Origin of the sequence: Oceanobacillus caeni (genome assembly GCF_042678465.1) — a bacterium.
GTDB lineage: Bacteria > Bacillota > Bacilli > Bacillales > Amphibacillaceae > Oceanobacillus > Oceanobacillus caeni.
Window position 1 is genome coordinate 115,344 of the sequence record NZ_JBHTKV010000002.1, and the last position, 57,671, is coordinate 173,014.

63 protein-coding genes and 2 other annotated features (2 of these 65 cut by a window edge) are annotated in these 57,671 nt (G+C 34.3%); of the genes, 10 read left to right on the plus strand and 53 right to left on the minus strand.

What is annotated here, in order from left to right:
- From pheT to ACFQ18_RS03060, 3 genes are all read right to left on the minus strand, one after another.
- Positions 1 to 647: the 5' end (the start) of a phenylalanine--tRNA ligase subunit beta gene (gene pheT / locus ACFQ18_RS03050; RefSeq protein ID WP_047185352.1), read on the minus strand. The gene continues 1,780 nt to the left of window position 1, outside the view; the window shows 647 of its 2,427 coding nt (coding positions 1–647); it begins with the start codon at positions 645 to 647; its stop codon lies beyond the left edge, outside the window.
- Between the two features lie 13 nt (positions 648 to 660).
- Positions 661 to 1,695 (minus strand): phenylalanine--tRNA ligase subunit alpha, encoded by a 1,035-nt coding sequence (gene pheS / locus ACFQ18_RS03055; RefSeq protein WP_047185353.1) that lies wholly within the window; start codon positions 1,693 to 1,695, stop codon positions 661 to 663.
- Between the two features lie 365 nt (positions 1,696 to 2,060).
- Positions 2,061 to 2,810: a TrmH family RNA methyltransferase gene (locus ACFQ18_RS03060; protein ID WP_047185354.1), complete on the minus strand. Its 750-nt coding sequence runs from the start codon at positions 2,808 to 2,810 to the stop codon at positions 2,061 to 2,063.
- A gap of 97 nt (positions 2,811 to 2,907) precedes the next feature.
- On the opposite strand from ACFQ18_RS03060, the gene sspI reads away from it, so the two are divergent.
- The 3 genes from sspI to ACFQ18_RS03075 all read left to right on the plus strand — a co-directional run bounded on the left by sspI (position 2,908) and on the right by ACFQ18_RS03075 (position 4,729).
- On the plus strand, positions 2,908 to 3,126 hold the full coding sequence (gene sspI, locus ACFQ18_RS03065; protein ID WP_047185355.1) for a small acid-soluble spore protein SspI: 219 nt from the start codon (positions 2,908 to 2,910) through the stop codon (positions 3,124 to 3,126).
- Positions 3,127 to 3,272: 146 nt separating this feature from the next.
- Positions 3,273 to 3,872, plus strand: coding sequence for a lytic transglycosylase domain-containing protein (locus tag ACFQ18_RS03070; RefSeq protein ID WP_047185356.1), 600 nt, complete (start codon positions 3,273 to 3,275; stop codon positions 3,870 to 3,872).
- 416 nt (positions 3,873 to 4,288) lie between these two features.
- A complete protein-coding gene (locus tag ACFQ18_RS03075) occupies positions 4,289 to 4,729 on the plus strand; it encodes a cell wall hydrolase (protein WP_204797696.1) in 441 nt (146 codons plus the stop codon).
- Positions 4,730 to 5,006: 277 nt separating this feature from the next.
- Here the strand turns inward: ACFQ18_RS03075 and ACFQ18_RS03080 are convergent, their stop codons facing one another.
- A complete protein-coding gene (locus tag ACFQ18_RS03080) occupies positions 5,007 to 6,092 on the minus strand; it encodes a M42 family metallopeptidase (RefSeq protein ID WP_204797697.1) in 1,086 nt (361 codons plus the stop codon).
- A 192-nt stretch (positions 6,093 to 6,284) separates the two neighbouring features.
- Entirely contained in the window at positions 6,285 to 6,773 is a 489-nt protein-coding gene (locus ACFQ18_RS03085) for a dUTP diphosphatase (protein WP_047185360.1), read from the minus strand.
- A 327-nt stretch (positions 6,774 to 7,100) separates the two neighbouring features.
- On the opposite strand from ACFQ18_RS03085, the gene ACFQ18_RS03090 reads away from it, so the two are divergent.
- Positions 7,101 to 7,493: a hypothetical protein gene (locus ACFQ18_RS03090; protein ID WP_047185361.1), complete on the plus strand. Its 393-nt coding sequence runs from the start codon at positions 7,101 to 7,103 to the stop codon at positions 7,491 to 7,493.
- A 70-nt stretch (positions 7,494 to 7,563) separates the two neighbouring features.
- On the opposite strand, the gene ACFQ18_RS03095 is transcribed toward ACFQ18_RS03090, so the two are convergent.
- From ACFQ18_RS03095 to citZ, 21 genes are all read right to left on the minus strand, one after another.
- Entirely contained in the window at positions 7,564 to 8,136 is a 573-nt protein-coding gene (locus tag ACFQ18_RS03095) for a TVP38/TMEM64 family protein (RefSeq protein ID WP_047185362.1), read from the minus strand.
- A 113-nt stretch (positions 8,137 to 8,249) separates the two neighbouring features.
- Entirely contained in the window at positions 8,250 to 8,519 is a 270-nt protein-coding gene (locus tag ACFQ18_RS03100) for a DUF1294 domain-containing protein (protein WP_225344043.1), read from the minus strand.
- Between the two features lie 65 nt (positions 8,520 to 8,584).
- Positions 8,585 to 8,941 (minus strand): 50S ribosomal protein L20, encoded by a 357-nt coding sequence (gene rplT, locus ACFQ18_RS03105; RefSeq protein ID WP_047185364.1) that lies wholly within the window; start codon positions 8,939 to 8,941, stop codon positions 8,585 to 8,587.
- 53 nt (positions 8,942 to 8,994) lie between these two features.
- Complete coding sequence (gene rpmI / locus ACFQ18_RS03110) at positions 8,995 to 9,189, minus strand: 50S ribosomal protein L35 (RefSeq protein WP_047185365.1); 195 nt, start codon at positions 9,187 to 9,189, stop codon at positions 8,995 to 8,997.
- A 31-nt stretch (positions 9,190 to 9,220) separates the two neighbouring features.
- Positions 9,221 to 9,727: a translation initiation factor IF-3 gene (infC, locus tag ACFQ18_RS03115; RefSeq protein WP_047185366.1), complete on the minus strand. Its 507-nt coding sequence runs from the start codon at positions 9,725 to 9,727 to the stop codon at positions 9,221 to 9,223.
- Positions 9,728 to 9,792: 65 nt separating this feature from the next.
- Positions 9,793 to 9,914: a sequence feature (ribosomal protein L20 leader region), on the minus strand.
- A gap of 245 nt (positions 9,915 to 10,159) precedes the next feature.
- Positions 10,160 to 12,109 (minus strand): threonine--tRNA ligase, encoded by a 1,950-nt coding sequence (thrS, locus tag ACFQ18_RS03120; protein ID WP_204797698.1) that lies wholly within the window; start codon positions 12,107 to 12,109, stop codon positions 10,160 to 10,162.
- 68 nt (positions 12,110 to 12,177) lie between these two features.
- Positions 12,178 to 12,404: a binding site (T-box leader), on the minus strand.
- Positions 12,405 to 12,459: 55 nt separating this feature from the next.
- Positions 12,460 to 13,317 carry a sporulation protein YtxC gene (gene ytxC / locus ACFQ18_RS03125; RefSeq protein ID WP_047185369.1) on the minus strand — a complete coding sequence of 286 codons (858 nt, stop codon included), beginning with the start codon at positions 13,315 to 13,317 and terminating at the stop codon, positions 12,460 to 12,462.
- A 135-nt stretch (positions 13,318 to 13,452) separates the two neighbouring features.
- A complete protein-coding gene (dnaI, locus tag ACFQ18_RS03130) occupies positions 13,453 to 14,379 on the minus strand; it encodes a primosomal protein DnaI (protein ID WP_047185370.1) in 927 nt (308 codons plus the stop codon).
- A gap of 17 nt (positions 14,380 to 14,396) precedes the next feature.
- A complete protein-coding gene (locus ACFQ18_RS03135) occupies positions 14,397 to 15,752 on the minus strand; it encodes a replication initiation and membrane attachment family protein (protein ID WP_047185371.1) in 1,356 nt (451 codons plus the stop codon).
- A gap of 30 nt (positions 15,753 to 15,782) precedes the next feature.
- A complete protein-coding gene (nrdR, locus tag ACFQ18_RS03140) occupies positions 15,783 to 16,250 on the minus strand; it encodes a transcriptional regulator NrdR (RefSeq protein WP_047185372.1) in 468 nt (155 codons plus the stop codon).
- A gap of 38 nt (positions 16,251 to 16,288) precedes the next feature.
- Complete coding sequence (locus ACFQ18_RS03145) at positions 16,289 to 16,666, minus strand: hypothetical protein (RefSeq protein WP_047185373.1); 378 nt, start codon at positions 16,664 to 16,666, stop codon at positions 16,289 to 16,291.
- A gap of 161 nt (positions 16,667 to 16,827) precedes the next feature.
- Entirely contained in the window at positions 16,828 to 17,208 is a 381-nt protein-coding gene (gene speD / locus ACFQ18_RS03150; protein ID WP_047185374.1) for an adenosylmethionine decarboxylase, read from the minus strand.
- 207 nt (positions 17,209 to 17,415) lie between these two features.
- Positions 17,416 to 18,441, minus strand: a complete 1,026-nt coding sequence (locus ACFQ18_RS03155) for a glyceraldehyde-3-phosphate dehydrogenase (RefSeq protein ID WP_204797699.1) — start codon at positions 18,439 to 18,441, stop codon at positions 17,416 to 17,418.
- A gap of 163 nt (positions 18,442 to 18,604) precedes the next feature.
- Positions 18,605 to 19,204: a dephospho-CoA kinase gene (coaE, locus tag ACFQ18_RS03160; protein ID WP_047185376.1), complete on the minus strand. Its 600-nt coding sequence runs from the start codon at positions 19,202 to 19,204 to the stop codon at positions 18,605 to 18,607.
- A 12-nt stretch (positions 19,205 to 19,216) separates the two neighbouring features.
- Positions 19,217 to 20,044, minus strand: a complete 828-nt coding sequence (gene mutM, locus ACFQ18_RS03165; RefSeq protein WP_047185377.1) for a DNA-formamidopyrimidine glycosylase — start codon at positions 20,042 to 20,044, stop codon at positions 19,217 to 19,219.
- A 12-nt stretch (positions 20,045 to 20,056) separates the two neighbouring features.
- Complete coding sequence (polA, locus tag ACFQ18_RS03170) at positions 20,057 to 22,696, minus strand: DNA polymerase I (RefSeq protein WP_047185378.1); 2,640 nt, start codon at positions 22,694 to 22,696, stop codon at positions 20,057 to 20,059.
- 116 nt (positions 22,697 to 22,812) lie between these two features.
- Entirely contained in the window at positions 22,813 to 24,180 is a 1,368-nt protein-coding gene (gene pnpS / locus ACFQ18_RS03175; RefSeq protein ID WP_047185379.1) for a two-component system histidine kinase PnpS, read from the minus strand.
- A complete protein-coding gene (locus ACFQ18_RS03180; protein ID WP_047185380.1) occupies positions 24,177 to 24,875 on the minus strand; it encodes a response regulator transcription factor in 699 nt (232 codons plus the stop codon). The genes pnpS and ACFQ18_RS03180 overlap by 4 nt, the downstream gene beginning before the upstream one ends.
- A gap of 334 nt (positions 24,876 to 25,209) precedes the next feature.
- A complete protein-coding gene (mdh, locus tag ACFQ18_RS03185) occupies positions 25,210 to 26,148 on the minus strand; it encodes a malate dehydrogenase (protein ID WP_047185381.1) in 939 nt (312 codons plus the stop codon).
- Between the two features lie 113 nt (positions 26,149 to 26,261).
- Positions 26,262 to 27,533 carry an NADP-dependent isocitrate dehydrogenase gene (gene icd / locus ACFQ18_RS03190; RefSeq protein WP_047185382.1) on the minus strand — a complete coding sequence of 424 codons (1,272 nt, stop codon included), beginning with the start codon at positions 27,531 to 27,533 and terminating at the stop codon, positions 26,262 to 26,264.
- 127 nt (positions 27,534 to 27,660) lie between these two features.
- Complete coding sequence (gene citZ, locus ACFQ18_RS03195; RefSeq protein WP_047185383.1) at positions 27,661 to 28,782, minus strand: citrate synthase; 1,122 nt, start codon at positions 28,780 to 28,782, stop codon at positions 27,661 to 27,663.
- Positions 28,783 to 29,089: 307 nt separating this feature from the next.
- Between citZ and ytvI the strand changes: the two genes are divergently transcribed.
- Positions 29,090 to 30,196 carry a sporulation integral membrane protein YtvI gene (gene ytvI, locus ACFQ18_RS03200; protein ID WP_047185384.1) on the plus strand — a complete coding sequence of 369 codons (1,107 nt, stop codon included), beginning with the start codon at positions 29,090 to 29,092 and terminating at the stop codon, positions 30,194 to 30,196.
- Between the two features lie 5 nt (positions 30,197 to 30,201).
- Here ytvI and ACFQ18_RS03205 read toward each other — a convergent pair whose 3' ends face one another.
- The 8 genes from ACFQ18_RS03205 to dnaE form a co-directional block, all read right to left on the minus strand.
- Entirely contained in the window at positions 30,202 to 30,591 is a 390-nt protein-coding gene (locus ACFQ18_RS03205; protein ID WP_047185385.1) for an FxsA family protein, read from the minus strand.
- Positions 30,592 to 30,687: 96 nt separating this feature from the next.
- A complete protein-coding gene (gene pyk, locus ACFQ18_RS03210) occupies positions 30,688 to 32,448 on the minus strand; it encodes a pyruvate kinase (protein WP_047185386.1) in 1,761 nt (586 codons plus the stop codon).
- 24 nt (positions 32,449 to 32,472) lie between these two features.
- Positions 32,473 to 33,435 carry a 6-phosphofructokinase gene (pfkA, locus tag ACFQ18_RS03215; protein WP_047185387.1) on the minus strand — a complete coding sequence of 321 codons (963 nt, stop codon included), beginning with the start codon at positions 33,433 to 33,435 and terminating at the stop codon, positions 32,473 to 32,475.
- Between the two features lie 212 nt (positions 33,436 to 33,647).
- The gene (gene accA, locus ACFQ18_RS03220) at positions 33,648 to 34,604 is read right to left on the minus strand and encodes an acetyl-CoA carboxylase carboxyl transferase subunit alpha (RefSeq protein ID WP_047185388.1); all 957 of its coding nucleotides are present in this window, start codon (positions 34,602 to 34,604) and stop codon (positions 33,648 to 33,650) included.
- Position 34,605: 1 nt separating this feature from the next.
- Positions 34,606 to 35,463, minus strand: coding sequence for an acetyl-CoA carboxylase, carboxyltransferase subunit beta (gene accD / locus ACFQ18_RS03225; protein ID WP_047185389.1), 858 nt, complete (start codon positions 35,461 to 35,463; stop codon positions 34,606 to 34,608).
- Positions 35,464 to 35,758: 295 nt separating this feature from the next.
- Complete coding sequence (locus tag ACFQ18_RS03230) at positions 35,759 to 36,370, minus strand: FadR/GntR family transcriptional regulator (protein WP_225344046.1); 612 nt, start codon at positions 36,368 to 36,370, stop codon at positions 35,759 to 35,761.
- A gap of 43 nt (positions 36,371 to 36,413) precedes the next feature.
- The gene (locus ACFQ18_RS03235) at positions 36,414 to 37,643 is read right to left on the minus strand and encodes an NAD(P)-dependent malic enzyme (protein ID WP_047185391.1); all 1,230 of its coding nucleotides are present in this window, start codon (positions 37,641 to 37,643) and stop codon (positions 36,414 to 36,416) included.
- A gap of 157 nt (positions 37,644 to 37,800) precedes the next feature.
- Positions 37,801 to 41,142, minus strand: a complete 3,342-nt coding sequence (gene dnaE / locus ACFQ18_RS03240) for a DNA polymerase III subunit alpha (protein WP_204797700.1) — start codon at positions 41,140 to 41,142, stop codon at positions 37,801 to 37,803.
- A gap of 149 nt (positions 41,143 to 41,291) precedes the next feature.
- Here dnaE and ACFQ18_RS03245 point away from each other — a divergent pair, with 149 nt between their 5' ends.
- Entirely contained in the window at positions 41,292 to 41,624 is a 333-nt protein-coding gene (locus tag ACFQ18_RS03245; RefSeq protein WP_047185393.1) for a YtrH family sporulation protein, read from the plus strand.
- Positions 41,624 to 42,127, plus strand: coding sequence for a sporulation membrane protein YtrI (gene ytrI / locus ACFQ18_RS03250; protein ID WP_047185394.1), 504 nt, complete (start codon positions 41,624 to 41,626; stop codon positions 42,125 to 42,127). Before ACFQ18_RS03245 ends, ytrI begins: the two co-directional genes overlap by 1 nt.
- 24 nt (positions 42,128 to 42,151) lie before the next feature.
- Here ytrI and ACFQ18_RS03255 read toward each other — a convergent pair whose 3' ends face one another.
- Positions 42,152 to 43,105: a DHH family phosphoesterase gene (locus ACFQ18_RS03255; RefSeq protein ID WP_047185395.1), complete on the minus strand. Its 954-nt coding sequence runs from the start codon at positions 43,103 to 43,105 to the stop codon at positions 42,152 to 42,154.
- Positions 43,106 to 43,206: 101 nt separating this feature from the next.
- On the opposite strand from ACFQ18_RS03255, the gene ACFQ18_RS03260 reads away from it, so the two are divergent.
- Positions 43,207 to 43,503, plus strand: coding sequence for a YtpI family protein (locus ACFQ18_RS03260; RefSeq protein WP_047185396.1), 297 nt, complete (start codon positions 43,207 to 43,209; stop codon positions 43,501 to 43,503).
- A 45-nt stretch (positions 43,504 to 43,548) separates the two neighbouring features.
- On the opposite strand, the gene ACFQ18_RS03265 is transcribed toward ACFQ18_RS03260, so the two are convergent.
- The 10 genes from ACFQ18_RS03265 to ACFQ18_RS03310 form a co-directional block, all read right to left on the minus strand.
- Entirely contained in the window at positions 43,549 to 44,856 is a 1,308-nt protein-coding gene (locus ACFQ18_RS03265) for a DRTGG domain-containing protein (RefSeq protein WP_047185397.1), read from the minus strand.
- Between the two features lie 70 nt (positions 44,857 to 44,926).
- On the minus strand, positions 44,927 to 45,154 hold the full coding sequence (locus ACFQ18_RS03270; RefSeq protein ID WP_047185398.1) for a hypothetical protein: 228 nt from the start codon (positions 45,152 to 45,154) through the stop codon (positions 44,927 to 44,929).
- A gap of 141 nt (positions 45,155 to 45,295) precedes the next feature.
- The gene (locus tag ACFQ18_RS03275) at positions 45,296 to 46,051 is read right to left on the minus strand and encodes a prepilin peptidase (RefSeq protein ID WP_047185399.1); all 756 of its coding nucleotides are present in this window, start codon (positions 46,049 to 46,051) and stop codon (positions 45,296 to 45,298) included.
- Positions 46,052 to 46,158: 107 nt separating this feature from the next.
- The gene (locus tag ACFQ18_RS03280; RefSeq protein ID WP_047185400.1) at positions 46,159 to 46,839 is read right to left on the minus strand and encodes a metal-dependent hydrolase; all 681 of its coding nucleotides are present in this window, start codon (positions 46,837 to 46,839) and stop codon (positions 46,159 to 46,161) included.
- A gap of 66 nt (positions 46,840 to 46,905) precedes the next feature.
- Complete coding sequence (locus tag ACFQ18_RS03285; RefSeq protein ID WP_244986881.1) at positions 46,906 to 48,462, minus strand: polyamine aminopropyltransferase; 1,557 nt, start codon at positions 48,460 to 48,462, stop codon at positions 46,906 to 46,908.
- 87 nt (positions 48,463 to 48,549) lie between these two features.
- Entirely contained in the window at positions 48,550 to 48,945 is a 396-nt protein-coding gene (locus ACFQ18_RS03290; RefSeq protein ID WP_047185402.1) for a DUF350 domain-containing protein, read from the minus strand.
- A 14-nt stretch (positions 48,946 to 48,959) separates the two neighbouring features.
- Positions 48,960 to 49,631 carry a DUF4247 domain-containing protein gene (locus tag ACFQ18_RS03295; protein WP_047185403.1) on the minus strand — a complete coding sequence of 224 codons (672 nt, stop codon included), beginning with the start codon at positions 49,629 to 49,631 and terminating at the stop codon, positions 48,960 to 48,962.
- A 54-nt stretch (positions 49,632 to 49,685) separates the two neighbouring features.
- Positions 49,686 to 50,351 (minus strand): PspA/IM30 family protein, encoded by a 666-nt coding sequence (locus tag ACFQ18_RS03300; RefSeq protein WP_047185404.1) that lies wholly within the window; start codon positions 50,349 to 50,351, stop codon positions 49,686 to 49,688.
- Between the two features lie 13 nt (positions 50,352 to 50,364).
- A complete protein-coding gene (locus ACFQ18_RS03305) occupies positions 50,365 to 50,883 on the minus strand; it encodes a DUF4178 domain-containing protein (protein ID WP_047185405.1) in 519 nt (172 codons plus the stop codon).
- Positions 50,884 to 51,057: 174 nt separating this feature from the next.
- A complete protein-coding gene (locus ACFQ18_RS03310; protein WP_047185406.1) occupies positions 51,058 to 51,246 on the minus strand; it encodes a hypothetical protein in 189 nt (62 codons plus the stop codon).
- Positions 51,247 to 51,371: 125 nt separating this feature from the next.
- On the opposite strand from ACFQ18_RS03310, the gene ACFQ18_RS03315 reads away from it, so the two are divergent.
- Complete coding sequence (locus tag ACFQ18_RS03315) at positions 51,372 to 51,800, plus strand: universal stress protein (protein ID WP_083452507.1); 429 nt, start codon at positions 51,372 to 51,374, stop codon at positions 51,798 to 51,800.
- Between the two features lie 76 nt (positions 51,801 to 51,876).
- Here ACFQ18_RS03315 and ACFQ18_RS03320 read toward each other — a convergent pair whose 3' ends face one another.
- The 5 genes from ACFQ18_RS03320 to ACFQ18_RS03340 form a co-directional block, all read right to left on the minus strand.
- Complete coding sequence (locus ACFQ18_RS03320) at positions 51,877 to 53,064, minus strand: acetate kinase (protein WP_047185407.1); 1,188 nt, start codon at positions 53,062 to 53,064, stop codon at positions 51,877 to 51,879.
- Positions 53,065 to 53,090: 26 nt separating this feature from the next.
- Positions 53,091 to 54,077, minus strand: coding sequence for a class I SAM-dependent methyltransferase (locus ACFQ18_RS03325; RefSeq protein ID WP_047185408.1), 987 nt, complete (start codon positions 54,075 to 54,077; stop codon positions 53,091 to 53,093).
- Between the two features lie 165 nt (positions 54,078 to 54,242).
- Positions 54,243 to 54,743, minus strand: coding sequence for a thiol peroxidase (gene tpx / locus ACFQ18_RS03330; protein ID WP_047185409.1), 501 nt, complete (start codon positions 54,741 to 54,743; stop codon positions 54,243 to 54,245).
- 93 nt (positions 54,744 to 54,836) lie between these two features.
- Positions 54,837 to 55,355: a GerW family sporulation protein gene (gene ytfJ / locus ACFQ18_RS03335; protein WP_047185410.1), complete on the minus strand. Its 519-nt coding sequence runs from the start codon at positions 55,353 to 55,355 to the stop codon at positions 54,837 to 54,839.
- Between the two features lie 13 nt (positions 55,356 to 55,368).
- Positions 55,369 to 55,992: a DUF2953 domain-containing protein gene (locus ACFQ18_RS03340; protein WP_128723426.1), complete on the minus strand. Its 624-nt coding sequence runs from the start codon at positions 55,990 to 55,992 to the stop codon at positions 55,369 to 55,371.
- 98 nt (positions 55,993 to 56,090) lie between these two features.
- On the opposite strand from ACFQ18_RS03340, the gene ACFQ18_RS03345 reads away from it, so the two are divergent.
- A complete protein-coding gene (locus tag ACFQ18_RS03345) occupies positions 56,091 to 56,891 on the plus strand; it encodes an NAD kinase (protein ID WP_047185412.1) in 801 nt (266 codons plus the stop codon).
- 93 nt (positions 56,892 to 56,984) lie between these two features.
- Here ACFQ18_RS03345 and ACFQ18_RS03350 read toward each other — a convergent pair whose 3' ends face one another.
- The 3 genes from ACFQ18_RS03350 to thiI form a co-directional block, all read right to left on the minus strand.
- A complete protein-coding gene (locus ACFQ18_RS03350) occupies positions 56,985 to 57,188 on the minus strand; it encodes an alpha/beta-type small acid-soluble spore protein (protein WP_047185413.1) in 204 nt (67 codons plus the stop codon).
- A gap of 39 nt (positions 57,189 to 57,227) precedes the next feature.
- A complete protein-coding gene (locus tag ACFQ18_RS03355; protein ID WP_047185414.1) occupies positions 57,228 to 57,437 on the minus strand; it encodes an alpha/beta-type small acid-soluble spore protein in 210 nt (69 codons plus the stop codon).
- A gap of 156 nt (positions 57,438 to 57,593) precedes the next feature.
- On the minus strand, positions 57,594 to 57,671 hold the end of the coding sequence (gene thiI / locus ACFQ18_RS03360; RefSeq protein ID WP_047185415.1) for a tRNA uracil 4-sulfurtransferase ThiI. The gene runs 1,125 nt beyond the window's last position; only the last 78 of its 1,203 coding nucleotides appear in the window; the start codon falls outside the window, past its right edge — the gene reads right to left on this strand; its stop codon occupies positions 57,594 to 57,596.

The following is a 57,671-nucleotide window of genomic DNA, read 5'->3' on the forward strand; positions in this document are numbered from 1 at the left end:
TCTACCTCAATAGCGATATAATCTTCCGTTTTCCCTTCACTAGTAGAATATTCTTCTTCAGGGAGATTCACTTCTTTATTAAGAATAGCAGCTACATCATATGCCACTCCTAGCATACTTAAAGCATCCGCTCTGTTTGCTAAAACATCTAAGTCTAAGATGGCATCATTTAAATTTAAAAGGGAAACAACACTTTCACCTACTACAGCATCTTCCGGGAATACAAAGATCCCATCGGTAATATCTGTTGGGATATATTTTTCATCTACCCCAAGTTCCTGTAATGAGCAAATCATTCCATTGGATTCGATACCGCGTAATTTTACCTTCTTAATTTTAAATCCACCCGGAAGTTTTGCTCCTGGTTTTGCCACCGCTACTTTTTGTCCTTCGGCGACGTTTGGAGCGCCACACACGATTTGTAAAGTTTCATCCCCAACATCGACTTGACATAAATTTAATTTATCTGCGTTAGGGTGTTTCTCGCACGATACAACATATCCAACAACAACATTCGTACTTTCTTCGGCAAAATACTCAACGCCTTCTACTTCAATACCAGATTTCGTAATTTTTTCAGCAAGTTCTTCTGGAGTAATATCTCCTAAATCAACGTAATTTTTTAACCAATTAAATGAAACTAACATACGAGTCCCTCCTTTAAGCCTTATGATATTGTTTTAAGAAACGAACATCATTCGTATAAAAACCACGAATGTCGCTGACACCGTATTTCAACATAGCAATTCGTTCCGGTCCCATTCCAAATGCAAATCCGGAATAAACTTTTGGATCATAGCCTGCCATGGATAAAACTTTTGGATGAACCATTCCGCCACCAAGAATTTCAATCCAGCCAGTTCCTTTACAAACACTACATCCTTCTCCATGACAAACTTTACAAGAAATATCCATCTCAACAGATGGTTCTGTAAATGGGAAAAAACTCGGACGTAAACGGATTTTGCGCTCCTCACCAAACATCTTTTTAGCAAATTTATCTAAGGTACCTTTTAAATCACTCATCCTTACATTTTTATCTACATATAATCCTTCAATCTGTGTAAATTGATGAGAATGTGTAGCATCATCTGTATCACGACGGTACACTTTACCAGGACAAATCATTTTTACTGGCTGATTCCCTTCATACTCCTGCATTGTACGTGCTTGAACCGGAGAAGTATGCGTACGTAACAATAGTTCATTTGTTATATAAAATGAATCCTGCATATCTCGGGCTGGATGGTTTTTGGGTAAGTTTAGGGCTTCGAAGTTAAAATAATCTGTTTCTACTTCTGGACCTTCTTTCACTTCATATCCCATTCCAATAAATAAATCTTCAATTTCTTCGACAATACTTGTTAGTAAATGGGGTCCACCAATATTAACAGGTCTTCCTGGTAATGTGACATCAATAGATTCTTCTTCTAGTCTTTTTTCTAAGGCTGCTTGCTCTAAACTCGTCGCTTTCTCTTCAATTGAAGTTGTAATCGCATCACGGACTGCATTAGCCATTTGGCCTATAATTGGACGTTCTTCGCTAGATAATTTTCCCATCCCTTTTAACACTTTTGTAATGGATCCTTTTTTTCCTAAGTAACTTACACGTATATCTTGTAATTCTTTCAGATTTGCAGCTTGCGTTACTTTTTCCAAAGCTTCTTTTTGAATAGCTTCTAATTGATCTTTCATTATTTTAGCCTCCCTTTTTTTACATTTGAATGAAAATAAAAAAAGCCCTCATTCCCAATAAGGGACGAGGACTTGTATTCGCGGTACCACCCTTGTTGGCACATTAATTGTGCCCAACTCAATACTTGATAACGGATAAATCCGGAACACCTTTCTTTAAACAAAATATTTTGTACTCACATCTTTTATTTTGTTTAGCTCCAAGTGTCAGCTCCAGAGTGAAGGGACAACATTCCATACGATGGAAATGCTCACAGTCTTAGACATTTCCTCCCTGTAACGCTCATGAATGTTATCAAACTCTTTCGACGCGTTCATATATTTCATTCATTTTTTCGTATTTTATTACATTATAGTTAATTATTTCACTTGTTGCAACTATCCTTTGCATAATACATCAAAATCCCTGCAGCAATACTGACATTTAAAGATTCAGCTTGTCCATATATGGGGATCTTTACAATTTTATCTGCTTGATTAATGATTTCTTTATTAACGCCTGCTCCTTCATTTCCTAGAACAATAGCCACTTTCGTATCTATTGACACTTCATGGTATAATGTTGCCCCTTCTAATGCTGTAGCCCATATGGAAAATCCATCTGCTTTTAATTCAGGTATAACTTTTTGTAAATCCTTTTCGAATATCGGAATATGAAAAATAGATCCTTGCGTTGCACGTATAACTTTATCATTGTATAAATCTACCGTACCATTCCCAAGAATGACCCCATCAAATCCAGCTGCATCTGCAGTTCGTATAATTGTTCCTAAATTACCAGGATCTTGTACCGAATCAATTAATAAGATATGTTTTCCCACAACATCTTCCATTTTCTTCATTTCGATTATAGCTGCAATACCTTGTGGACTTCTCGTTTCAGAAATATGCTCGAATACATTATTACTTACTTCAATAATGTGAAAATCATCGCACCAAGATGGTAGTTCTACCCCTTCTTGTACGATAATTTCCTTTATACCCCAATTACTATTTTTCGCTTCTTGTAATAAATGGTACCCTTCAACAAGAAATGTTTGAGTATTGGTCCGTTCTTTTCGCTTTTGTAATTTTTTCCATGCTTTAACTTGCTCATTTTTTACAGAAGTAATCATTTCGTTCATCCTTCATCGATTTTCTCCATATTATCATACATATTATTGCATTCATTGGTCAAACTATCCATAGTTAAAAAACAAAGGAGTTGTCACCATGGATCTAAATATTCGTAAAGCAATTTTACACAATCTCTCTAATAACGATCAAAACCAATTAGAAGAAACAATAGTAGACGCTATACAAGCTGGCGAAGAAAAAATGCTACCTGGTCTAGGGGTATTATTTGAACTAATTTGGCAGCAATCCAGTCCGGAAGATAAACAAGAAATGGTTCAGGCTTTAGAACAAGGTGTTAAACAAGCAACTAACTAAAAACTCCTCATATGAAATAGATGCTTCATTGCATCTATTTCTTTTATTTCCAAAGATCCCCCTATACTGTTTACGATACATATTTAGAGATTGCCAATTTCAATAATTAAACGTAAAATAGTAAATATACGAAAGGGGAATACCAAATGGAAATAAGAGACTTACAACAATTTATTCAACTTCAAGCTATTGTGAATATGACTTCTCACTTTAACTCTTCAGTAAAAAGTTCCCCTATGGCTGAACTAACGTTTAAGCATATATTACAAGATAAAATGAACGAACTAATAGCGGATCAAAATATTAAGGAAAAACAGCCAAATCCTTTACCGAGCTTACCTAATAAAATGGAGAAAGCATACATACCTACCTCTTCATACGATGCTGAAATTACAGAAATAGCTCGTAAATATAAAATAGATGAGAAATTGATTCACTCTGTTATTAAACAAGAATCAAACTATAACCCTTATGCTAGAAGTTCAGTAGGTGCCCAAGGGCTAATGCAGTTAATGCCAGCAACCGCAAAAGGATTAGGGGTTACCAATCCTTTTGATGTTAAGCAAAATATCGAGGGTGGTACCAGATATTTAGCCCAGATGTTATCCCGGTATAATGGAAATACAGAATTAGCATTAGCAGCTTACAATGCTGGTCCCGGTAATGTAGATAAATATAACGGAATCCCCCCATTTAAAGAAACACAAAATTACGTTCGGAAGATAATGAATCATTACTTAGCCTAAACATACATTAAACCTCAAGCGAAAGTCTTTGCTTGAGGTTTTTTTACGTTGTTAGGAATGTATAAAGAAGAATAACCGTCAGTGGGGTTCCATTTATCCCCACTGATGGCATCACGGACTTTTCTTCTGTGATTGCATGCTCTTTTGGCCGTGATAGCACGTGTCACGGACATTTCTTCGACGATTGCTTGCTCTTTTGGCCTTGATAACACGTGTCACGGACATTTCTTCGACGATTGCTTGCTCTTTTGGCCGTGATAACAGTTAATCGCACTTATTGGATCTTTACGGGCAGTTGATCTCCCACCTACCTTTTTGTTTCCCCAGATGCTTAAGATGGGATAAATGCCAAGTTTTTTAACACACAATGTCATTAATTTAACTTTTTTTCATACTATATTCTGGAGGTGGAAAAAATGGCAAGAGTTGCTTACCGAAACGCAGACGTTAACTTAATGGCAAGGATGATGCGAGCTGAAGCTGAAGGCGAAGGTAAACTAGGGATGCTATATGTAGGAAATGTAATTGTTAATCGTGCTGTAGCAGATTGTGTGGACTTTAATGAGTTAAGAACAATTGAAGATGTTATTTTTCAAGTGCAAGGAGGAAATTTCTCATTTGAAGCTGTTCAAAAAGGCAATGTTTTTTACCAAAGAGCAAGAGAATCTGAAAGAAGGTTAGCAAGACAGAATTTGGAATATTGGAGAAAACAACCAGCGAAATATGCCCTTTGGTACTTTAATCCATATGCTCCATGCCCTCCCACATGGTACAATCAACCATTTGCTGGTCAATTTAAACAACATTGTTTTTATGAACCCGCGGCTGGAACATGTGATAGCGTGTACTCTGGATAATTAATTTCCAAATGATATCTTTAAAGCAGTTACATTAAGTATACTCGGTAAGAGTTTATAGATTTTTTATCCTTATATATTCAATTGTAAAGTGACAATCGAATTATTTAATTTTAAAACCTCAAACAGCATAACCCCGTACTGATTTTAAGACGGGGTTAAAAGTTGATTTTTTTATGTAGATTACTTCACTGCACTTAAATATATAGCAAATCTCTTTGACTGCTTTTCAAAAAACAAGGCTTTGAGTAAAAATTCTCTAAGCCTTGTTTCATACTTATGCAAATATTAATTTTTTAAGCGTTTCAGCATCTAATTTCTTGATTACCTCCACAATTAGCTTTACTGCATTCTCAAAATCATCTCGATGTAGAATACCGGCATGAGAATGAATATAACGTGTTGCAATGGTGATGGAAAGTGACGGAACACCATTTGCGGTTAGATGGATTGAGCCCGAATCCGTCCCACCACCTGATAGAGCTGCATATTGGAATGGAATATTTTTTTCTTCTGCAGTTTCAATAAATAAGTCACGTAGACCTTTATGGGAAACCATGGAACCATCGTATAACATGATTTGAGGTCCTTCACCTAGCTTGCTGTCGGCTTCAGATGGTTTTATCCCTGGAGTATCTCCAGCAATCCCTACATCTACGCCAAAGCCAATGTCAGGCTGTATTTTATTAGCTGCCGTTTTCGCACCTCTAAGACCAACCTCTTCTTGCACATCGCCAACACCATAGACAACATTTGGATGGTTTACATCTTTCAGTTGTTTTAAAACTTCAATTGCGATTGCCAATCCAATGCGATTATCCCAAGCCTTTGCTAATAGCATTTTTTCATTTTTCAACGGTGTAAATTCAAAGTAAGGTACGATAGATTGTCCAGGTTTTACACCAAATTCTTCTGCTTCTTTCTTACTAGAAGCACCAATATCAATAAACATATCCTTAATTTCATAAGGTTTTTTCCGTACTTCTGGCGGAAGAATATGAGGTGGTTTTGAGCCAATCACCCCTGTTATATCTCCTTTTGCTCCTAGAATGGTTACTCGTTGCGCCAACATCACTTGACTCCACCAGCCACCAACTGTTTGGAAATATACATAACCCTTCTCATCAATTCGTGTAACCATAAAACCAACTTCATCTAAATGCCCAGCAATCATAATTTTGGGGCCGTTGGAATCTCCTACTTTTTTGGCAATGGTACTACCTAAATTATCATATTCGATTTCATCCGCGTATGGTGAAATGTATTTTTCAAAAACTTCACGAACTTCTTTCTCATTCCCCGGAATTCCTCTTGCATCGGTTAAATCCTTAAGCATGATTAACGTTTCATCTAATTGTGTCATATATATAACCTCCTTCTATTATTGTGAGCCTTGTATAAAGAAGACTCCCATCAGTGGGGCGTTCCTTCATCCTCCACTGATGGTTAGTCGCACTTATCGGACCATTATGGGCAGTTGATCTCCCACCTGCCTTCTTTATTTCCCCAGAAGCTTGAGATGGGAGTCTTACTGCCCTTTTAGGCGGGGCAAACATTAATATCCTTTATTTTGTCTTTCAAAATTTATTTCATTCTTCTTATAATAAGCAACTTGTATGTCAGATTCACTGAACCCTAATACTTCTCCTAGTAGTAAGAAATTCATAAATAGCTGTTCATAAGTTTCCTTTGATACATTTTTATAAAAATTTATACAAGATTCAAATACTATATTAAATTGTTCCGTTTCAGCAGCTCGTGTTAATTCACTGAGGTTTCTACTAGTGTATCGATATCCTTTTTCTAATCCAAGTGATAAAATAAAATGAAGACCATCTACGTATTCTTCCAAAATAATATCATTATTATTTCGTGATTTGTTGCTCCAAAACTTAAAACATCTCGTTTCATTAGCAAGCTCACCAAGTTCAACTAGTAAAGCTAAGTATTTTTCTTGGAATAAATCTTGATTTTTTAATTGGTGATTTGATTCAATATGGTTGTCTAAACTTTGTTGCATGGAATATAATTCTTCCCAATTCATAAATGTATATCCTCACTCTCTCTTTTTTATTGTCGGGAAATTATAAAATTTGTATGGCTATGTATAACTTAGATACAGAAATAGCCACGTCCGGCTCCAGCGCCCAGTGACTAGTAGACTTCCTTCACCTCCGTTCGATAAGTCAACATCGGCTCGCTCACGCTCACCGTGTTTCCTTTATCTCCTACTGCTCAGTCCAGTCTATACGTCAATAAACGGGCGCTTGCGCCTTTGTTCTGATTGTACCATGATTTTTTAGTATTCGTGAAACTATTGTATCAAGTAATACGTATGGAGATTAACGAATTAAATAGGGAGTCGATCATAATGATAGTTATTTTATTTCGTATACTTATCCTTATCGCGATAGCTTTTCTTATTTATACATGGATCGAGTACACTAGAAACCCAGAAAGACAATTAAAAATTGCAAAACAATCTAACCATTTTTATATGGTAGATGAAGCGAATAATAGCAAGAAAAACTTGAAGCTTGTGTATAAAAGATGTGTCTTTGAAGGCGAAAAATATATAGGCGTGGTGGATGATTCATTTGAAGTGGTGGATATTGATATTAGTATTCGTGACCCATTTGATTTGAAAGGGTTTACTCGCGAGGATTTATATTTCTTAGAAAATGAAATACTTATTAGATACCCACATGCAAAAATCAAATGGAAACATCCTATAAATGAAATACTTATTACGAAAATGGAGTAGTATTAGACCTTCCACAAAAACATTTTAAGCCGAAAAAACCAATTAACTTGGATTTTTCGGCTTTTATTTGTTAAGTACTCATCTGGAAAAAGTCTCGCCACTTTATAATAATTTCTTTACTTCTAACCAAATAAATGAAAGGTAGTAAACCAATTAAAAATATGAAAATATGAAATGGGGATAAATTCGCAATCCATCCGCCTAAACATGTATAAACGATGGCTAACGGAATGTTAGATAATAAAGATGATTTCGTGTACTGCTTCATCCCAGAAGATATTTCCATAATGCATAAAGACAATAGATGAAAATGAATAAAAGGGACAAGTCTAAGTATGGCGATTTGGGATGTATTTAATGTAGTGCTACTCCCTAGTAGTTTTTGTTTCAATCGGATTAGTTTATCTAATTTTTTGGGCATCCGATTAACTAATCCATAAAATATAACGCTAGATAAGGTTATTCCTACAACCGAATAAATAGTGCCTGCTATCGGCCCGTATAAAATTCCTCCTGTGACACATACAAATACTACCGGGAGAAAGAATAATGGCCTTATTAAATGAAAACAAATAAATAATAACGGTGAAAGTAATCCTCCCATTTCGATAAACGCCATTACATAGTTCCCAATGTACTCCATAACTTTCCTCCTTTTGCCAGTTTCTAGCTGTTCTCCCTGAGAAAAGTACCCTGCACTTCAGATTTCTACCTTCTATTCATTTATATGACCTTAAATGCTATTTATGATAAGGTTCAACTAGCAAGACCTGACAAATAGAAAAACAAAAAGAAGTTTAAAATGATGAAGATTGGCATTCCAATTGTAAAAGATTTATGTTTCGTTTTATGACGGTATCGTTGCATCCCAATATAGGTTCCTGGTGCTCCACCTAACAAAGCGATGATCCAAAAAGTTCTTTCTGGTATTCGGTATTTTTGTTTCACTGCTTTTTGTTTATCTACTCCCATTAAAATAAACCCAACAATGTTTACCCCTAAAATATAATAGATGATGGAATTCACTTTTTTCCTCCTAGTTTGCAATAAAAAACCGAACCCATGTCTAAATGGATTCGGCTTATTTCAAATTATTTTAAAGCACCTTTTGCTTGTTCTACTAACTGAGCAAATGCTTTTTCATCGTTAACTGCTAAATCGGATAACATTTTACGGTTAATGTCAATTCCAGCTACTTTAAGTCCGTGCATTAATTTGCTGTAAGAGATACCGTTTAGACGAGCAGCTGCATTAATACGTGCAATCCATAATTTACGGAAGTCACGTTTTCTTTGTCTACGGTCACGATAAGCATATTGACCAGATTTAATTACTTGTTGTTTTGCAGTTTTAAATAGAGTTCTCTTTGAACCATAATAACCTTTAGCTAATTTTAATACGCGTTTACGACGTTGGCGCGTTACTGTTCCACCTTTTACACGTGGCATATTAATTCCCTCCTAATACATTTCCGAATCTATATTTATCATTAATAGTCTAATTATTTAGGTAACATTGTTTTGATACGTTTGTAGTCCCCAGTAGATACAACAGCACTTTTACGTAGTTTACGTTTTTGCTTTTGAGATTTGTTAGCAAATAAGTGACTAGTGTATGCATGAGATCTTTTTAATTTTCCAGAACCAGTTCTTGTAAAACGTTTTTGAGTCCCTTTATGAGTTTTCATTTTAGGCATAATTTATTTCCTCCTCGTAATGTTGCATCTATTACTTCTTTTCACTAATCGGAGCGAGCATCATAAACATATTACGACCTTCCATTTTCGGTTTGGATTCAATTGTCGCAACATCTTTAAGTTCTTCAGCTAGACGAGTTAAAACCTCTTGTCCTAGCTCTTTGTGTGTGATTGCACGTCCTCGGAAACGAACGGATGCTTTTAATTTATCTCCCTTTTCAAGGAATTTTTTTGCGTTCTTAACCTTCGTTTCGAAGTCATGATCGCCAATACCTGGTGTAAACCGTACTTCTTTTATATTAATAATCTTTTGTTTTTTACGAGCTTCTTTTTCCTTTTTCTGTTGCTCATAACGATATTTCCCATAGTCCATAATTCGACATACAGGCGGTTTGGCATTTGGAGCAACTAAAACTAAATCCAAGTTTCTAGTTTGCGCAATCTCCAACGCTTCTTGACGTGTTTTCACACCAAGTTGATCCCCATTTGAATCGATAAGTCGTACTTCTCTTGCACGAATCTTTTCATTGACGTTCATATCTTTGCTAATAGTCAGACACCTCCAAAGTTTTTTCGATACTGATCTATTTGACAAGTCTTCATACATGAAAAAAAGTGTCGGTAATACACCCACACATTCCAATTACACATAATAAATTTGGAACCAGTCAACTACACGAAACGTGCGTCGAACAGGTGAGAAGCGGGTGCTTCTACTTGTCTTTGAGATCATTTAATTTTCAACTTTTAAAGTATATCACACTTAAGAAACCTAGTCAAATATTTTTCTCAGTCGAATGATATTAATCATATTTTACCATATTTCACGACAAAGGCCAAGTATGTGTAAATACATACTTGGCCTACCATTGCATTTATCGCACCTAGACGAGCAGCCCGTAAAGGTCCGATAAGTACGACTAGCCATCAGTGGGGATGAAAGAAAAGCCCAACTTGATGGAAGTCTTCTTTATTTATTACGTAATTTGCGTTCTGTAATTTCCTTTTGAATAAGATTTTCAAAATCCTCATAGGAAATTGTTTCTGATTTTTGTTCTCCATAACGACGAACATTTACGGCATTATTTTCAATTTCTTTGTCACCTAAAACGAGCATGAAAGGTATTTTTTGAGTTTGTGCTTCACGAATCTTATAGCCGATTTTCTCATCTCTTTCATCCACTTCAATACGAACACCTTGTCTTCTTAATTTATCCGCAACTTCCTTCGCATAATCTAAATGAATCTGCGGAGAAACAGGGATTACTTTCACTTGTACTGGGGCAAGCCAAGTTGGGAAAGCACCCTTATATTCTTCAATTAAGAATGCAACAAAACGTTCCATAGTAGAAACGACACCGCGGTGAATAACAACAGGACGATGTTCTTTCCCGTCTTCACCAATATAAGATAAATCAAATCGCTCAGGTAATAAAACATCTAATTGAACAGTAGATAATGTTTCATCCTTACCTAAAGCAGTTTTAACTTGTACATCTAATTTTGGACCATAGAATGCTGCTTCTCCCTCTGCTTCCACATAATCCAAATTCAAGTCGTCCATTGTTTGTTTTAAAGTGGATTGTGTTTTTTCCCACATTTCATCGTCGTCAATATATTTTTCCTTATCCTCTGGATCACGATAAGAAAGACGGAAATAGTAATCTTCAATTCCAAAGTCTTTATATACATGTTGAATTAATTCTACAACACGAGTAAATTCTTCTTTTAATTGATCTGGTCTAGCGAAGATATGAGCGTCATTTAAAGTCATTGCACGAACACGTTGAAGTCCCGCTAACGCACCACTCATTTCATAACGATGCATCGTTCCAAGTTCTGCAATTCTTACTGGTAATTGACGGTAGCTCCATAGTTGATTTTTAAATACCATCATATGATGTGGACAATTCATTGGACGCAATACTAATGTTTCATTATCCATTTCCATCGGTGGGAACATATCATCATCATAATGATCCCAATGTCCACTTGTCTCATATAGCTCCTTACTCCCCAGTACAGGTGTATAAACGTGATCATATCCTAAACGTTCTTCCAAATCCACAATATAACGTTCGATTGTACGACGAATAGTTGCCCCTTTAGGAAGCCATAACGGTAGACCTTGTCCAACTTTTTGAGAGACGGTAAAAATCCCTAATTCTTTACCTAGCTTACGATGATCACGTTCCTTACGTTCTTCTAAAATATGAAGATACTCGTCCAATTGACTTTGTTTTTCAAATGCAGTTCCATAAATACGTTGAAGCTGCTTATTATTGCTATCCCCACGCCAGTAAGCTCCTGAAATACTTAAAAGTTTAAATGCTTTAATTTTACTTGTGGAAGGAACGTGAATTCCTCGACATAGATCAAAGTATTCACCTTGCTCATAAATAGTCACTTGTTCCCCTTCTGGAATATCATCAATTAATTCAAGTTTCAGTTCATCATTAATTTCGCGAAAACGTTCTTTCGCTTCTTCACGTGAAACTTCTACTCGCTTAATTTCAAGATTCTCATCGACAATACGTTTCATTTCTTTTTCGATCTTAGGAAGATCCTCTGGGGTGATTTTATATTCCATGTCTAAATCATAATAAAATCCTTCATCAATTACAGGTCCAACACCAAATTGAACGTCTTTATATAATCGTTTAATCGCTTGAGCCATTAAATGTGCTGTGGAATGGCGCATGATATCTATAGATTCATTATTTTTATAAGTTAAGATTTCTATTTTCCCACCACGATCAAGTTCGCGTCTTAAATCTACTTGTTCACCATCTAATTTAATAGCTATAGCTTGTTTCTTTAATCCTGGAGAAATGGATGCTGCAATCTCCTCACCAGTTGTTCCAATTGGAAATCCTTTTTCATTACCATCTGGAAATATTATTTTAATTTCTTCTGCCATGTTGCTTGCTCCTTTCTATCTGTAAACATATATTAAATTAAAAAACGCCCATCCCAATTGCATAACGCAAAAGGGACGAGCGTAGTATAATAGTTCGTGGTTCCACCCTAGTTCCCGCTAAAATTAGCGGCTCTACATCTTTAACGCAGATGATACGCTATTCCTTACTATAACTTCTGGAAAAGAGTTCAAAGGTGGTAATTATTCAGGCCTATAGAGGAAGCTTTCAGCCAAACGACTTCCCTCTCTAATCTATATGTATCCAAAATAATCATGTCCTTATCGTAACTTTTAACTTCAATAATGAATCTAAAGTGTATTATAGCTCTATAAAATTATAATTGCAAGTGCTATTGGTTTTTCATATTATAAAAAGGAAATTCTCGAGTAGGTTGGAATTCCGCTTTTTCTTGGAAAACATTAATGACGGTTAATGTTTTTGGTTCGGCGGGATCATCACCGTAGATTTTTACTTTCTCTGGCGCCATCGCAATTAGTGGCGATAAATTCATTTCAGTTTCATCTAATCCAAATAGGTATAAGGGTTCTTTCTGCATTAAAGTTTGTAAATCCATTTTTGAAAGGACTTCTCCATCTTCTGAATAAAAGGAAAATGAACTACCTTGTAAAATATGAATGACTGGAATTCCAGGATCCTTTTGGCTAATATATGTGCGTAAAGAGTTAATAAACGCTTGATGTTCTTCTTCTCTCTTATATTCGTCTATCGCTAGTCCTACATAATCAATCATTTCATTCCTGAATTCTTTTAGCCCAAACTTTACGATGGAATCATAATGTATAGTATCTGTATCTTTTATATGATTTAAAAATAATCCTTCCAATAAATCCTTCGGGTGATCCCTTTCAGTTCTTTCTAGGTGCAGAAAACTTTCAGCATTATTCCCTGACAATATCCAATTTGTTATTTCATGAATCCTTTTTATCTCTTCATAATCTGAAAAATAATATTTTTTCTTAATAATGTCTTTAATCATGTTTCCTAATCGATGTCCAATGAATACTTCAGCCATCAATTTCGCCATTACATTTACGAATTTGCAATCATGTATTTCTGATTCAATTTGGAGAAGAATCCCCCATTCTTCTTGATGTTTCCAATGCAATTCAATATTTTTATCACGTTGGAATAATTTTTCACAAAATATTAGTACTTCTTTTTCTGATTCAAAATATACCCCAAGCAAATACCATCACCCTCATCCACAATCAAACTGTTACATTATATGGACAAAGGTGTAAAAAAATGATTAAACCACAGAAACTAGTATTTTTCTTACTGCCAAAAAGGAAAAACTAGTACTTTTACATACTAGTTTACGTTAGTTTCTTCTATTTTCTCCATATATTGGCACTTCTTTACTTACTTGTCTTATTCGTTCGATAATTCTTCCGGCTTTGACTTTCTCTACACCATCCCTAGTAGAAGCCAAAACTCCTTCCAACTGTTCTAAACTATAATTACTTGTAAAACAAACAGGTAACTGTTCCATCATTCGGTATTGTAATACAGAACCTAAAATCTCATCCCGAAACCAAGATGACTGCATTTCTGCACCAATATCATCCAACATAAGTACATCTGCTTTTTTAAAGTATTCTATCTTTTCATTTGTTGTATCATTTTTAAAAGATGACTTAATTTCGCGGACAAACTCTGGCATATAAATAATCATAGATGAGATGTTCATTTTCTTTAACTCATTCGCTAATGCACCGAGGAAATATGTTTTACCAACCCCAAAAGGTCCATAAAAGTAAATACCCTTACGTGGCAACTTATTACTTGCTTCACGTAAAAAATTAAACATTTCCATAACCCCGTTATTTCGATTTTTATCATCATCAATGTTATTTATCGATGCTTGTAATATCTCTTTGGGCACATGGACACTTTGAACAAGTTGTTGTTGAGATTGTTCTTTTTCTATCATAATACGGCTATGACATTTTTCATAAGCAAGATGAATTTCGCCATTTTCCACTTGCAGAATAGGCGAGTACCCTTGCAACATGTTTTGACATTCATTAAAAGAGCTGCATTGATCACATTGCTTAGATTGGGTCTTATATTCATACAGCTTTACTAAACTTTTATTTAGTTCACTATTTGATATTTCTGGATGTAAAGATAAAAACTCCTTAATTTCAGGGTCGTTTAAAACTTCACTCCTTATTTTAGTGTAATTTTCCTGAAAATTTTTATTCTCTTTCATCCACTTTGATAAAGAGCTTTGAATAGGTTCCATATAAACCATCCTTGAGATCAATTATTTTTCTGCTTTTGATTTAACAAAGCATGTAATTTTGCCTTTTCTTCTTCTAAGTTTACTATTGGTTGTTTGGAATTTATTGGTGGATTTTCTGTTTGACTTTCCTTACGATTACCCTTTCTTTCTTTAAACCAATCCGGAATAATTTCCTTTGTATTTCTTTTGGTATAATTGTAATTTTGTTTTTTATTATTCGTTTTTTGAAATTTATCTCTTTCTTTTTTAGCGAATTCCATTGCCTCTTTTGCAGTCTTAATTTTCGCTCGTGACCAGTGACTAGCAATTTTTTCTAAATAGGCTTTGGATAATTTCATATCTGATTGTAATAAAACATAATGTATAAGAACATTCATTACTGGTGAAGGTAATCCTTGAGAAGTCATGACATCGCGTATAATCTTCATATCCTGTTCGGAAGCTTGATGGCCACCAGACAAATCTTCTAACAACTGTTTAGGCGAAATAGTTTCTAATTTTTGAATTAACATTTCCTCTTTGGTTTTCGGTTCCGTTTGTTCCTTCTGCTTAGGAAAAGTAATTCTTTCCGTTAATTTTATAGTAGCATTGTTATGCTTAGATTTAAATAAATCATGACAGGCATTTTTGAATTCATCACAATCTAAGAGGTTTTCCTCGTTTAATGCCCATAAAATAGATTTTTCTATTTCATAGTTATCCAAATCATATAATTCCATCATTTGTGAAATTAATTTCCGATTATCAGGTGTTAAAACTTGTCCAACTGGGATCATTCTTTGCTTTAACATTTGTTCCATCCAATGCAAATCAACAGAATTGGTTGTATCATTATTTAAATCATTACTAGATATAGGTTTTACAACTTCTAGCGTTGGAGTAAAAGTTTGAAATACATCGTTAAAGGATGCCGTAATATTTTCTCCTAAATCCCCATGAGTAGTCACTTTATATCTATTTTTAAGCATAGAAAACTTCTCATGCCCTAACTGATGATATAGTAATTGAGATAGCATTGCATCATGAAAGAAATCATTAGGTGAAAAAGGACATTGTATTTCATAAGTAAACATAGTTGACTGCTCTAATTGTTTTTTATAGGTCTTTAATAAACCAATTCCTTCTAAATTTAATCTTGCTTTATATAGTTCATCCAAAGGAATGTTTAAATAATTCATTAACGTATGATGTGTTTGTGGAGAATCTTTCTGGAATTCTAATTCATGTAAAAGAGTTTGATACAGCATAACTGCTTGCATCCCTATTAACGGTTGATACAGATGAGTTAATGATGTTGTATAATCAGCGGTTAATTGATCCTTTAATAATACATAGTACCCATCAACCGGTAATATTTGTCCAATAAAGTTCAAATCTTCTCACCCTTATCTATGTAGTACTCTTTATTCATTTTTCCTGTCAACGTTAATAAGGTCTTTTAATTCCTCTAAAAATACAGTGATATCTTTAAATTGACGATAAACAGAAGCAAACCTTACATAAGCAACTTCATCTATTTCCGCCAAGCGATCCATCACTTTCTCGCCAACATCCTTACTATCTACTTCAGAATAACCTGCATTTCTCAATTCTTTTTCAACATCTAAAGCAATTGATTCAATTTTTTCTAACGGAACAGGTCTTTTTTCGCAAGCCCTTATTAATCCCCTTATTAATTTATCTCTTGAAAATTCTTGTCTTACTCCATCTTTTTTCACAACAATTAAAGGTGGCTCTTCCATTCTTTCAAAAGTAGTGAAACGATAATTACAGTTTTCACATTCTCGGCGTCTACGTATGGATCTTCCTTCATCAGTGGGACGCGAATCAAAAACTTTTGTGTTTTTATATTGACAGTTGGGACACTTCATCCTTACAACCCCATTCATCGTTATCAAACTTGGTGTATTTAAAGTTGCGGTAACTCTTTATTTAAATTATCATATAGTCGATTAATTAATTTAGTAATATATCCAAAATTCAATGGAATCGCGGAATCTAAAGATACCGAAAAATCAACAGCAGTTTTATTAGGGCTTACCATAATGACTGTTACTACAATAAAAGCTCTTTTTCCTTTTTTTGTAATAACACTCATTTCCCCACGTTCTTTTGATAAAGAATTTATTTCGAATTCAGAACTAGCTTGAAAGAAGTTTTCAAGCGTTTGAAAAACCTTATCTTTCATTGCTTTATAATAACGTGTTTTCAATGACTTATCTAAGCGATCCTCACCCGTTTCTAAATGGTTACCAAAAAAAGTACGAAATTTGCTATTAATCGACATATCCATTCTCCCCGACCTATTGTTTACCCTATATTGTAACACGTTTTAACAATTTCCTCTAACAAAAAAAGTAATAGTGAATTACATAATTAAAGGGCTGACGTGAAGAGTCAGCCCTTTTATTCTTATTTAAAATCGGATTTTCGATTAACTTATTATGATTAATATACTTTTTCAAAGTCTTTTTCTTTTATTGGGCCCATTCCCCGCGGTATCTCCACACGATCATAAGACTTACATTCCAACGCTTCAGCAATAAAATCTGCTGCAACATTCGGATCAATAATATCTCCACAAGTAAATACATCAATACTTGCATATCCATGTTCTGGAAAGCTATGAATCGTTAAATGGGATTCCGAAATAATCACGACACCACTAACACCTTGTGGCGCAAATTTATGAAAGGCAACTTCACGAATCTCTGCCCCTGCTTTTAAAGCAGCATCTACAAAAATACGTTCGATTAACCCCATATCATTTAATTTGTCTATATTGCATCCCCATAGTTCAGCTATTACGTGTCTTCCCATTGTATCCATTACTACATTCCCCCTTAAGACATTAGAAACTTCTTTTATTTTATTTTCTGCCACGGGGGAAAGTTAGTACGGATGAGGTCCTAACCCTTTAAGCAGAAAACATCATTTCGTTTTCAAATCGTAACATGAGAAGTATATAATGTTTATGAATCTTTTGCAACTAGAAAAACCATCTATTCACTGTGGAAATAGATGGTTTTAAAAGTATTAAATTCTAGCAAATTCCTTTAAACTAATCCCAACTAATTTGGTTAGATCAAGAACTCGTTTCGAATAGCCCCATTCATTATCATACCAAGCCAAAACTTTTATTTTATTTCCGTCTATAACCATGGTAGATAAGCCATCAATAATAGATGAAAAATCCGTTGTTGTATAATCAATAGAAACAAGTGGTTCTTCACTATAATGAATGATGCCATTCATTTCTTGTTTTGAAGACTGTTTAAATACACGATTCACTTCTTCAACCGTTACACTCTTTTCCACGTCTACAACAAGATCCACTAATGATACATTCGGTGTAGGAACCCTTAATGCCATTCCATGTAATTTACCGTTTAAATGTGGTAAAACCTCACCTAACGCTTTTGCTGCCCCTGTAGATGTAGGTATAATGGATTGGCCACAACTTCTTGCACGCCTTAAGTCTTTATGAGGATTATCTAAATTATTTTGATCATTCGTGTACGCATGAACAGTAGTCATTAATCCGTTTTTAATTGTAAAATGATCATCTAATACTTTTACTACCGGTGCTAAACAGTTCGTTGTACAGGAAGCATTAGAAATGACATGGTCCAATTCTGGTTGATACGTATGTTCGTTTACTCCCATCACGATTGTCTTATCTATTTCTTTACCTGGTGCTGTGATTACGACTTTTTTCGCTCCAGCTTGGATATGTAATCCAGCACTTTCTTTCGTTTTAAATTTTCCTGTAGCTTCAATTACTACATCTATGTTTAATTCCTTCCACGGTAGTTTATTAGGTTCTCTTGAATTTACAACCTCAACTATTTTGTTATTTACTTTAATAGCTGATTCAAGCGCAGTAACTTCACCATGAAAAATACCATGAATACTATCATATTTAATTAAGTGTGCAAGCGTTTCGGTAGGATATCTTGCATTAATTGCAACCACTTCGACATCCTCATCTACAATAGCCTGCCTAAAAACCATTCTTCCAATTCTTCCAAAACCATTAATTGCAACACGCGTCTTCCCCATCAGAATCTCTTCCTCCTATTTATGTTATACTTAATACCCCTTTATAATAAATAGTATAACATATTTCAGATGAATGTGATTCTGTTTTTATAAGTTTTTTCGGATTTTCTTTAAAATAGGTCAAAAACTTAAGCAAAAAGTCTAGACAATAAGTCTAGACTTCCTATATGACATCCCATTTCCTTAAAATATCTTCCAGTTGTTCAAAAGTGGCTGTTTTTGAACTGTTATTATTAATGACAGCATCAGCTAATTTTGCTTTCTCTTTAACAGGCATTTGTGATTTAATACGCTTTAATGCTTCACTTTCACCAAATTCATCTCGTTCCATTAATCTTTGTAACTGTACGTTCTCGTCTACATAAACGACAATTGTTTTATCAACAAAATTTGTTAAGTTACTTTCAAATAATAATGGAATATCTAATACCACACATGAAGCCCCATCTTGAACAAACCCATCACGTTTTTCTATGATCCTTTTACGTATTGCCGGATGAACTATTTGATTTAAAGTTTCTAATTTTTCTTGGTCATCAAATACAATTTCTCCAAGTTTTTTACGATTTAATGTTTTATCTTCCCGTAATAAATGGGTTCCAAATGTCTCAATAATTTTGTTATACGCTTCTTCACCAGGATACACTACCTCCCTGGCTATTTTATCAGCATCCACAACTGGTATTCGAAATTCATCAAACATTAAACTAACCGTACTCTTTCCACTTGCAATACTACCTGTTAGGCCAATAATTAGTGCCATCTCATAATCCCTCTATTCTTTTTGGCAATTAGGACAAATATGCGTGCCACGTCCAGCAACTTTCGTTTTTAAAATTAGATTTCCACATCGTTTACATTCTTTATTTTCCTGTCCATAAACAAACAACTCTTGTTGAAACATCCCCATTTCTCCCTGACCATTAACATAAGAACGGATTGTTGTTCCGCCCTGTTTAACCGCATCGGCTAACGTATGGATGGATTCATCACGAATTCGTTCTACTTCTTTTTTTGTTAAGTGACTTGCTTTTTTTGAAGGATGTATTTTGGCACGGAATAATGTCTCATCAACATAGATATTTCCAAGACCTGTAACGACAGTTTGATCTAATAATACTGCCTTAATAGGGCGCTCTGTCCTTTTCAACTTCTGGTATAAATAGTCTAGCGTAAAACCTTCATCAAATGGTTCAGGTCCTAACTTTTTTAATGGTTCACTTTCGAACTCTTGGCCAATAGGATAAACATGCATCGTACCGAATTTGCGAACATCATTATAACGAAGGTCTTCACCATTAGTAAATGTGAAAATAACATGAGTATGTTTCTCTATCGGTTCAGCTGAAGAAACAACTCCATACTTGCCTTCCATCCTTAAATGAGAAATTAGAACGACATCATTTAAATAGAATAATAAAAATTTCCCTCTTCTTCCCATTCTTTGAATCGTTTGCCCTTGCAACAATAATTTAAATCTCTCGACATCATCTGGGACTTTCACCATTTTTGGCCAGTATACTTCTACTTTATCTATTGTTTTATTAGAGACTAGTGGTATAAGTGTTTTTCTTATCGTCTCTACTTCTGGTAATTCAGGCATCGCTACTACTCCTTACTTTGCATCAAACCAACTATCCCCAAAAGCGTAATCCACTTTAAGAGGAACCCTTAATTCTACAGTACCTTCCATCATTTCCGGTACGATTACCTTTAACTTTTCCACTTCTTCCCTTGGAGCTTCGAGAATTAATTCATCGTGTACTTGTAGCAACATGCGTGCTTGCATTTTCTCTTCCTTCAATTTCGTATGCAAATCAATCATTGCTTTTTTAATAATATCTGCAGCACTTCCTTGAATAGGAGAATTCATTGCTGTCCGTTCAGCAAAACTTCTCACATTAAAATTTCTACTGTTTATTTCTGGTAGATATCTTCTGCGATTCATAATTGTCGTTACATAACCATTTAATTTTGCTTCTTGAACAATTTCTTCCATGTAGTTTTGTACACCGGTATAAATATCAAAATAACGATCAATAAATTGTTTTGCTTCTTTTCTAGAAATTTTTAGATTCTGTGATAATCCAAAATCACTTATTCCATAAACAATTCCAAAGTTTACTGCTTTTGCTTGCCTACGCATATTCGCAGTCACTTCGTCCGCTTCAACATGGAAAACATCCATAGCGGTTTGCGTATGAATATCTAGATTATTCTGGAATGCTTGAATTAGTTTTTCATCCTTTGATATATGGGCCAAAACACGTAATTCAATTTGAGAATAATCCGCAGCAAACATGACCCAATCTTTTTCCGACGGCACAAATGCTTTACGGATCTTTCTACCTTCCTCTAATCGGATTGGAATATTTTGTAAGTTAGGATCAACAGAACTTAATCTGCCAGTTTGTGTCAACGCTTGATTAAAACGGGTATGAACTTTATTTGTTTCTTTATTGATTACCTTTAATAATCCTTCAATATAAGTTGATTGGAGTTTGCCCAATTGTCTATAAAGCAATAATTTCGGGATGATTTCATGCTCATCTACAAGTCGTTCCAGAACATCTGCAGCAGTAGAATATCCTGTTTTTGTTTTCTTAATAACGGGAAGCCCTAATTTCTCGAATAAAATCGGACCTAGTTGTTTTGGAGAATTAAGGTTAAATGTTTCCCCCGCCAGTTCATGTACTTCTTTTTCTAGAGTATCTAGTCTTGCCTTTAAATCTTCGCCCATTTCTTTAATTTTGTTCGTATCAATTAGTACTCCCTGATGCTCCATTTCTCCTAAAATGAGTGCAATGGGCATTTCCAATTCATTTAATAAGGTAAATTGTTCATTTTCTTTTAATTTCTCTTCCATTTTATCTTTTAAATGAAATAATGTATTTGCCTTCCGAACAATATGCTCAGCTAGTTTTTCCTGTTCAGGAACCTTCCACTTTGCACCTTTTCCGTATACTTCTTCATCAAACAAGACATCCCTATATCCCATCCGGTTTGCAATGGCAGGTATATCATGGTTATTTTCTGAAGGGTTTAACAAGTAAGAAGCTAATAACATATCAAAACGAATCCCTTTAATATGAATTTCATTTCGTAATAAAGAAACTAATGTCTTTTTAGCGTCAAAAACTTGTTTTTCCTTTGTTTCATCTTCTGCCCATTTTTTAAACACATCTGAATGTAAAGCAACATCAACAGGTACAAAGAATTTTTTATTTTCATTTACAATACTAAATCCTAAAATATCGTCAGAATGATAATTTTCTCCAGCCAATTCTACGATAAATGCATCCTGATTCGTAAATAGTTCCTCTTTTACTTCATCAACTATCGTAAATTCAATCTCTTTTAATTCTGTTGGTGCATCACTATCTATTGAATCTGCAGATACTTTATCTAAAAGCGATAAAAATCCCAATTCTTTAAACTTTGTACTTACCTCATGTTCCGAATAACCTTCATATACAATATCGTCTATTTTTATTTCTATAGGAGAGTCCCGATTAATAGTCACTAAATCTTTACTCATAAAAGCATCATCTTTATGAGTAGCCAATTTTTCTTTTAGTTTCTTTCCACTAACATCATCGATATGTTCGTAAACTTCCTCTAAAGTTGGGTATTGCTTAAGTAGTTTAGTAGCTGTTTTTTGTCCTACTCCGGGTACCCCTGGAATATTATCCGAACTATCCCCCATTAAGGCTTTCAAATCAATAATTTGTTCGGGAGTAATCTCCATTTTTTCCATTAAAAACTCTGGGGTATATTGATCCACTTCGCTTATCCCTTTTTTTGTAACACTTACGGTAACTTTATCAGATACGAGTTGCAACATATCCTTGTCACCCGATATGACTGTTACATCGTAACCCTTTTCCTTTCCTTGTAAAGAAAGTGTTCCAATGATATCATCGGCCTCATATTGCTCCAATTGGTAATGCTTAATCTGAAAGGCATCAAGCAATTCTTTCAAAACCGGAAACTGTTCGGAAAGTTCTGGCGGAGTTTTTTGACGCCCTCCTTTGTATTCTTTATACGTTTCATGCCTAAAGGTAGTCTTTCCGGCATCAAAAGCTACTAATAGATGGGTGGGTTTTTCTTCTTGTAATATCCTTAATAACATCGTTGTAAATCCATAAACGGCATTTGTATAAACCCCTTTATCATTATTCAATAATGGAAGCGCAAAGAATGCACGGTAGATGATACTATTTCCATCAATCAAGACTAGTTTTTTTGTTGTCATGTATAATCCTCCAATTATCATTACACTTAAAATGCGTGTGAACAATCGCTTAAAGCTTATTTTATCATTTAATCTGAAGGAAATAAAAACAAACACCTACTTTGTGTCAGTAGATGTTATTTCCTAGGTAGATAAATATGGATATGTGTACCTTTATTGATTTCACTATCTATTTCAATTTTACCATCATGGACATCTACAATGTGTTTAACAATTGCAAGCCCTAATCCTGTCCCACCGGTGTTCCTACTTCGCGCTTTGTCCACTCGATAGAATCGTTCAAAGATACGCGGTAAAACAGCCTTATCAATTCCCATACCAGTATCTGAAACATGGATGTGTACGTATTCTTCGGTTGAATTGATCGCTAGAGAGACTTTACCTTGTTCTTGTGTATAATGAATGGCATTATCTAATAAATTAATAATAATTTGTTTAATTTTTTCCTTATCTGCTTTAAACTTTAATTTTTCATCCACAGAAAAAGCAATGCTTATCTTTTTCTTCCTTGCCTTCATTTGATAAGCCGGAATGATGTCTTTTAATAACCCTTCCACATCAATTTCATTTACAATGAGCTGAAAATTCTCCTGCTCTAAGCGAGACAAGGTAAGCAAATCTTCAATAAGCAGTTGCATTCGATCACTTTCGTTATATATAATGGTTAAAAATTCTTTCGCAACTTCTTTATTTTTTAAATCATCTTCTAATAATGTTTCAGCAAAACCGCGTATAGAAGTAATTGGGGTTCTTAATTCATGAGAAACATTAGCAACAAAGTCTTTTCGCATTAATTCTAACTTTTTCAATTCTGTTATATCATGAATGACAAGAACAGCACCCTTTAGTCGGTTTTTTTCGTTAAAAATTGGAACTCCAATGATTTGGTAATATACTTTTTCTGTTCCTTCATAATGCGTAAATTCATTTTTAACATTTTCTTCATATAAAAAGGCATTTTGAATCGTTTTATGAAACACTTCTTCTTCCAGCACTTCATAATAAAGATAACCTTTATATTCTTTCATAGTTTTACCGTAAATCGTTAAAAATTTCCTGTTCACTAAATGAATATAGCCTTTTTCATCAATTAATACTAATCCATTTTCTGTATTTTCTATAATGGTAGTTAATTGTTCCCGTTGCATTTTTTCTTGGATAGAATATTCATTCATATTTCTTGCTAAAGAATTTATTTCTTTGCTTATTGTTCCAATAATATTGTTCCCTGAAAAGTGAAACCTTACCCGATAGTTCCCTTGATTTATTTCAGAGAGAATAGTAATTGCTTTACTCAACGGCTTCATATGATTAACGTTAAAAAATTGCAGAAATAATGTTAATATACAAAAGTTAATAATTAATATAGCAATAAGTATAATTACATTATCTACAATAGGAAATAAAAGCAATCCATTAATCACGGAAAGGACAAAAATGATAAGCATATAATATGAAAGTGGTTTTTTAATAAGACTTTTCATACCCTTGGTTCCTCCAGCTTATAACCAAGACCACGTACCGTCTTAATATAAACTGGCTTTTTTGAATTTGGTTCGATTTTCTCACGTAAATGGCTTATATGCACATCAACAATTCGCGTATCGCCAACAAAATCATAATCCCAAACACCGCTTAATAACTGATCCCTTGAAATGACCTTTCCTTTATTAGTTGCTAGAAAATATAGGAGTTCAAATTCCTTTCTTGTAAAGGTAATACTATTTGAATTTATTTCCGCTTCATATCTTTCCGGGTATATAATTAACTCACCTATGCGGATGGTAGAAAATTGCGAGGCTGGAGTCATATTTGATCTACGCAAAATTGCTTTAATACGTGCAATAACTTCTTTCGGGCTAAAAGGCTTCGTTAAATAGTCATCAGCTCCTAGCTCTAAACCAAGTATTTTATCAAATTCATCATCTTTAGCTGTTAACATGAGGATTGGTGTATCGTTTTTATTACTGCGCAAATATTTACAAACTTCCATCCCATCTATTTCAGGGAGCATTAAATCTAAAACTACCAAATTATAATCATTATTTTGTTCAATTTTTTGAATAGCTTCTTTTCCATCAAATGCAGTATCGGTTATATAGCCAGCTTTCTCTAAATTATAATTTAATAATGTTACAATGGACTTTTCGTCATCTACAATTAGAATTTTTTGCGCCACCTAAATACCCCCTATAGAAGTAAAGTTTTCTTTAATTCTAATATTACCATTGAATGATAGCAAACAGGGAAAAGTTAGGTGAATTTTACACTTTCTTTACATTATGGAGATCAACTGCTCCGTAAGTGCGACTAACCATCAGTGGTGGATGAAGTTCCCCCATTGATGGCAGTTTTCTTTATTAGATAACTTGGCATCCTCTATTAGTTCGGGGGTATGCCTTAGTTGTAAATATGTAGAGGCGAATAATTGGAGCGCCAGATGGGAAAGAATTTATACTTTCCCATCTGCAAAAAAACTTCTACTTATATATAAGTAGAAGTTCATTTATCTCTTATTCTAAAACGTTAAGTACTTTCTTTACTGATTCGGCTGATTTATCCAGTGCAGCTTTCTCTTCTTCGGTTAGATCTAATTCGATAATTTCTTCAATACCATTTCCACCTAATATAGTTGGAACACCTAAATAAATATTCTGGTAGCCATATTCTCCCTCTAAGTAAGCAATAGATGGAAGAATTCGTCGTTGATCCTTTAGTATAGCCTCTGCCATAACCGTTAAAGATGCTGCTGGAGCATAATAGGCGCTTCCATTTCCAAGTAAATTAACAATCTCCCCTCCACCAGTTCGAGTACGCTGAACAATCGCTTCAAGGCGCTCTTTGGAAATTAATTTCTCTAAAGGAATGCCACCTGCATAGGAATAACGGATGAGTGGGACCATATCGTCACCATGTCCTCCAAGAACAAAGCCAGTTACGTCTTTTACCGATACATTCAGTTCTTCCGCAACAAACGACCTAAACCTTGCTGTATCCAAAACACCAGATTGACCAATAACACGTTCTTTAGGAAATCCAGATTCCTTATAAACTGTATAAGTCATTGCATCAACAGGATTCGTTAAAACAACAATTGTTGTTTCTGGAGAATGCTTGACGATTTCTTGTGTAACATTTTTCATAATCTTAGCATTAGTATTTACTAAGTCATCACGGCTCATACCTGGCTTACGTGCAATACCTGCAGTAATAATGACAAGATCGGAATCTTTAGTATCCGCATAATCAGCTGTACCTATTACCCTTGCATCAAACCCCTGTACTGGAGCTGCTTCAGCCATATCTAGCGCTTTACCTTTAGTAGGGTTTTCCATATTTGGAATATCTACTAATACAACATCTCCCAATTCTTTTTGTGCAATCATTAGAGCGGTAGTTGCCCCGGTAAATCCAGAACCGATAACAGAAATTTTATTACGTTTTAATCCCATAAAAGATTAACCCCTTTTTGTTTTGATTGAAAATTCCAGTTGGTTTCCTTCCATATAGAAAGGATGGGTTCACCACAAAACTCGTGGTGATACCCATTATTTTTCAGGATTCATTATCCTAAATTTTTAATTAGCTCATCAGCGAATTCAGAACATTTAACTTCTGTAGCATTATCCATAAGACGTGCAAAATCATAAGTAACAACTTTTGATGCAATTGTCTTGTCCATAGAATTCATAATTAATTGTGATGCCTCTCTCCATCCTAAGTGATCTAGCATTAAGCACGCAGATAAGATAACTGATGATGGGTTTACTTTATCAAGTCCAGCATATTTAGGTGCTGTACCATGAGTAGCTTCGAAAATAGCGTGTCCAGTGTCATAGTTTATATTAGCTCCAGGAGCAATACCAATTCCACCTACCTGAGCAGCTAAAGCATCAGAAATATAGTCACCATTTAAATTCATGGTTGCTACTACATCAAACTCTTTTGGACGAGTTAGAATTTGTTGTAAGAAAATATCTGCTATAGCATCTTTAACCAGGATTTTACCTTGAGCTAATGCTTCATCTTGTGCTTTATTAGCAGCATCTTTTCCATCTTTTTCAACAATTCGATCGTACTCGGACCATGTAAATACTTTATCACCGAACTCTTCTTCAGCAACTTCATAACCCCATTGCTTAAATGCACCTTCTGTAAATTTCATGATGTTACCTTTATGTACTAATGTAACACTCTTACGATTTTCATCTAAAGCATATTGGATTGCAGAACGAACTAGACGTTTTGTCCCTTCTTCAGAAACAGGTTTAATACCAATTCCAGATGTTTCTGGGAAACGGATTTTATGTACACCCATCTCATTTTGTAAAAATTCGATTACCTTTTTAACCTCGTCTGTACCTTTTTGCCATTCAATACCAGCATAAATATCTTCTGTATTTTCACGGAAAATTGCCATATCTACATCTTCAGGACGTTTAACTGGAGAAGGTACCCCTTCAAAGTAACGAACTGGGCGAAGACATGTAAATAAATCAAGTTCTTGTCTAAGCGCAACGTTTAATGAACGAATTCCCCCACCGATTGGAGTAGTTAAAGGTCCTTTAATTGCAATTTTATACTCATTAATTTTATCTAACGTATCTTGTGGGAGCCATTCACCAAATTTATTATAAGCCTTTTCACCAGCATACACTTCTAGCCAATCGATTTTTTTAGAGCCATCATATGCTTTTTCAACTGCTGCTTCAATTACTTTTTTCGCAGCTGCCCAAATATCCGGACCCGTTCCATCCCCTTCAATGAACGGAATAATAGGATTATTCGGTACATTCATTTGTCCATTCTCTACTACAATTTTTTCTCCTTGTGTCATAAAAATTACCTCCTAGTATTATACAAATATACAAACTGAATAGTAGGAATAGCTTTTACCTACTATTCAATATTCTAATAGATTCATAAGAAATGGTAAAATAATAATGATTTTAATAATATTTAGACTATGAACGTTGTGATAAAGGTATATATTTTTGTTTTTGTGGGCCAATATACTCAGCTCTTGGGCGAATTAAACGATTATCTTCATACTGTTCTAGTATATGCGCTAACCAACCCGAAGTACGGCTCACCGCAAAAATAGGTGTAAATAAATCATAGTCTATACCTAAGCTATGATAAACAGAAGCACTATAGAAATCAACATTTGCAGGCAATCCTTTATTTTTCTTAATATAGTCCTCTATTTCAACAGACATGTTATACCATTTCTCTTGTCCTGTTATTTTAGTTAATTGTTTAGACATCTCTTTCAAATGTTTAGCACGCGGATCACCAGTACGATACACACGGTGTCCCATTCCCATTATTTTTTCTTTATTTGCAATTTTCTTCTCAATATATGGGATTGCATTCTCTTCTTCGCCAATTTCTAATAGCATTTTCATAACTGCTTCGTTAGCTCCACCATGCAATGGTCCTTTTAATGCACCAATTGCGGCAGTGATACCAGAATAAACATCAGATAATGTAGCAACACATACCCTTGCAGTAAATGTAGAAGCATTTAATTCATGGTCAGCATGTAATACTAATGCTTTTTCAATTGCTTCAACTTCGATGGAATTTGCTTGTTTTCCGTTCAACATATATAAGAAGTTTTCTGAATAGCTTAAGTCCTTTTTAGGTTTAACCGGTTCTTTCCCTTTACGAATTCTAGAAAACGCTGTTACAATTGTTGCGATTTTAGCTTGAATACGAATTGCTTTGCGCTTATTTGCATCCGCTTCCATAACATCTACTTCGTCATCGTATAAAGCAAGCATCGATACAGCAGTTCTTAAAGCAGCCATCGGATGTACTTTTGACATGTCGTAAGATTTTAAATGTTCATAAATCTCATTGGGAACTTCCATATTCTCCGCCAGCTCTTTTTTAATAGCATCTAGTTCTTTTTGATTCGGTAATTTTTTATTCCATAATAAAAAAACTACTTCTTCAAAACTAGCATTTTCGGCTAAGTCATCAATCGTATACCCAACATACGTTAGTTGATCATCTATGATCGAACTAATTTGTGATCTTGATGCTACTACCCCTTCAAGCCCTTTCGTAGTTGTTGTCATATGAAACATCTCCTTTTCTATATATGTTACTTACAACTTTCAGACAATATTTATATTACTTAGTATATCATTAATTCGTTTTTTAGGAAATATTCATTTATTTTTATATAAATATTGCCTTCCCCAAAATCAATTATAAAGTAAAACGAAGAGAAAGTGAATTGAAACCGTTTAACTTTTTAATTTAACGTAAAATACCTATTAAAATAGTACAAATTAGTATGGTAATTTATATGTCTATTTTTCTTCCAAGTAGCATAAGTAAAGTAAAAAGGAGATTGTAGATGCAGCTCATTGGGGGATACCTATGTATAAACGATATTGGATGCAATTTTCTCGTATTTTACTTTTAATGATTTTATTGTTGACTGGTTATTTTATCTTTGTTAATACACTTCCATATATATATCCAATCATTATTGCATTTTTAATAGCATACCTTATGAACCCTTTAGTAGATTTCTTGCAAAAAACACTAAATTTCCCAAGGGCTCTTTCTGTAATAATCAGTATTTGTATCATTATTTTTAGTTTACTTGGTATTCTTTTTATAGCGTTTTTAGAAATTTATCAAGGAACATTATTTCTAGCAGAAAAATTGCCAATCTATTTTCAAGAATTGGTTATTTATATGAAAGATTTCTTTAATACTTCTGTTTTACCAATTCAACAAAAAATACTATCAATTTTCTTGTCACTAGACACGACACAACAAACTACCATAAAAAATACCCTGGAAGAAATAATGAACCATATTGGATCAAAAGGGTCAACCTTTTTACAAGATTTTCTTATTTTTATTCCAAATTTCTTAAGCCATCTTCCCAATTCCATTGCCATTTTGATCTTTATTATTATTGGAACATTTATTATTTCCAATGAATGGTATTCGTTAAGGAAAAAAATAATTAAATTAATACCCAATAAAGTTAATTCCATCACCAAACAACTTAATATTCATTTTAAAAAAGGAATAGGGGGATTTATGAAGGCGCAGTTTACATTAATCGGTATCTCTGGCATAACCATTTTTACCGGGCTTCTCATTCTTAAAGTTGACCAAGCCCTAACCATTGCGGCATTTAGTGCTCTTGTTGATTTAATTCCTTTTGTTGGTATTGGTTTTATCTTTATTCCTTGGATTGTTTATTTATTTGTTAGCGGAAACTACACCCTAACTATCGGTTTATCCATCCTTTATATGATTGTTATTATTAGCAGGCAAATTTTGGAACCTAAGATTTTATCATCTAATATGGGGATACATCCTCTTTTAGCACTCATTGGTTATTTTATTGGATTTAAAATATGGGGACTAGTTGGATTAATTATTACCCCATTTATTCTTATTCTAATTAATGTATGTTATCAAACAGGTATATTTAAATTAGTTAAAACATTTGTTAAAGGGTAAACCATTTACCATCTTCGAAAAATAAAAGTTCCGTTACTCATTTTTCTTTTTATAAAATGATACAAAACCCTTTTTAGCGGCTTTCTCAATATCGGTAAAACAAGTAAAAGGCCAATGGTATCTGTAATAAAACCTGGAGATAATAAAAATACTGCACCTATCAAAATGCAAATTCCATCCATGATTTGTTCTGTTGGGACTTGCCCATTATTTATGGATATCCTTGCTTTTTGTAACGTATAGGTACCTTGTATCTTAGCAATCGTTATACCTATGATCCCTGTCAATAAAATTAGTAATACTACCCACCATGGGCCAATCTTTCCACCAATCCAAACAAAAACACCAATTTCACAAGCTGGAAGAATGAATAAAGCTAGTAATAACCATCGCATTTACCTAATCCCCCTATTATAACAATAAAAATCGGCAAAACAGCCGATTTTTATTGTTTATATTATTTAAGTCGTTCAAAAAGTATTGTACAGTTCTTAAAGTACTTTAGCATGACCTTTATAAATATCACCCTTAGAACCATCAATTGTAAGTTCTTGGCCATCTTCAATTATTTCAAATGCATTATCAACACCTACAATTACTGGAATTCCAAGGTTTAAGCCAACAACGGCAGCATGTGATGTTAGTCCACCTTCTACAGTAACAATTCCGCTCGCTTTTTCTAATGCTTGCATCATTTCTCGATCCGTACCATAGGCAACAACAATATCACCTTGTTGAACTTTTGAAATAGCTTCATCTGCATTTTTCACTTTTACTGCTTTTCCATATGCACTTTGCTTACCAATTCCTTGACCTTTAGCAATAACATCACCAATGACATGAACTTTAATCAAATTGGTTGTTCCACTTTCCCCAACCGGAACTCCTGCCGCGATAATGACACGATTTCCACGATGACATAACCCTGACTCAAGACCTTTGTCTATGGCAACACTTAACATCTCGTCAGTAGAAGTTGTTTGTCTTCCCATCACTGCATGAACACCCCACACAAGTGAAAGTTGACGATTTACTTTTTCATTAACTGTCACAGCTAATATAGTTGCTTTCGGACGGTATTTGGAGATCATACTTGGAGTATGTCCACTTTCTGTAGGGGCAATGATTGTATCAATATTTAGGTTCATTGCCGTATGGGAAACAGATTGTGTAATTGCTTCTGCAATGTTCATATCTACCTCTTTGGAGCGTTCTTCTAACACAGCATGATAGTCTAGTGCTGATTCTGCTTTTAATGCAATGTTATTCATTGTTTGAACCGATTCTACTGGATAATTACCCGCTGCTGTTTCACCAGATAACATAATGGCATCTGTCCCATCAAAAATAGCATTCGCTACGTCTGAAGCCTCAGCTCTTGTAGGACGTGGGTTACGTTGCATAGAATCTAACATTTGTGTAGCTGTTATAACTGGCTTTCCTGCATTATTACATTTTTTAATTAATTCTTTTTGTACTAATGGAACATCTTCGGCAGGAATTTCAACACCTAAATCTCCTCTAGCTACCATTAAACCATCACTAACTTGTAAAATGCGATCGATGTTGTCAATCCCTTCTTGATTCTCAATCTTAGGGATGATTTTGATATGTGTTGCGTTATTATTTTCTAATACCTCTTTAATTTCTAACACATCAGATGCACGACGAACAAATGAAGCTGCAATAAAATCAACATCCTGTTCAATCCCAAATTCAATGTCCTTTTTATCTTTTTCAGTTAATCCAGGAAGTTTAACAGAAACATTTGGTACGTTTACGCCCTTTTTATTTTTTATCGTTCCGCTATTTAATGCAGTTGTTCTAATTTCATTAGTATGTTTATCTATAGCAGTTACTTCCAATTCAATCAATCCGTCATCTAGGAGAATCTTAGATCCTTCGTGAACATCATCAATTAAACCTGGGTATGTAACTGAAAAACGTTCTGCAGTTCCTTCCATTTCATTCATAGAAATATATACTGTTTGCCCAGCAACGATTTCGTCTTGACCATTTACAAAACTACCTGTTCTTATTTCTGGACCTTTCGTATCTAAAAGGATCGCTACTGTTTTCTTTTTATTTTCAGCTGCCATACGGATATTTTTTATTCTAGCACCATGTTCATCAAAATCCCCATGTGAAAAATTTAATCGAGCCACATTCATTCCAGCATCGATTAGCTTTTCCAATGTTTCAACAGACTCTGAAGCAGGTCCAATTGTACAAACGATTTTAGTATTTCTCATTATTGTATTCCTCCTAAGCGGTAATTAAATCGATAATTCTTTGGATAAATTATACATTCCCTTATTTAAATGGTGTTTACCCGATAAAATATCATCGATGTCATTATCCACTATTTCGTTATTTCGTATTCCAACCATTCGGTCGGATTTATTTTCAATTAAAAGTTCTACAGCCCTAGCACCGAGACGACTTGCTAAAACTCTATCTTGAGCAGTCGGAGAACCTCCACGTTGAATATACCCTAAAACAGTAACTCTTGTTTCTATTCCAGTTTCTTTCTTTATCCGTTCACTAAATTCAAAAGCATTACCAACACCTTCCGCTAATACGATAATGCTATGTCTTTTACCTCTTTCGCGACTACGTTCCAACCGATGAATTATATTCGAAAATTCTTCATCTACCTCTGGAATTATAATACTTTCTGCACCACCAGCTAATCCAGCCCATAATGCTAAATCACCAGCGTTTCTTCCCATAGTCTCAATAATATATGTACGCTCATGAGATGTTGCTGTGTCACGAACTTTATCAATTGCTTCTAAGACTGTATTTAAAGACGTATCAAACCCAATGGTAAAATCAGTTCCTGGTATATCGTTATCAATAGTTCCTGGAACCCCGATACAAGGAAATCCTCTACTTGTTAATTTCTGTGCACCACGGAAGCTACCGTCTCCACCAATAACAACAAGACCTTCGATACCCCATTTATTTAGTTGCTCGATAGCCCTTTGTTGTCCTTCTTCTGTTTTGAATTCCTGACTTCTGGCCGTAGCTAATATAGTACCACCACGGTGAATAATATCACCAACAGAACCTAGATCCATCTTTTTAATGTTACCTTCCATTAATCCTTGATAACCATATCTAATTCCGTATACTTCAATATTATGGTATATTGCTTTTCTAACTACAGCACGAATTGCAGCATTCATACCGGGTGCATCTCCACCACTCGTTAATACACCGATTTTTTTAAGCATTTTTTCCACCTCAGTAGACTTAAATTTAATTTATAAAAGCTGTACTAATTCATTTTAAACAGCTGTTTCATATAATCGATATATGTTTAAGATAAATTAAAACTCCACAAATATCAACAAATATCATTGAAAAAGGTCGAAAAATATTTTTTTGAAATAAAGTGAAAAATGAAAGACTGATAAATACTCTATCAGTCTTTAATCGATTTTGATTATAACAGTTTATAATCACCTATATTTTTATATTTTTCCCATCTTTTTTCTAATAATTCATCAGTTGTATATTTACTTAATTCTCGAATCGATTGTTCGAGAACGACATCTATTTTTTCAGCTTGTACTTTTATGTCTTGATGTGCTCCACCTTTGGGCTCCGGAATAACTTGATCAATGACATTTAGTTCTTTCAAATCATTAGCAGTGATTTTCATAGATTCTGCTGCTTTTTTAGCTAAGCTAGCATCTTTCCATAAAATAGAAGCTGCTCCTTCTGGTGAAATAACGGAATATGTAGAATTCTCTAACATATGGATATGATCACCAATACCTAAACCTAGAGCCCCTCCGCTACCACCTTCACCTATCACAATACATACAATAGGAACAGTAAATCCAGCCATCTCCATAAGGTTTTTGGCAATAGCCTCACTTTGCCCCCGCTCTTCAGCCGCTCTTCCAGGATATGCACCTTTTGTATCAATAAATGTAATGATTGGGCGATTGAACTTTTGAGCTTGTTCCATGTGACGTAAAGCTTTACGATAGCCTTCTGGATGTGGCATACCAAAATTACGTTTAATATTTTCTTTTGTGTCTTTTCCTCGTTGGTGTCCTATAACTGTTACAGGTTTGTCCTTATAATAGGCAATTCCTGCCACAATAGCTTGATCATCTCCATAACGACGGTCGCCATGAAATTCAATAAAGTTGGTAAATAATTGGTGGATATAATCTAGAGTTGTTGGTCGTTCAGAATGCCTTGCCATTTGAACCCGATCCCATGGTTTTAAATTACCATATATGTCGTCTTCTAATTGTTCCAACCTATCTTCCAATTTATTTATTTCTTCGGTTAAATCAATTTCACTATCTGCTGTAAACTTCTTTAATTCAGCAATTTTATCCTTCAAATTAATAATTGGTTTTTCAAATTCAAGGATTTGCTTCACGTCAATTAACCTCCTTTTGATGCATCTCTAGAATCGTAGTAAGAAGGTTTTTCATTTCATGTCTGTGAATAATCTTGTCTAACTGTCCATGTTCCATTAAGAACTCCGATGTTTGGAAATCTTTAGGAAGTTTTTCCCGAATGGTTTGTTCAATTACTTTTCTTCCAGCAAATCCTATTAATGCTCCTGGCTCTGCAAAGTTATAATCCCCAATGGATGCAAAACTAGCTGAGACTCCACCAGTTGTTGGGTGAGTCATAACAGAGATCATTAGACCACCATCATCGCTAAACCTCTTAATAGCTACAGAGGTTTTTGCCATCTGCATTAGGCTAAGTATTCCTTCTTGCATTCTTGCTCCACCTGAAGCTGTAAAAATGATAAAAGGAAGAGATTCTTTACGTGCATTTTCAACTGATCTAGCAATTTTTTCGCCGACTACAGAACCCATACTCCCCATTCTAAAGTACGAGTCCATTACTGCGAATGCAGTTTCTTGCCCATTAATCATTCCTTTACCAGTTACTACCCCTTCATTGAGTCCGGTTTTTTCACAGTCTTTTAATACTTTTTCTTCATATTCCGGGAAATTTAAAGGGTTAGACGAAGTTATATTTGCATCCCATTCTTTAAAGGTATCTTCGTCAAATAAACTTTCAATTCGTTCCCAAGCTGAAAGTGGATGATGATAACCACAATTTGGACAAACATTTAAAGATTTTTTCATTTCTTTACGATAATATATTTTGTTACAATTTTTACATTTTTGCATGAGTCCTTGTGGAACATCAATTTTACTATTTTCATTTGGGATTGTTGCATATTTCTTTCGCTTTGTAAAAATTTCCTTAAGCTGCAAAATGTTTCCTCCTTTGCTCTGCACATCTTTACCTTTGTTATGTGTTGATTAAAAACTAGGTTGTCGTCAAAATAGCGAGATAATATTTTTTAATCCTTTAAAGAAGACTTCCATTAGTGGGGGCCTTCATCCGCCACTGATGGTTAGTCGCACTTATCGGACCTTTACGAGCTGTTGATCCCCCCTAGAAGTTTGAGGGGGAGTCTTACTACCCGTTTAGGTGGGATAAATTTTCCTAAAGTATAACAAAGGGCTTTTAAAAATTTTGTCATAATTTACCGGTATAAGAATATATTTAACTGAAAAACTGTTTCATAAATAAATCTTCTATTCGTGAATAATCTTCTTTTTCATAAAGATCAACTAACTGTTGATAGAATGGAGAGTCATAAAATCCTTTATCGAATATTTGGGAGAATTCCAAGATCAGTTGCCAGATTATCAACAGTAGTTCATTCTCTGTTTTATTTAAAATAAGAGTGAAAAAATCGATGTGCATTTGCTTTGGATTATTAATTAAGTCCTGAATTATCTTTTTAAATTGTGTAATATCTTTATCTTCAACTTTTTGTAAAGCTAGTTTTGCCGCTTCTTTTTCAATTAATTTGCGTGTAGTAATAATACTTTCTTTCGTACTACTATTACCTAGAATAAAGGATGCTAATATTTTAACTGTTTGAAAAGAACGATACGAGCTAAGAAAAGTTCCTTCCCCGTGTCTTGTTTCGATAATTCCTAATAGTTCAAGTGCACGAAGCGCTTCTCGTACGGAAGACCTTCCTGTTCCTAAAGATTCCGCTAGTTCTCTTTCGGATGGGAGCTTGTCTCCCGGTTTCAATTGATTTTCGTGAATAAAAATACGAATTTGCTCTAGTACACCATGGTAAGCTTTCTGATTTGGTAGCATTGACACAATCAGTAACTTCTCCTTTAAAGGATTCGACGGAATTTTAATTTTTTGTTAATCTTCTTGTTTTTTCAGCAATTTCTTCCGGGTTCAATGTAATTCTTGCAACGCCTGTTTCCATTGCAGCTTTGGCAACACTTGCTGCAACCGTAGGAGCAACACGATCATCAAAAGGAGCTGGAATCACATAATCATCATGAAGTTCTTCTTCAGAAACCAGTGAAGCTATAGCCTCTGCAGCGGCGATTTTCATCTCCTCATTAATTCTTGTAGCACGAACATCTAAAGCACCACGGAAGATTCCCGGAAATGCCAAAACATTGTTTACTTGATTCGGAAAATCAGAACGCCCTGTACCGATAACTTTCGCTCCCGCTTCTTTTGCAACTTCAGGCATTACTTCTGGATCCGGGTTTGCCATTGCAAAAATAATAGGATCATCATTCATTTTTGTAATCATTTCTTTTGTTAAAGCACCAGCTACTGAAACCCCGATGAATACATCGGCACCTTCTATTACTTCGTTCAAACTACCTTCTATTTTATTTCTATTTGTATATTTTGCTACTTGTTCCTTCACGCTGTTCATTCCATACGGCCTACCTTCATATATAGCACCTTTGGAATCGCACATAATCACATCATGCACACCAAAATGTTTTAGTAGCTTAATAATGGCTATACCAGCAGCTCCTGCACCATTAGCCACTACACGTATATTCGAAAAAGATTTTCCCACGAGTTTCAATGCATTAATTAATCCCGCTACAGTTACAATTGCTGTACCATGTTGATCATCATGGAATATAGGTATATTTGTTTCATTTTTAAGTCGTTCTTCAATAATAAAGCAATTAGGAGCGGCAATATCTTCTAAATTAACACCACCAAAGGTTGGTTCCATTAATTTAACTGTTTCCACAATTTTATCTACATCATGCGTATCTAAACAGATTGGGAATGAATCCACACCTGCAAATGCTTTAAATAATACTGATTTACCTTCCATTACAGGAAGAGCTGCCTCTGGACCTATGTTACCAAGACCCAATACCGCTGATCCATCACTCACTACAGCTACCATATTACCTTTCATTGTATAATCATATACAGATTCTTCTCGATCATGTATTTCTTTGCAAGGTTCTGCAACGCCTGGTGAATATGCTAAGCTTAAATCTTTTGAATTTCTAACCGGAACCTTGGATTGAATCGTTAATTTCCCTTGATTTACTTTATGCATGTGTAGTGATTCGTCTTTTAGACTTGCCATTTTTATTATTCGCCCCTTTGATTTTATAAATAAAATTCAATAATAATAACCCCTAGTGGTCTGACCACTTATAATCCTACATTATATCAGATGGATGAATCATGTAAAGTAACGCCCATTTAATTTATCAAAAAAACTACTTGCAAATGTACTTTTTTTAATTATTTTTCAATACTACATTTTCGTTACCAAAAAAATGCCTTAATGCTTTTAAACTATCATAATTAGCATGGATATTATAACCCTGAGAAAGTTGATACGTTCGTTTCGTTTCCTCATGATAAATAATGATAGATGTACTCCCTGGGTATTTATTCGCAATTTGTTGAATCGTTTGTAAAGCAGTATCTCTTTTATTTGGTGTAACTTTAACAAACATTATTTTACTAGATTTTTGGTCTAACTGGTTTTCACTAAATGGTTGAACATCTTCTAAAACCCATTGGAGTTTGTTATTCCTGTATTCTACTTTTCCTTTAACAGTAATCATTAACTCCTCTTTAAGCCATTGGTTAATGTTACGGTAAAGTTCTGGGAATACGACAGCATCCACCTCTCCTGTCTCATCGCCAATTACTAGAAAAGCCATCGGATCTCCGCGCTTTGTTCTAATTGTTTTAAGTGATTGAACAAGTACAGCGGAAGAAATACGACGTTTCCCAATAAATCTCTGCACTTCCCGCATAGTTATATAGCCATTCCCTCTTAGGCTTGGACGGAGTTCCTTTAATGGGTGACTCGAAACGAATGTCCCGATTAGCTCTTTCTCGTCTGCTAGTTTTTTCGCTATACTAAAATCTTCTATTTGTACATAATCCATTTCGAATAAAAGTTCATCTTGAAAGAAACTAGATTGACTAGAAAACTCACTAAATAACTCTCCTTGTTCTCTCGCTCGATCTAAAGATGCTAATAAACTTGCTCGATTTGAATAACTATCATCGAAAACGCCGGCCATAATTAAATTCTCCATCGTTTGACGATTAACCAGTTTCAGGTCTACCCGTAAACAAAAATCGTATAAATGTTTAAAGGCACCATTTTTCCTAACGTTTATTATTTCCTTAATCGCTTGATTACCTACCCCTTTAATCGCTGCAAGACCGATGCGAATTTGTCCATTTTCAACGGAATATCTGCCATAACTTTTATTTATAGAAGGTGGGAGAATAGTTATATTTATTTCTCTTATTTCTTTCAAGTAAAGGTTCCATTTTTCCTGCTGATTTCCGAAAGAATTTAATAATTCCGCAAAAAAATTTGCTGGATAATGTGCTTTTAAGTAACTTAAATAATACGAAATTTTACTATATGCCACTGCATGACTTCTAGGAAAACCATAATTAGAGAATTTAACAATCCAACTAAAGATTTCGCTAGCAACTATTTTTTCATACCCATTCTTGATACACCCTTCTATAAAGGCCTCTTTTTGCTCTTCCATTACTTGTTGTTTCTTTTTACTGACAGCCCTTCTTAAAATGTCCGCTTCTCCTAAACTAAATCCAGCAATTTTATTAGCAATTTGCATAATTTGTTCCTGGTACACTAATACACCATATGTTGGTTTCAAGATAGGTTCTAAGTCCGGATGTGGATAATGAATCGGTTCACGCTTTTCTTTACGCGCAATATAAACAGGAATAAAATCCATTGGACCAGGACGAAAAAGCGCATTTACCGCTACAATATCTTCAAAGGAATCTGGTTTTAATTCTGTTAATACTCTTTTCATTCCCTGTGATTCAAGTTGAAAGATTCCATTTGTTTTCCCACTACGTAATAAAGAATACGTTTTTTGATCATGTTCTGGAAGTTGATCAAGAGTTACTTCTTTATGTTCAGTAAAATGGATAGATCTTAGGATTTTTTCTATAAAGGATAGATTACGTAATCCTAAAAAATCCATTTTTAATAAACCTAATGACTCCAAATCATTCATCGTAAATTGAGTTAATCTTGTTTCGTTCGTACCAATAGTCAGTGGTACATGTTCTAGTAATGGTTTATTACTTATAACGACACCAGCAGCATGAGTTGATATATGTCTTGGTATCCCTTCTAATTTTATTGCTGCTGTAAAAAGTATCTTTAATTTTTTAGAGGATTTAATATACTCGTTTAATTCCTCTGATTCCTTTAAAATGTTGGATAATTTCTTGGATGACTGTTGTGGTAATTTATTTAAAATATAATACATATCTTGTTGTTCCACATTCAACGTTTTCATAAGTTCCCTAATTAATGATCGGTGAGCAAATGTACCAAACGTAATAATTTGTGCTACATGTTCGACTCCGTATTTATTTCGTACATATTCAATTACTTCATCACGACGTTCATCAGAAAAATCCACATCGATATCGGGCATTGTTTTTCTTTCGGGATTTAAAAATCGTTCAAATATAAGATTATATTTAATTGGATCAACGTCCGTGATACCTAAAAGATATGCAACAAGGGATCCGGCAGATGATCCCCTTCCCGGTCCAACCAATATATTATTTTCTTTCGCGTACCATATAAAATCAGCTACGATTAAGAAGTAATCACTAAATTTCATCTTTTGAATCGTTTGTATTTCATATGCCAATCTTTGAGAAATAACATCTGTAACCGTAGTATATTTCTTCCCCACATTTTCCCAGCAAAGCTTTTCTAAGTATTGATCGGCCTTTATATTTTCAGGAAGAGGAAATGACGGTAATAACTTCTGATTAAAGTCAAAAGATACATGACATTTATTTTTTATAATCTCTGTTTCTTGTAACACTTCAGGCCAATCATTTTGGAAAATTTGTTCCATTTCCATGCTTGACCTTAAATGTTTTCGTTTTACGTTTGGTGAGGACAATTTCATGTCCCATTGTTTTCCTTTTTTCATGGATTGCAATATATCAAAAGCCATATCATCTTTTTCATCTAAATACCGTACATCACATAAAGAAACAACGGAAATTCCTGATAAATCTTGAATTGATTTTAATGATAGAAAGAGTCGTTGTTCATCCGGTTGAACTCCTAAATAAAAATCATCTCTTTGGAATAACCCCAACCAATTTCTAAGGTATTGGTTTATTTCTTCATGCGACTTATGTATCAACAAATTCTCCAAAATCGGATTATTTGTTGGTAATATTCCTATTAAATCATTAGTGAATCCTGATAGCTTCTCTATTGAAATAACCTTTTGTTGATTTAATTGTATTTGTGAACTTAATCGAGTAAGGCTTTGATAACCTTTATTATTTTTTGCTAATAAAACTAACTCGAACATATTTTCATTCTGTTCTACAAATACAGTCATACCAATAATGGGCTTTATACCATTTTCAACACATGCTTTGTAAAATGGAATAACCCCATAAAGAACATGTTCATCCGTTAAGGCTAGTCCATCAAATTGCAGCTTTTTAGCCTTATCAATTAATTTATCAATCGTTATTGTACTATCCATTAAACTATAGCTACTTCTAACATGTAAATGTGTAAAAGCCATTTAAAATCACGCCTTCTTTCTATACCCCATTATACCAATTTAAGAAGAACATGCATTAGATAGGATTCCATTTTGATCTATGGGGGATATCATAACTTGTCCTTTGTTTTCATAAGATATGTTAGAACCCTCGATAAAGGAGGAGAAATATGGAAGAGCGTTTTTTTGATACTTTTATCCATTGTTACTTCATTGCATTTGGTGTAATTATAGGCGGTGCGATAATAGGAAGTATTGCAGCATTTGCAGTCGGGGATGCACCAGTCAGTTCCATTACTCGAATTGCGAATAATCTACGAATATGGGCAATTGTTGCGGCAATTGGCGGAACATTTGACGCAATAGAAAATTTTCAAAAGGGATTGCTTGATGGATCAACATTTGACTTATTCAAACAAGTTCTATTAATACTCTCTGCTATGGGAGGGGTAAAATCAGCAACCTTACTATTAGAATGGCTTATCCAAGGAGAAATTTCGTAATGCATATTCCCCCTTATCATAAGAAACCCTCATGGCAACGTTTTTTTGTTGGTGCAGTATTCGGTGGAATCATTGCATATATAATTCTAATTTATATGTATGGATCGATGTATGAATCGTTATTAGAAGAAAATCAACAATTAAAGTCTAAGATTAGTGAATTAACTTTACAGAACGATGCATTAACAAAAAGTAACGAAGATCTTAACGAAAAGACAAATAAAGCTCCTACTATTGAGAGTATTGAAATAAATATTGATAACTGGGAAAAATATAAAATGGATCGATTAACCGTATATGAACTCGAAGAATTAGTTAAAGAAGAAATTAAACATTTAATTGGAGAAAAAGTTTCCAATATTGCCGAAAGTGATTTTCTTTTAGAACGAGCCATTGAAAATAAGAGTTATAAAATGAATGACGTTACGTATTATTTTAACATTTCTAAAATGACTATTTCAGAAACATTAAAATTAACGTTAAAAGCTAAATTAACGGAGTAAAAGGAGATGGAAATACATCTCCTTTTACTCCATTTTATGTTGATTCTTACATACCTCATCTAAGTCACGAATTACTGCTTCTGCTTCATCCCATGAATAAATCGTTGCACCGGATGCTAATGGATGGCCTCCACCATTATATTTTGCCGCTACGGTATTAATGATAGGTCCTTTTGAACGTAATCTAACACGTATTTGTTCTTCTTCCTCAATAAAAAACACCCAAGCCTGTATTCCTTCTACATCACTAATCACATTAACCATCTGCCCAGTTTCGGAAGCAGTGACACCGAATTTGTCCAGGATTTCTTTTGTTAATTTAATAACACATAATCCTGATGAATATAAATTAAATTCTTGTAGGATATATCCTTTTAATCTTGAAATATTATCTTTTACGCTATATAAATCCGTAAATAGTTTTGTTCTATTAAAATCATATGTAATTAGTTCTGCAGCGTATTGAAATGTTTTTTCAGTTGTATTGGGAAACATAAATCTCCCTGTATCGCCAACTATTCCAGCAAACAATAGTCTTGCAGCATCAGAATTTAATTTCAAACCATATTCCTTACCTTGTTTATAAAATTCATAAATCATTTCACTTACTGAACTTGCATCTGTATTTTCCCAGCGAATGTCACCATATTTATCTACAACTGGGTGATGATCAATCTTAATTAACCTTTGACCCATGTTGTATCGTTGATCGTCAATACGAGGCGAGTTTGCTGTATCACACACAATAACTAGAGCATTTTCATAATTGGAATCGTCAACCCTATCCATTCGATTTAAAAAAGTTAAATCAGGATCATCTTCACCAACAGCATAAACTTTTTTTTCGGGAAAAGATGCTTTTATTATTTCTTTTAATCCACCTTGAGAACCTATTGCATCTGGATCGGGACGAATGTGACGGTGAATAATGATGGTTTCATAGGATTGGATCGATTCAATTATTTTCTTGATAGACATGTAAATCCCCCTCTTTTCAGTAAATTCATTGTTAAAATCTAGCATCCTAGATAAAAAAAAGATACAATAAGACTGATCCCATTTTACCTAGGAGAGATATCATGATTATTTTACCAATTCTTATTGTTTTATCACTTGTACTCTATGTTTATTATAAGGTTGCCATCATTAAGAGTAAAGATGGACTTACTCAACATTACTTTAATGCGAGATCGAAAATCTGTCTTGGAAGTTTTGTTTTTTGTTTCGGGATTAATCAATACTTTTTCTATTTAACTCGTATTTCTTTATTTATTGGAATTATTTTTGTATTACTTGGGTTATATCAAATGTATGATGGGTTCAAACAAGATAAACATTACCGTAATGAGTGGAAAAAATTAAATCCAAATGAATAAACCAAGCTGAAATTCAGCTTGGTTTTTACTTTTTTAGCATACATTTTAACGATGGATGAGTTGGGCCATGATTAATCCTTTTCCGACTAATTTATTTTCACTAAATACTTCAACATCTATCTTTGCGTATAATCGTCCTGCATCTAATACAGTCGGTTTAATGGTTAATATACTTTCAATCTGCACAGGCTTATTAAAATAAACGGTTATATTTTCTATTGTAATATCCGCTTTTCTGTCTTTTTGTAATAATCTAGAACTAGCCTCTGTCATAAGCGCTGTGAAGACACCATTTGATAATGTTCCTAACTGGTTTGTCATTTGCGGAATTACTTCTGTCGTATATACCTCTTCATCCGCTGAAAATTGCAAGTTACGTGAAACGATATCATCAATCGTTTCTCCTACTTGCGGTTGTCTTTGTATTTGCTGAAGTGCCTTTAAGACATCTTGTCTTGAGACAACCCCTTTTAAAATTCCGGAATTATCAACTACTGGCACTACTTCTATTCCTTCCCAAACCATTGTATGAGAAACCGAAGCAAGAGATGTTTTGGATTTTACAACTAAAGGTTTCTTACTCATCACTCGGTCAATAGGGATATTTTTATCTTTTCCTACGATATCTTTTGAAGAAACCATTCCAATTACACGTAATTTTTCATCTACAATCGGAAAACGAGAATGTCCCGATTTTTCATTAAGCTCATACCATTTTCCAACCGTATCCTTTGTTTTTAAATAACTTGTTTCTTCCAATGTAGTGGCAATATCCCCAACAAAAATAATTTCTTTCTTAATTAATTGGTCATAAATTGCACGGTTAATCATAGCTGCAACAGTAAACGTGTCGTAACTTGTGGATATAATTGGCAATTCTTTGTCATCCGCTAATTTTTTAATATGTCCTTCTGTATCAAAGCCACCAGTAATTAAAACAGCAGCCCCTTCATTTAAAGCTAACTCATGCGCTTTGATGCGGTTCCCAACAATAAGCAATGAACCGGCTTCAGTATAACGCATCATAGCTTCAAGTTGCATTGCTCCAATAACAAACTTACTTAACGTTTTATGAAGCCCATTACTACCACCTAACACTTGTCCATCAATAATATTAACGACTTCAGCAAACGTTAACTTCTCAAAGTTTTCTTTCTTCTTACGCTCAATACGAATCGTCCCTACACGTTCTATCGTACTAACGAGTCCTTGATTTTCAGCATCTTTAATCGCTCGATATGCAGTTCCATCGCTTACATTTAATTGTTTGGCAATTTGCCGTACAGAAATCTTATGGCCAACATCTAATGAAATGATATGTTGAATGATTTGCTCATGTTTTGTTGTTACCATTTACATCACCAGCTTTCAACTGTACTATCTCAACTTTTAAATCTTATTATACAGTTGAAGCAACAGAATCTCAATGCATATCTACTTGCCTTGATGTCAGCTCCTTCTGTTCCATTACAGGTGGTTTGGTCATTTGTAAAAGTGTAGCTAAATTAGCCCCTATCACAAGGAATAGAAATACGAGCCAGCTCCCCCAAAATACTTGTTCTAACGTTGTTACAGCATAAGGAAAATATGGCCATGCTACATAAAGGAAAAAGGCAGCCAATAGTAAACGTAAAATTGCATAGTTTTTCATAAAATCCCCCTTTCTATTCTATAATTATGAAAATCATGACTCTTTAGAACTTAGTTGTATAAAAACTTGGTATTCGTCTTTGGCAGACTTAGAATAAAATAGTTTTTTCATAATAAAACTCTACTAATCCCGTATTAATTTCTATAATAAAAAACGTAAATACCAGTTAATCAACATATCACCATAAAAATATGAAATAAGTGCAGCTAGAATGATAGAAGGACCAAAAGGAACAGGCTGTTTTCGAGCAATTACTTTAAATATCATGAATAGCATTCCTATAATTGCGCCAATAAGACATGCTAAAAAAAATGCAAGCAGTACTTTCTGCGTTCCAAGTATAATCCCAAGTACACCGAACAATTTCATATCCCCAGCGCCCATACCCCCGCGACTAAAAAGAATAATAATAGCGATAATACCAAATCCGACAATCGAACCAATAATCGGTGACCACCATGGATCAAGCGGATGAACCATACGCATTATAAGAAAGAACGGTAGGAAAAATAATAACACTTTATTTGGAATGAGCATGTAGGTTATATCAGAAACTAAAATAATATTAAGCATAGAAACTAGTAAAATAGCAGTAATTAATTCCGTTTGCAAACCTATCCTAAAATAACTAAACGCAAAAAGGAATCCAGTAAATAATTCAACTACCGGATAAATAAAAGAAATATTCGCTTTACAATTTCGACACTTTCCCCCTTGAAATAAGAAAGAAAAAACAGGAATCAATTCATACCACTGTAGTTGCTTCTTACATGATGGACAGTAGGAACGGTCATTAGCAAATGTTTCATTTTTAGGTAGGCGTAGTCCTACTACATTAAAAAAAGAACCAAAAGTTATTCCGAATACAAAAAAGAAAATGGTTATCATCGTGTCCATTCGATTGCTCCTTATTTTATAATCATGAGAATTTAGTTCTAGGTCATTATACCAACTTTTTTAATAGAAGAGAAATTAAAAACGTGAGCTAATCAGCTCACGTTTTTTTACAATTCTATTCCTTCTCCAATCTTCAATGCTTTTCCTTCCCCAGTCCTTACCTTACTTACAAAATCATCCGGATCCTGCTCAATAACTGGGAACGTATTATAATGTACAGGAACAACAATCTTCGCATTTATCCAGTCGGCTGCTACCAATGCATCTTCCGGCCCCATCGTAAAGTTATCACCTATTGGAATAAAGGCAACATCAATATCATTCATTTCACCGTACATTTTTAGGTCTGTAAACAATGCCGTATCACCAACATGATAAATGGTTTTACCTTCTACCGTTAGTAAAATTCCTGCGGGCATACCGCCGTAAACGACATTACCGTCTTCTTCTGTGTATGAAGAACCGTGAAACGCTTGTGAGAATTTTACTTTTCCAAAGTCAAATTCACGGGAACCTCCAATATGCATCGGATGTGCATTTAAACCTTTAGAAGACAGATAATTAGCTAATTCATTTGGCGCAACTACTAATGCATCATTACGTTTTGCTATTTCAAAGGTGTCTCCAACATGATCGTTATGTGCATGAGTTAATAAAATAACGTCAGCTTTAATCGTATTTGCATCCAAATCACATGCTTCGTTTCCAGATATAAATGGGTCAAATAAAATTGTATGATTCGCTGTTTCAACTTTTACAACTGAATGTCCATGATAAGAAACTTTCATGTTTGTTCAACTCCTTTAAGAATGTATATTTTAATTCTACTAGAAGATTACTAATTCTTCCAATATTTAATAGTTTTGCCAGGAACTCTCATAAATACCAATTAAATGTGGATCAATTAGAGTATTTGGTTTAAGCTCGACGATTTCTCCATTTGTAGATTCAATCTCTTGATCTTCATCTTTTCCAAAATAGGTTAAACTAGGTAATAAATCAGTCGTCAAAAATTGCGTTGGAACATGGATGTCGATTTCATCTACATCTATTTTCTGCCTGGAGGCCATGACAAACCCCCAATTACCAAAGCTAGGTATGTCTACATGGAAATTTTCTACATGTAATCCTGTTGAAGCAATAGTTTCTGAAATCGTCCAATATACTCCTGGTGCAAATACAGGACTTGTACTTTGAACCATTGCCGCCCCGTCCGGTGATAAATGATTCCTTACCAATGAATAAAACTCCCACGTATACAGCTTATTTAAACTTTCATCATTTGGATCCGGTAAATCCACAATAATGACATCATATATGACATTACTATTTTCGAGAAACTGAAAAGCATCGGTGTTTACCACCTCAACTTTTTCATTTTTAAGTGAACCCTCATTTAGTTCTAAAACTAGACGATTGGTATTCGCTAAATCAATAACTGCAGGATCTAAATCTACGAGGGTAATCTTTTCCACCTCATCATATTTTAGTAATTCTTTCGCAGCGATTCCATCCCCCCCACCTAGAATAAGAATATTTTTTGGATGTTTAACGTAAGACATTGGTGGATGGACTAATACCTCATGATATCGATGTTCGTCAGCGGAACTAAATTGTAGAGAACCATTTAAAAAAAGACGTACATCATTTGTATGGTAATCTTGGGTAAGAATAATTTTTTGATAACTACTCTCTTCCATATGTATAATCGGATCCTTATATAATTTCTGTTCAAAATGAAAGGCCGCTTCTTCTCCAAAAAATATACCAATAATGAGAGCAACCAAGATAACTATTCCAAAGAATATATGAATACTAAACCTTTTTATTTCATTACGGAATAGCCATAGGACACCGAGTGCAATAATTACATTAATGCAACCAACTAAAAAGGCAGATTTTACTAAACCAAATTGTGGGCGGAGTAAAAAGACGAAGAGTAAACCACCAATTAACCCACCTGCATAATCGGAAAATAAAACCCTTGCTGTACTACGATTTAACTGCACACCAATTTCGTTAGCCTTACGAATTAGAATAGGTAATTCAAACCCTGTTAATGCACCGATAATTATAGTAATTGCATATAAGAAAAAGGCGTCCGTTCCCTCTGGTGCAAATGCGGTCATTCCGAACATCATAAAGCTAGAAAAACCACCAATTAATCCTACTGAAAGTTCTATCCAAATGAACGCTAAAATTAAGTTTTTCATTACCTTTTCACTGAGACTAGCTCCAATTCCCATCCCAGTTAAAAATAAGGAGATTGTTAAGGTATATTGTTTTACCCCATCCCCTAAAATATATGAACCTAATGCACCAAATAATACCTCAAAAATAATTCCACAAATAGAAACAATCCCACTAGACCAATAAATAATATTACTTTTTCTTGTTGCCTCATAATTCATTATTATTTCACTCCGAAACCAAAATACTATTTTAACTAATCAACGAATAAAGAAGACCAAGCGTTTGCCTGGCCATTACCAATGATACTATGTAATTGATGCACCCACTACGAAACCAAGTCCAATCGAAACACTCATAGACAATATACCAACAGCTATATTATTGTTTTTTAACTGTTCCTCCATCGAAAATGTACGTGTTAATAGTTCCACAATAACATATACAGCCATTTGTAAAACAACCCCAACAAGTCCCCAAATGATTGTGTCATAAATATGTGCACTATTATAAATCGCAAAAGCAAGAATTAAACAAATTCCTAGTATTTTTCCAGCTACAGATAAAGCAACTGCAACATTCCCATTTTTAATTTCTTCATAATCTTTATATTTCCGAGTAATATTTTCAAAAATAAATAAACCAATTAGTACGATTACTATCGAAATAAAAAAATACAAAATTGTTGCTATAAACGTGTTCATTTATAAACCTCCTCTTATTTACCAGCTCCTGGTCCACCACCACGGTAAGTGGAGTTTCCGCGTTTAGGTGGGCTAGACGTGGAACCGCCATAATATCCACCTTTGTAACCACCATAACAACCTTCATTTACACAGTCTTGGGATCTTCTTGAACTCCAATTATTCCCAAATAAACTGTCTAGCATTCGTATCGTAAAATATGTACTTAAAAAACTTGGCGAATAATTCCTCTTAACGAATGTTTCACTAGCTACCTCAATTAATAAAACATCACGATCAATTTCACTTTGTTTTAGTGTGATAAAGTAATCAGGATAAATAAACATTTGTGAATCGTCTACAACTTCACTTTCCTCATTTGGTTTCACTTTTTCAGTTAACAATGAACTTAATTCATTTAATTGAAATTGTTTTGTAGCATAAATTTCAGCCATACTATCATCTTCCATTACGACATCTACTTGAGGAAAGTTGGAAGCAATAAGTGCATCTATTTGATTACTAGGACTCTCTTTAAGGTTGTTGATAATATTTTCCTTCGATGGTTCTTCTGGAATATCTTCAGCTGTTATCTCCATATTTTCTTCCATTCCACGGTTCGAACTATCTGGCATAGGGGATGAACATGCTGTAATAAGTAATAAAAACAAAATAAGTCCAATCCAAACTATCCACTTTTTATACAAAAGTAGTCCCCCCTTGACTAAAAGGAAAGGAGCAGAAAAAACTGCTCCATTCTATTATTTCCCAAGCTTTTCTTTTAGTGCCGCTAATTCATCGTCAATATCGTTTGTTTCTAATTCCTTAAATTCATCATCAAGGGAACGACTTTCTCTTGATAAATCTTCACTTGTCTCAGCTTCTGCTTCGTAACGTAATACTTTCTCTTCCATGCGTTCAAATCCTTGTTTAGATTCATCATTTCCTATGGAAGACATAGTACGGTTAATTTTCGTTCTAGTTTTTGCCGATTCTGCACGAGCTTTTAAGGAATCCTTCTTCAGTTTCATTTCATTATATTCTTTTTTCATTTCGTCTAACTTATCACGAAGCATGTCTGCATCCTGTTTTGCACGCTCCCAAGATTCGTTTAAACTTTGAGCAGTTGCTTCATGGTCTTTTTTATCTTGTAATGCCCGACGTGCTAATTCATCATTACCCACTTCAATAGCTTTTACAGCTTGTTCCTGTCTTTTTTCTACCATTGCATTTGCATCATTCGCTTTACGTTTTAACATTTTTTCATTGGCAATTTGTTTGGCAACTGCGGCTTCAACTTCGCGAATGTCCTCTGCCATATCACGCATATATTGATCAAGCATTTTCACTGGATCTTCCGCTTTTTCAAGTACTGAATTCAACTCTGAACTAACAACTGTTTTAACACGTTTGAAAAATTTAAACATCTATTTTTCCTCCTTAATATGATCCTGCTATAATTTTTAATTCATAGGGTTCAATCGAATAACCAAAGCTAACTTCAATCTCGGTCCCCCATGATTCAACACTTAAATAACTTTTCTCTTCCCCATCAACATAGTCCGCATAATGGGTTTCCATTCCTTGAAGGTTAGAACTTCTTCCTTCACCAAGCACCCTTGCTGTTCCTTCTTCCTCTTTATAATATGCTTTATTTTCATATGTTATCTGTTGAGGGTATGGTTTAGATATTGGAACTTGAACTCTTTTATAAATACCTAGTTCTAACTCATCATCCATTTCAGCAGCTAGCCAGATTGTCTGATGTCCACCTTCCTCAAGCAATTGATAGCTTAACCACTCATAGCCACCATCACGGTATGTTAATTTTCCTACCACTTCATAATCTTTTAGATCGTAAGTAATAATATCACCAATTTGTATGTTTAAAGCATTTCTCTCTTTCGGCTCTGCTTTATCGACTTTTTTAGTAGAAAAAAGTCTTGAAAATAATCCCACAAGTTCACCTCAATTCATTTTCATATCTTCTTTAATAAGTAATACGGTACTGTCTTAAAAAGGTTTCAAAATTTTTTCTTCTTTTTATTTTACCATACAGAAAGTGCTGTATGGCAAGTCGAGTGTTGTTTTTTAAATAAAAAAGGAAACCTACTTAAGGCTTCCTTTTTCATTTCATGCTTTTCGGTTATTAAAATGATGAATCCCAATATTATTTTCCAATTCATCTTCTACGACGCCACTTTGATAGCTTTCCATCAGTTGATTCTGTACAGCTTGAATACCATCTTTATCTTCAATAAATACACGTTTTTGATTATTGATCATTTGAGTATCGATGTTATTTTTATTTACTTTTGTCACCACAATCACCTCCGTATGATTAGTATGTCCCAATATTTGTACTAATGTTGTAACATTCTTTACCAACAATATATTGTAGCGCTTACTTTATGGGTTTATAATGAGAAGTGAAAGGGGAGATCCAAATGGAATATAAAAATATTGTAGTTGCAGTTGATGGTTCAGATGCGGCGGAAAAAGCTTTTAAGAAATCTATCGAGATAGCAATCCGAAATGATGCTCGTCTAATTCTTGCGCATGTCGTAGATTCACGCACTTTTGCTACCGCTGAAACTTATGATCGTTCTTTAGCTGAGCGGGCTGAAGAGTATGCTAAAGATTTATTAAATAATTACGCGAATGACGCTAAAGCTTCAGGAGTTTCTAAAGTAATACAATGTATTGAATATGGTTCCCCGAAAATAAAAATTTCAAAATCAATAGCGAAAAATTATCATGCAGATTTAATTATTTGTGGTGCAACTGGCCTAAATGCTGTTGAACGCTTTATTATTGGAAGTGTATCCGAAAGTATAACTAGACATTCAACATGTGATGTTTTAGTTGTTCGTTAATTTCTATATCCCTTTTATCACAACTTAATTATGTTTAAAAAAGGTTTTGTTTAAGTAAACAAAACCTTTTTTAACATTACATATTCGCTAGACGTACTGTATCTCTTGCAATCATTACTTCCTCATTTGTTGGAATAACAATGACTTTTACAGGGGAATGTGGATAGTTTATAAACTGTTCTTTTCCTCTTACATTATTGCGGCTTGGATCCCAATAAACGCCCATGAATTCTAATCCAGTTAGAATCTTTTCACGCATCGTAATACTGTTTTCTCCGACACCTGCTGTGAAGATAATTGCATCAACACCTGACATTTTCGCAGCGTAAGACCCAATATATTTATGGATTCTTCCCGCAAATACGTCTAATGCTAGTTGACCACGTTCATTTTCGGCTCCAGCAGCTTCAATATCACGTATATCACTTGAAAAGCCAGATAAAGCAAGTAGTCCACTTCTCTTATTTAAAACATCAACAACTTCTTCTGCAGTTTGACCTGTTTTTTCCATAATGTAAGGAATTAATGCAGGGTCAATATTACCTGAACGAGTTCCCATTGTTACACCAGCAAGTGGTGTGAATCCCATGGAAGTATCTATAGATTTTCCACCTCGTACTGCTGTTATACTAGCCCCATTTCCAATATGACAAGATAATAGGCGCAGATTTTCTAAAGGAACTCCCATCATTTCTGACGCACGATGTGTAACATATTTATGCGATGTACCGTGGAAACCATATTTACGAATGCCATATTTTTCATAATATTCATAAGGTAAGCTATACAAATAGGATGATGGTGGCATTGTTTGATGGAACGCTGTGTCAAATACTGCTACCATAGGTACATTTGGTAAAATATCTTTAAACGCATGAATACCAGTTAAGTTTGCTGGATTATGCAATGGTGCAAGTTCTGAAACCTTCTCGATATTTTCAATCACTTCATCTGTAATTAATACGGAGTCATTAAAATATTCACCACCATGTACAACACGGTGTCCAACTGCATCAATCTCGTCAAATGATTTCATAACTCCTGTAGAAATTAGGGAATCTAATAACATTTTAACCGCTATTCCATGATCGGGAATATCTCCTACTTTTTCTTCTTTATTACCATTTACCTCAATCGAAAAAATAGAATCGTTTAAGCCAATTCTTTCTACTAAGCCGATTGCAGTCACTGATTCCTCTGGCATTTTAATCAATTGAAACTTTAAAGATGAACTCCCAGCATTTACTGCTAATACGTTACTCATTGATGTCACTCCTACTATTCATTTCATTATTTAGTATGATACTTTTTAAACCATACATTCATTTGACCTAAAATATCAGCCATCGCGTTTGCGTTTTTAAATGAAGGTAATTGCACGAGTAAGGGTTGTTTTACTTCTTTCGTATGACTACCTTTCTTTTGTAAAATCAAAATACTTTTTGTGTTGTTTTTTGACTTAAAGGCAGTTTCTGGCAAACGTATAACTCCAATAATATGGGTATGTTTATGAAGGAATTGATTAAGTTTATCTGACTGATCACTGTCAAACAAGAACTCAGGTATGATAAAAATTAAATATCCAGCTTCCTTTGTGTACATTATACTTTGCTCTATAAATAAGTGATGCGCATATGAATGTCCATTATCGGCTTCTAATTCATATTTGCTTGCTTGTATATCATCAGGATAATATCCTACTGGTAAATCAGAAACAACCAAATCTACTGGATCTAGCAAAAACGGTCGTAAACTATCTTGTTGAAAAAACTCAATTTGCTTCTTTTGCAAATTTGCATTGGATACAGCTAAATGAATTAGTGTCGGATCCACTTCACTAGCATAGGCATCAACTTGTTGTTTCAAATGTTCGAGTACTGTTGTCAACAAGTTGGCTGTCCCACCTGCTGGGTCAAATAAACGAATGTGTTCCTTTTTCTCCATTAACTTATCTGCTAAATACCCAACAATCATAGATACTGTCTCAGGTGTAATTAAATGCTGTTGTTGTGTAGAGTCTTTCATACCTTTTAATATAGCTAGTTGTACGGCTTTTCTAATCTCAATCGTTGAAAAAGTTGAAAGATCTATATCATTTAAAGCATTTTGTAATGTCTTTGTTATATGTTGATCCATATCCTCATGTACTTCTTCGTAGAATAATAAATCCATTGTATCAGCTAAACTATCTAGATATGGTTCATTTAAATATTGTTGAATGGTCAACGCTGTCTGATCTAACCAGCTAAAAAGTTTTTCAACATTCACCTTTTCCATGACAAAATCCTCCAATCGCTTCCTCGACAACTAACTTATTGTAACAATAAAGTACAATTATGTAAAAAGATTTCATAAGTAATAATAATTGCTAAAAATGTTGGGAAGACGAAAAAGGTTTTAACACAAGAATGGCCTCCCAATAAAATTGGGGGCCATCACTAGTTATTTTGCATTTTTAGCAGCTTCAATTGCAGCTTCATAATTTGGGTGATCAGTAACTTCTGGTACATATTCAACATAAGTAACTTGATTATTTGAATCTACAACAAAAATAGCTCTTGCTAGTAAACGATTTTCTTTCATTAGTACACCGTAACTTTCACCAAAAGATGCATCTTTGTGATCTGATAATGTATCTACGTTTTCGATCCCTTCTGCAGCACACCAGCGCGCTTGAGCAAAAGGTAAATCCATACTGATTGTTAGTACTTGTACATTTTCCATCTTAGCTGCTTCTTCATTAAAACGTCTAGTTTCAGCAGCACATACCCCTGTATCTACAGAAGGGACTGCTGTAATTAATTTTACTTTTCCTTCGTAGTTATCCAATGTTACTTCTTTAAGTTCATTAGATAATACAGTGAAATTAGGAGCCTTATCTCCGACTTTCACTTCATTTCCTACTAAAGTAACCGGTTCTTGCGAGAATGTTACATTTGCCATATGATAACCCCTCTCTAATTATTCCTTCAACCTTATTATGAATATAACCCCTACTTGTGTCCAATGAAAAGGTAGTTTATTCATAAAATGTTATTATATATCATAATTTATATTTTCTTCTTTTTTCCCCTTTTTCTCTTCATGCTCTGATTCCTCGGCTGTTTCCGTCCTATATTCACTCTTTGGCTTCTCTTCTTGATGGTGTTTCTTATGATCTTTTTGTTTTGGTAAACTTAATCCAGATTCTTTCAACATCTCTTGAATTTTCTGAAAGACTTGTGGGGCATTATTTAATAATTTCTCATACAGATGTGTTTGTTGATCCAAATGCACCATTTTAATTCCATTTTTACCTAACACTAAAAATGCAATTGGTGTAATCGATACACCACCACCGCTACCGCCACCAAATGGGAGTTGGGAATCCTCGCCACCACCTGAGTTAAATTCACTTCCTCCTGCTGCAAATCCAAACCCTACTTTTGAAACTGGTATAATAATACTTCCATCGGGTGATTCTACTGGATCCCCTACAATTGTATTGGCCTCAACCATATCTTTTAAGTTTTCCATTGCTGTTGTCATTAAACCTTGTATTGGATGCTCTTCCATAAGTAATAACCTCCTAATATTTAGATTTGTATATGCGTGTAAGTTTAATAATTCCTTGTATAGCTTTACCTATTCTAATGGAAACCATGCAATTCAAGTTGGTTTCAAAAAATTCCTGTTGAAACTTTGGAAGAACTTGAATATCGGGATTACACATAAGAATAAGCTTTTCGGCAAAATACCCCATTATAGTTCCTTTAATTGACCAAAGAACTCCACTCATTACTCCTGTAGTGCTGGCCTCTCCCGTCCCTATGTTGGTTGTCCAATTAAGTTGGTGAAGCGTCGTATTATGTAAAATAGATTGTACTACTTCTAATCCTTTTCTAATTGTTTTTAAAATCGAATCTATTTTTGGGTCTTCTAACATAGGCTCAAGATCTTTTGTAATTGGTAATTTATCTAAATCCTCTAGGGGAAAATCTTTATTTATTAATTTAATTTTGGCTAATGATAATGATATATGAAACAGTTGTTCTTTTCCTTCATAGGAATAATGAATCGTAATATAAATTCTTAAAAACCAAATAAGGAAGACGATCAAGAATAAAAGGACTAGCACTATTCCAGCTATAAGCAGCAACATAATACGCACCTCTAATTTTGCCTTTCTTTTTATTTTGCTACTCTTTTCCAATTTTACTCATGATTTTTCATCGTTTAGGACAAGCATATAGAAGCATGATAGTATAGATGTACGGATAAACCTTTTACATACAAACTGGAGGATGAAAAATGACGAAGAGGAATAATATTCATTTTTACTATCATAAATGCGAAGAAATTGTTAATAAACTGGAACCCTTATTTGAATTAGTAAATAAACATGATTTTAATATTGTTGATAACCATGAAGATGCCAATGTGATCATAAGCATCGGAGGTGACGGTGTATTTCTCGAAGCGGTTAGAAAGACTGGTTTCAGACAAGATGCGATTTATGCTGGATTTACCCTTGGAAATTTATCAAGTTTGTATTGTGATTTTAGTTTAGAAAATTTTAATGATTTACTCGAAACGATTTCACGTGAAGGGATGAAGGTTCGGAAATTCCCTGTCATTAAGGTGCAAGTAAATGGTTTGCGTCCTTTTTATTGTTTAAATGAGTTAACGATACGATCCACCATTGTTAAGACGATTGTGCTTGACGTTTTTATTGATGAGCGCCATTTTGAAACGTTTCGTGGGGATGGAATGGTTATAGCAACACCAACTGGTAGCACTGCTTATAACAAATCAAATAAAGGAGCGATCATTGATCCCCTTATTCCGAGTTACCAAGTATCAGAGATATCTTCAATGAATAACAATAACTACCGTACATTAGGCTCTTCATTTGTTTTGGATAAAAGTCGTAAATTAACATTAAAGGAAATTGAGGATGGAAATGATCATCCAATTATAAGTTTTGATAATGAAGCATTTCCAATTCGTAAAATAGATAAAATAGAGATTACGATGGATGATACTGTTGTAAAAACCGTTCGGTTAAAAAATAATTCTTATTGGGATCGGGTAAAAAGAATGTTTCTATAGAGCAAAATCAGGATTACCCTTACATGTCTTTAAAAAATATTAACGGGCTATCCTTAAGTGGATAGCCCTTGCCAGTTATATTCAATTTAAGTTTTATTTACCAGAAAATTGTTGTTGAGCCATAGATACTAAGCGTTTTGTAATTTCTCCACCAACTGATCCGTTAGCACGAGAAGTCGTATCAGCACCTAAGTTTACGCCAAATTCTTGAGCGATCTCAACTTTCATTTGTTCTAGTGCTTGTTCTGCACCAGGTACTAATAATTGGTTTGAATTATTACTATTGTTATTTGCCATGTTTGTTTACCTCCTTTGGTTTTTCAAAGAAGCGGCTACTTATTTAATTTGGCCGCCGAATTGTTGTTGAGCCATTGAAACTAAACGTTTCGTAATCTCTCCACCAACAGAACCGTTAGCACGAGAAGTAGTGTCTGCACCAAGTTGAACCCCAAATTCCTGAGCAATCTCAACTTTCATTTGTTCTAGTGCTTGCTCTGCACCAGGAACTAATAATTGGTTTGAGTTGTTGCTGTTGTTATTTGCCAATTTGTTCACCTCCTTGGTACTTGTAGATTGTGCACAATTCGGTGAAACCATTCATTTTTTTAACAGGCAATTACTGGTAAAAGACCAATGAAAGTAACAAACATCGCACTGTTCTATCTTCAAGCTGTTGTTCAAAAAATCCGGTGAAAATGATAATTACAATAAATCACTAAATGGATTTAAGGAATTATTTTTGTCGGTTATTTTCAATGTTTCTATCCCTTCTAAAGCTTC

Excerpts from the sequence above, each read along its gene's own strand:
- ACFQ18_RS03080 (WP_204797697.1), bottom strand. The coding sequence starts at position 6,092 with ATGACACAATTAGATGAAACGTTAATCATGCTTAAGGATTTAACCGAT.
- rpmI (WP_047185365.1), bottom strand. The coding sequence starts at position 9,189 with ATGCCTAAAATGAAAACTCATAAAGGGACTCAAAAACGTTTTACAAGA.
- ACFQ18_RS03345 (WP_047185412.1), top strand. The coding sequence starts at position 56,091 with ATGACGAAGAGGAATAATATTCATTTTTACTATCATAAATGCGAAGAA.
- ACFQ18_RS03230 (WP_225344046.1), bottom strand. The coding sequence starts at position 36,370 with ATGCTACCAAATCAGAAAGCTTACCATGGTGTACTAGAGCAAATTCGT.
- ACFQ18_RS03280 (WP_047185400.1), bottom strand. The coding sequence starts at position 46,839 with ATGAAAGTTTCTTATCATGGACATTCAGTTGTAAAAGTTGAAACAGCG.
- ACFQ18_RS03245 (WP_047185393.1), top strand. The coding sequence starts at position 41,292 with ATGGAAGAGCGTTTTTTTGATACTTTTATCCATTGTTACTTCATTGCA.
- ACFQ18_RS03275 (WP_047185399.1), bottom strand. The coding sequence starts at position 46,051 with ATGGACACGATGATAACCATTTTCTTTTTTGTATTCGGAATAACTTTT.
- icd (WP_047185382.1), bottom strand. The coding sequence starts at position 27,533 with ATGACACAAGGAGAAAAAATTGTAGTAGAGAATGGACAAATGAATGTA.
- pyk (WP_047185386.1), bottom strand. The coding sequence starts at position 32,448 with ATGAGAAATACTAAAATCGTTTGTACAATTGGACCTGCTTCAGAGTCT.
- rplT (WP_047185364.1), bottom strand. The coding sequence starts at position 8,941 with ATGCCACGTGTAAAAGGTGGAACAGTAACGCGCCAACGTCGTAAACGC.
- ACFQ18_RS03085 (WP_047185360.1), bottom strand. The coding sequence starts at position 6,773 with ATGAATTGGGAAGAATTATATTCCATGCAACAAAGTTTAGACAACCAT.
- ACFQ18_RS03285 (WP_244986881.1), bottom strand. The coding sequence starts at position 48,462 with ATGAATTATGAGGCAACAAGAAAAAGTAATATTATTTATTGGTCTAGT.
- ACFQ18_RS03060 (WP_047185354.1), bottom strand. The coding sequence starts at position 2,810 with ATGATTACTTCTGTAAAAAATGAGCAAGTTAAAGCATGGAAAAAATTA.
- mutM (WP_047185377.1), bottom strand. The coding sequence starts at position 20,044 with ATGCCTGAATTACCAGAAGTAGAGACGATAAGAAAAACACTTATACCA.
- ytfJ (WP_047185410.1), bottom strand. The coding sequence starts at position 55,355 with ATGGAAGAGCATCCAATACAAGGTTTAATGACAACAGCAATGGAAAAC.
- sspI (WP_047185355.1), top strand. The coding sequence starts at position 2,908 with ATGGATCTAAATATTCGTAAAGCAATTTTACACAATCTCTCTAATAAC.
- pfkA (WP_047185387.1), bottom strand. The coding sequence starts at position 33,435 with ATGCTTAAAAAAATCGGTGTATTAACGAGTGGTGGAGATGCACCCGGT.
- ACFQ18_RS03320 (WP_047185407.1), bottom strand. The coding sequence starts at position 53,064 with ATGAGTAACGTATTAGCAGTAAATGCTGGGAGTTCATCTTTAAAGTTT.
- ACFQ18_RS03255 (WP_047185395.1), bottom strand. The coding sequence starts at position 43,105 with ATGTCTATCAAGAAAATAATTGAATCGATCCAATCCTATGAAACCATC.
- ACFQ18_RS03325 (WP_047185408.1), bottom strand. The coding sequence starts at position 54,077 with ATGGAAAAGGTGAATGTTGAAAAACTTTTTAGCTGGTTAGATCAGACA.
- infC (WP_047185366.1), bottom strand. The coding sequence starts at position 9,727 with ATGAACGTCAATGAAAAGATTCGTGCAAGAGAAGTACGACTTATCGAT.
- mdh (WP_047185381.1), bottom strand. The coding sequence starts at position 26,148 with ATGGGATTAAAACGTAATAAAATTTCTGTTATCGGTTCTGGATTTACC.
- ACFQ18_RS03290 (WP_047185402.1), bottom strand. The coding sequence starts at position 48,945 with ATGAACACGTTTATAGCAACAATTTTGTATTTTTTTATTTCGATAGTA.
- nrdR (WP_047185372.1), bottom strand. The coding sequence starts at position 16,250 with ATGAAGTGTCCCAACTGTCAATATAAAAACACAAAAGTTTTTGATTCG.
- ACFQ18_RS03315 (WP_083452507.1), top strand. The coding sequence starts at position 51,372 with ATGGAATATAAAAATATTGTAGTTGCAGTTGATGGTTCAGATGCGGCG.
- polA (WP_047185378.1), bottom strand. The coding sequence starts at position 22,696 with ATGACAACAAAAAAACTAGTCTTGATTGATGGAAATAGTATCATCTAC.
- dnaI (WP_047185370.1), bottom strand. The coding sequence starts at position 14,379 with ATGGAACCTATTCAAAGCTCTTTATCAAAGTGGATGAAAGAGAATAAA.
- speD (WP_047185374.1), bottom strand. The coding sequence starts at position 17,208 with ATGGATACAATGGGAAGACACGTAATAGCTGAACTATGGGGATGCAAT.
- citZ (WP_047185383.1), bottom strand. The coding sequence starts at position 28,782 with ATGACAACAACTACGAAAGGGCTTGAAGGGGTAGTAGCATCAAGATCA.
- pnpS (WP_047185379.1), bottom strand. The coding sequence starts at position 24,180 with ATGAAAAGTCTTATTAAAAAACCACTTTCATATTATATGCTTATCATT.
- ACFQ18_RS03155 (WP_204797699.1), bottom strand. The coding sequence starts at position 18,441 with ATGGGGAAGACGCGTGTTGCAATTAATGGTTTTGGAAGAATTGGAAGA.
- ACFQ18_RS03090 (WP_047185361.1), top strand. The coding sequence starts at position 7,101 with ATGATAGTTATTTTATTTCGTATACTTATCCTTATCGCGATAGCTTTT.
- coaE (WP_047185376.1), bottom strand. The coding sequence starts at position 19,204 with ATGGCACTAATTATTGGCCTAACAGGTAGTATTGCAAGTGGAAAGAGT.
- ACFQ18_RS03350 (WP_047185413.1), bottom strand. The coding sequence starts at position 57,188 with ATGGCAAATAACAATAGTAATAATTCAAACCAATTATTAGTACCTGGT.
- dnaE (WP_204797700.1), bottom strand. The coding sequence starts at position 41,142 with ATGGCTTTTACACATTTACATGTTAGAAGTAGCTATAGTTTAATGGAT.
- ytvI (WP_047185384.1), top strand. The coding sequence starts at position 29,090 with ATGTATAAACGATATTGGATGCAATTTTCTCGTATTTTACTTTTAATG.
- ACFQ18_RS03260 (WP_047185396.1), top strand. The coding sequence starts at position 43,207 with ATGATTATTTTACCAATTCTTATTGTTTTATCACTTGTACTCTATGTT.
- ACFQ18_RS03270 (WP_047185398.1), bottom strand. The coding sequence starts at position 45,154 with ATGAAAAACTATGCAATTTTACGTTTACTATTGGCTGCCTTTTTCCTT.
- ACFQ18_RS03075 (WP_204797696.1), top strand. The coding sequence starts at position 4,289 with ATGGCAAGAGTTGCTTACCGAAACGCAGACGTTAACTTAATGGCAAGG.
- pheS (WP_047185353.1), bottom strand. The coding sequence starts at position 1,695 with ATGAAAGATCAATTAGAAGCTATTCAAAAAGAAGCTTTGGAAAAAGTA.
- ACFQ18_RS03300 (WP_047185404.1), bottom strand. The coding sequence starts at position 50,351 with ATGTTTAAATTTTTCAAACGTGTTAAAACAGTTGTTAGTTCAGAGTTG.
- tpx (WP_047185409.1), bottom strand. The coding sequence starts at position 54,743 with ATGGCAAATGTAACATTCTCGCAAGAACCGGTTACTTTAGTAGGAAAT.
- ACFQ18_RS03205 (WP_047185385.1), bottom strand. The coding sequence starts at position 30,591 with ATGCGATGGTTATTACTAGCTTTATTCATTCTTCCAGCTTGTGAAATT.
- ACFQ18_RS03095 (WP_047185362.1), bottom strand. The coding sequence starts at position 8,136 with ATGGAGTACATTGGGAACTATGTAATGGCGTTTATCGAAATGGGAGGA.
- thrS (WP_204797698.1), bottom strand. The coding sequence starts at position 12,109 with ATGGCAGAAGAAATTAAAATAATATTTCCAGATGGTAATGAAAAAGGA.
- ytrI (WP_047185394.1), top strand. The coding sequence starts at position 41,624 with ATGCATATTCCCCCTTATCATAAGAAACCCTCATGGCAACGTTTTTTT.
- ACFQ18_RS03265 (WP_047185397.1), bottom strand. The coding sequence starts at position 44,856 with ATGGTAACAACAAAACATGAGCAAATCATTCAACATATCATTTCATTA.
- ACFQ18_RS03145 (WP_047185373.1), bottom strand. The coding sequence starts at position 16,666 with ATGTCGATTAATAGCAAATTTCGTACTTTTTTTGGTAACCATTTAGAA.
- ACFQ18_RS03070 (WP_047185356.1), top strand. The coding sequence starts at position 3,273 with ATGGAAATAAGAGACTTACAACAATTTATTCAACTTCAAGCTATTGTG.
- ACFQ18_RS03235 (WP_047185391.1), bottom strand. The coding sequence starts at position 37,643 with ATGGCAAGTCTAAAAGACGAATCACTACACATGCATAAAGTAAATCAA.